The organism is Photobacterium sp. GB-1 (genome assembly GCF_003026165.1).
Taxonomy (GTDB): Bacteria; Pseudomonadota; Gammaproteobacteria; order Enterobacterales; family Vibrionaceae; genus Photobacterium.
Window position 1 is genome coordinate 1 of record NZ_PYOB01000010.1, and the last position, 57671, is coordinate 57671.

28 protein-coding genes (1 of these 28 running past the window's edge) are annotated in these 57671 nt (G+C 38.5%); 7 read left to right on the forward strand and 21 right to left on the reverse strand.

The window, feature by feature from the left end; genetic code table 11:
• The first annotated feature begins 283 nt into the window (after window positions 1-283).
• Window positions 284-724, forward strand: coding sequence for a hypothetical protein (locus C9J45_RS11685; protein WP_233217706.1), 441 nt, complete (start codon window positions 284-286; stop codon window positions 722-724).
• A 104-nt stretch (window positions 725-828) separates the two neighbouring features.
• Here C9J45_RS11685 and C9J45_RS11690 read toward each other — a convergent pair whose 3' ends face one another.
• From C9J45_RS11690 to C9J45_RS11705, 4 genes are all read right to left on the reverse strand, one after another.
• Window positions 829-1875, reverse strand: coding sequence for an oxidoreductase (locus tag C9J45_RS11690; protein ID WP_107292550.1), 1047 nt, complete (start codon window positions 1873-1875; stop codon window positions 829-831).
• 218 nt (window positions 1876-2093) lie between these two features.
• Window positions 2094-3041: an FAD:protein FMN transferase gene (locus C9J45_RS11695; protein WP_107246249.1), complete on the reverse strand. Its 948-nt coding sequence runs from the start codon at window positions 3039-3041 to the stop codon at window positions 2094-2096.
• A gap of 89 nt (window positions 3042-3130) precedes the next feature.
• Window positions 3131-6148 (reverse strand): flavocytochrome c, encoded by a 3018-nt coding sequence (locus tag C9J45_RS11700; RefSeq protein WP_107292551.1) that lies wholly within the window; start codon window positions 6146-6148, stop codon window positions 3131-3133.
• A 563-nt stretch (window positions 6149-6711) separates the two neighbouring features.
• Window positions 6712-7614, reverse strand: a complete 903-nt coding sequence (locus tag C9J45_RS11705) for an SDR family oxidoreductase (RefSeq protein ID WP_233217707.1) — start codon at window positions 7612-7614, stop codon at window positions 6712-6714.
• A gap of 104 nt (window positions 7615-7718) precedes the next feature.
• Between C9J45_RS11705 and C9J45_RS11710 the strand changes: the two genes are divergently transcribed.
• Window positions 7719-8588, forward strand: a complete 870-nt coding sequence (locus C9J45_RS11710; protein WP_107292553.1) for a LysR family transcriptional regulator — start codon at window positions 7719-7721, stop codon at window positions 8586-8588.
• Window positions 8589-8626: 38 nt separating this feature from the next.
• On the opposite strand, the gene C9J45_RS11715 is transcribed toward C9J45_RS11710, so the two are convergent.
• The 4 genes from C9J45_RS11715 to msrA form a co-directional block, all read right to left on the reverse strand.
• Entirely contained in the window at window positions 8627-9367 is a 741-nt protein-coding gene (locus tag C9J45_RS11715; RefSeq protein ID WP_107292554.1) for an AAA family ATPase, read from the reverse strand.
• A gap of 122 nt (window positions 9368-9489) precedes the next feature.
• The gene (locus C9J45_RS11720; RefSeq protein ID WP_233217708.1) at window positions 9490-10038 is read right to left on the reverse strand and encodes a hypothetical protein; all 549 of its coding nucleotides are present in this window, start codon (window positions 10036-10038) and stop codon (window positions 9490-9492) included.
• Between the two features lie 270 nt (window positions 10039-10308).
• Window positions 10309-10590, reverse strand: coding sequence for an HPF/RaiA family ribosome-associated protein (locus tag C9J45_RS11725; protein WP_107246254.1), 282 nt, complete (start codon window positions 10588-10590; stop codon window positions 10309-10311).
• A 114-nt stretch (window positions 10591-10704) separates the two neighbouring features.
• The gene (gene msrA, locus C9J45_RS11730) at window positions 10705-11202 is read right to left on the reverse strand and encodes a peptide-methionine (S)-S-oxide reductase MsrA (RefSeq protein ID WP_005366207.1); all 498 of its coding nucleotides are present in this window, start codon (window positions 11200-11202) and stop codon (window positions 10705-10707) included.
• 243 nt (window positions 11203-11445) lie between these two features.
• Between msrA and C9J45_RS11735 the strand changes: the two genes are divergently transcribed.
• Complete coding sequence (locus C9J45_RS11735) at window positions 11446-11835, forward strand: MAPEG family protein (RefSeq protein WP_107246255.1); 390 nt, start codon at window positions 11446-11448, stop codon at window positions 11833-11835.
• A gap of 332 nt (window positions 11836-12167) precedes the next feature.
• On the forward strand, window positions 12168-12344 hold the full coding sequence (locus tag C9J45_RS21655; protein WP_181318116.1) for a hypothetical protein: 177 nt from the start codon (window positions 12168-12170) through the stop codon (window positions 12342-12344).
• A 126-nt stretch (window positions 12345-12470) separates the two neighbouring features.
• Here the strand turns inward: C9J45_RS21655 and C9J45_RS11740 are convergent, their stop codons facing one another.
• Entirely contained in the window at window positions 12471-14111 is a 1641-nt protein-coding gene (locus C9J45_RS11740) for an insecticidal delta-endotoxin Cry8Ea1 family protein (protein ID WP_233217714.1), read from the reverse strand.
• Window positions 14112-14615: 504 nt separating this feature from the next.
• Window positions 14616-15542 (reverse strand): hypothetical protein, encoded by a 927-nt coding sequence (locus C9J45_RS11745; protein ID WP_107292555.1) that lies wholly within the window; start codon window positions 15540-15542, stop codon window positions 14616-14618.
• 683 nt (window positions 15543-16225) lie between these two features.
• On the opposite strand from C9J45_RS11745, the gene C9J45_RS11750 reads away from it, so the two are divergent.
• A complete protein-coding gene (locus tag C9J45_RS11750; protein WP_107292556.1) occupies window positions 16226-17899 on the forward strand; it encodes an RluA family pseudouridine synthase in 1674 nt (557 codons plus the stop codon).
• A gap of 52 nt (window positions 17900-17951) precedes the next feature.
• On the opposite strand, the gene C9J45_RS11755 is transcribed toward C9J45_RS11750, so the two are convergent.
• Complete coding sequence (locus tag C9J45_RS11755; RefSeq protein WP_107292557.1) at window positions 17952-18116, reverse strand: DUF2256 domain-containing protein; 165 nt, start codon at window positions 18114-18116, stop codon at window positions 17952-17954.
• A gap of 91 nt (window positions 18117-18207) precedes the next feature.
• Here C9J45_RS11755 and C9J45_RS11760 point away from each other — a divergent pair, with 91 nt between their 5' ends.
• Window positions 18208-18591, forward strand: coding sequence for a hypothetical protein (locus C9J45_RS11760; protein WP_233217715.1), 384 nt, complete (start codon window positions 18208-18210; stop codon window positions 18589-18591).
• On the opposite strand, the gene C9J45_RS11765 is transcribed toward C9J45_RS11760, so the two are convergent.
• The 3 genes from C9J45_RS11765 to C9J45_RS11775 all read right to left on the reverse strand — a co-directional run bounded on the left by C9J45_RS11765 (window position 18526) and on the right by C9J45_RS11775 (window position 21644).
• Complete coding sequence (locus C9J45_RS11765) at window positions 18526-18861, reverse strand: zinc ribbon domain-containing protein YjdM (protein WP_107206750.1); 336 nt, start codon at window positions 18859-18861, stop codon at window positions 18526-18528. The genes C9J45_RS11760 and C9J45_RS11765 overlap by 66 nt on opposite strands.
• 163 nt (window positions 18862-19024) lie before the next feature.
• The gene (gene selB, locus C9J45_RS11770) at window positions 19025-20857 is read right to left on the reverse strand and encodes a selenocysteine-specific translation elongation factor (protein WP_107292558.1); all 1833 of its coding nucleotides are present in this window, start codon (window positions 20855-20857) and stop codon (window positions 19025-19027) included.
• Window positions 20858-21170: 313 nt separating this feature from the next.
• Window positions 21171-21644, reverse strand: coding sequence for a hypothetical protein (locus C9J45_RS11775; protein WP_233217689.1), 474 nt, complete (start codon window positions 21642-21644; stop codon window positions 21171-21173).
• 187 nt (window positions 21645-21831) lie between these two features.
• Here C9J45_RS11775 and C9J45_RS11780 point away from each other — a divergent pair, with 187 nt between their 5' ends.
• Complete coding sequence (locus tag C9J45_RS11780) at window positions 21832-22989, forward strand: tetratricopeptide repeat protein (RefSeq protein ID WP_107292559.1); 1158 nt, start codon at window positions 21832-21834, stop codon at window positions 22987-22989.
• 100 nt (window positions 22990-23089) lie between these two features.
• Here the strand turns inward: C9J45_RS11780 and C9J45_RS11785 are convergent, their stop codons facing one another.
• The 7 genes from C9J45_RS11785 to C9J45_RS11815 form a co-directional block, all read right to left on the reverse strand.
• A complete protein-coding gene (locus C9J45_RS11785) occupies window positions 23090-25867 on the reverse strand; it encodes a hypothetical protein (RefSeq protein WP_107261207.1) in 2778 nt (925 codons plus the stop codon).
• Window positions 25868-25886: 19 nt separating this feature from the next.
• On the reverse strand, window positions 25887-26402 hold the full coding sequence (locus C9J45_RS11790) for an OmpA family protein (RefSeq protein ID WP_107206755.1): 516 nt from the start codon (window positions 26400-26402) through the stop codon (window positions 25887-25889).
• Between the two features lie 15 nt (window positions 26403-26417).
• Window positions 26418-33059, reverse strand: coding sequence for a DUF11 domain-containing protein (locus C9J45_RS11795; protein ID WP_107206756.1), 6642 nt, complete (start codon window positions 33057-33059; stop codon window positions 26418-26420).
• A 99-nt stretch (window positions 33060-33158) separates the two neighbouring features.
• Complete coding sequence (locus C9J45_RS11800; protein WP_233217690.1) at window positions 33159-36518, reverse strand: hypothetical protein; 3360 nt, start codon at window positions 36516-36518, stop codon at window positions 33159-33161.
• Window positions 36519-36598: 80 nt separating this feature from the next.
• A complete protein-coding gene (locus C9J45_RS11805) occupies window positions 36599-37075 on the reverse strand; it encodes a hypothetical protein (RefSeq protein ID WP_107206757.1) in 477 nt (158 codons plus the stop codon).
• Window positions 37076-37318: 243 nt separating this feature from the next.
• Complete coding sequence (locus tag C9J45_RS11810; RefSeq protein ID WP_369918875.1) at window positions 37319-44845, reverse strand: GEVED domain-containing protein; 7527 nt, start codon at window positions 44843-44845, stop codon at window positions 37319-37321.
• Between the two features lie 1782 nt (window positions 44846-46627).
• Window positions 46628-57671, reverse strand: the 3' portion of a protein-coding gene (locus C9J45_RS11815) for a GEVED domain-containing protein (protein ID WP_107292560.1). 5582 nt of this gene lie beyond the right edge of the window; 11044 of the gene's 16626 nt are visible here — the last part of the coding sequence; the start codon falls outside the window, past its right edge; it ends in the stop codon at window positions 46628-46630.

Below are 57671 nucleotides of genomic sequence, written 5' to 3' on the forward strand. Positions count from 1 at the left end.
GCACATTCGCCTAGTCGTCGGCAGCGTCGGATGTGCATAAGAGACAGGCGGTAATGACGATAATAATAGCGGTGGCGGTGGTGGTGGTGGTGGTGGTACAGACAAAGCTACTCCACTTGATCTTGGTAATTTAACATCTGATGTTAAAAAGCAATACGCACAAGTTAACTATGATACTTTTTTAGTTATTACTGAAAGCGCCCTAAACTGTGCAAAAGATCTTAACATTGGCGAAACCGATAATACTTGTGCAGTTATCGATAGTGGCAATCATAATGAAGGGTTGAGTATTGAAGAGATATCAGGGACTTTATCTGTTCAAAAGCAAGCTGATAAGATTCAGATAAGCACGGTTAAAGACATACAATTTCATGCACCTTTAATTAATCAAAACACAAATACTTTTAAGCTCAATCAAAATAATATTGCTAACACACAAAAAGAAACAAATTTTATTAAAATACCAGAGGCAACAGATCAAGAAGCCAATATTCAAGAAGTCGAATCCGACCAAGTGTATTTAGGTGGTACTTTTACCTTCTCAAATGATAATGGTATCAAAACCGTTGACGCTTTTGCTCATGAATTCTATGGTTTAATTTATAGTCATAATACCAACACAGATGAAAGTCATTTTGTCAGTAGCATAAGTCGATTAGTGGGTAAAAATAATGCTATGGTCGACTGGAGTACAGATGAAAACGGTGTAATTAGACCAATCTAATTTCATTGAACGGAGAAACTAAGCCAAACTTAAAAAGTTAAGTTTGGCTTTTATTTAAAACTGATTAGCGTTCTTAAATATCTAAACGCCTATTGAGAGTGTATTTAGACAGCATCTTTAAGTTGTATTTTCTTACCTAAACGGCTGCTTTCCAACGCCAACTCTATTAACTTAATATTTAAAAGCGCATCTTCTGCTTTAACTGGACATGTCACACCTTGGCGAATGGCTTTAGCCACTTGGTGATAATATTCCTGATAACACCCTTTCACTGTTGGCACAGGCGTACAACTTTGCTCATCATAAAAGTTGCCATACTGAGACGGTGATTCTGCTGACCAATCTTCATTTACAGGCATAACACCAGAAACTAAGTATTGCTCTTGCGGATCAATACCCAGCTTTTCATAACAGCCACCAGTACCTTTAATAGTAAAACGCTTATTTTCGCCAGCACTTATCATGTCGCCATGAAGCACAACAAGGTGAGTTGAGTAATGTAAAAGTAAGTGGAAGTAATCAACATTATTAGAGCCTTTACGCGTGACTCTACAATCTGCCGTGATCGCGTCTGGTAATCCAAACAAGGTGATCGATTGATCCAGCAGATGTGATCCTAAATCAAATAATATGCCGCCACCATCTGCGGCTTGCTCTTTCCAACGTTCGCGAACCACTGGGCGAAAGCGATCGAAGTGAGATTCAAAATGTTTTAACTCTCCAAAACGTTTTTCATCGATCATTTTTTTCACGGTAAGAAAGTCACCATCCCAACGTCGATTGTGGTAAATACTCAGCATTAGCCCCTTTTCTTTTGCTAATGCGATCAGTACTTCTCCATCTTCAACCTTGGTGACAAATGGCTTTTCAATAATAACGTGTTTACCATTCTCTAAGGCTGCTTTAGCTAACTGAAAGTGGACATCATTTGGCGCGGTAATGATCACTAATTCAGCATCGGAAGAGGTTATCAGCGCTTCTGCACTATCAAAATGTTGAATTAATGGCCAATCTTCTTGAAGTTGTTGTTGCTTACTTGTACTTATCGCCGTTAGCTCAAACTCTTTTAGGCTTGTAATAAATGGAATATGAAAGGTTTGAGCGGAAAAACCATAACCAATAACCGCTGTTTTGATCGCTGAGCACGCCATGTTCATTTCTCCATACCGAATAATTGGCAATTGAATAATATCGTTTCATTTATACAAACACTGACAAACTCAAATACCAGCCAGTCATCTATCTGTGTGAGAAACTTATCATCATGGAGCAATGTAGGAAATGCAACTTACACATTTTTTGTCGTTTTAAGTGGTGAAAACAGGAAAATATAGAGCTGTATTTCACTTTAACAGTCAAATATTGCTATTTAGCGCATCTGAATAACTGTACCGTTATCAGTTAGGCCATGAGTGACAAAAACGTCACCTTGATTTGAGATCAATACCGCCTCAATCCCTGCCTGACGATTAAGATAAGCAAGCGCATCATCAATGGATGATAAAAAGCCAGCAGTGCTCCATATTTCACCATCAACAGAGAGCTTTGAAATAATCGTCACACTCGCGATATTGGTTGAGATAGGCTTGCCCGTTTGCCCATCAAGAAGGTGATGATATCGCTGCCCATGGTATTCAAAATAACGTTCATTAATGCCAGACGTTACCATTGAATAATCTCTTAAAGGCACAACTCGGCAAATATCGCCACGCGAAGCTGCCAGCGGGTTTTGAATACCGACATTCCATGTTTGTGAAGCATTCTCAGGCGAGTAACCAATGGTCAGTACATTACCACCAAGGTTAATAAAGCCATGCTCGACCCCGTTAGCGGTAAGAAAATCTTTGATCCGATCAGCAAAATATCCCTTAGCGATAGCGCCTAAATCTATCTGCATACCCGTTTGAGAAAGGTATACCGACTGATAGTCATCATCTAGGATAATGTTTGATGGATCGACAAGCTGTAATTTTTCCGCAAGCTCCACATCGGTGGGTAACTTGGCATCTTTAAAACCGATATGCCATGTTTTAACCAGTGGCCCAATCGCCACATTAAACGGATTTTGAGGATCGACACTGATCGCTTTTGATTTCTTAATCAGCGCATAAAGATCCGGCTTTACACGGACAGCTCGAATCCCTGCGTAGTTATTGACGCGCATCAGTTCAGATTGCGTCTGATTAACCGTAAAACGTTGAGTAAATTCTTGAAGTTGCAGATAACATTCTTTGATCAATGCTTCACCACGTTCATGATGAACCACAAGATCAATAAAGGTTCCCATCATAGGAAAACGCGTTTTATAACTTGCCATTAACTCTGTTCTCGTTAAATAGTAAAAAGGGAAGCACATGGCTTCCCTTTGTACCCAAGTAACTTCAAGATGCTTGGGTATATATCTAATTAAACGCGGTTAGATACGCTATCACCCGCTATACGACCATAAGTGAAGATATCAATCAACGCATTACCACCTAAACGGTTACCAGCATGAATACCACCAGTCACCTCACCGGCTGCATATAGCCCAGAGATTGGTGTCCCCGTTTTATCCAATACACACGCTTGAGTATTGATCTTCAAGCCACCCATTGTATGGTGAACTGAAGGCTTACGTGGCGTTGCATAGAACGGTGCTTTTTCCACTTTTAAGCCAAGTGCGCCTTTGTGGAATTCAGGATCACGGCCTTCATCAACGTAACTGTTATAACGGCGAATCGTTTCTGTTAACGCTTCGGTCGGTACATTAATTTTTTGCGCTAATTCTTCAATTGAATCCGCTTTAATAATAATACCTTCTTCGATCTCACGCTCAATGGTTTCATCTGTGGTGTTCGCTGCTGTTTGACGGATAGCTTCATCAGCAATCATATAAATCACACCACCATTGTCGAAGAAAGAACGAGAAAGCACGTCTCGACTTTCACATTCATCGACAAAACGCTTGCCTTGGTTGTTAACAAATACAAAGTTTTCAGGTGGAACAATAAGACCCGTTAATAACGCACCAGATTTAGGATCACCAATCGGCATTAACTGAACATATTCCATGCCCACTAAATCAGCACCGACTTTTTCACCGATTTCAATACCATCACCAATAAGTGCAGGTGAGTTGGTTGTTTTAATATCGTCGGCAATCTCGTTCCAGTAGTTGTTGTATTTTTGCAGCATTTTGGTGTTAGCACCAAAACCACCAGAAGCCAGTACAACACCACAATTAGTGGTCAACACATATTTTGTACCGTCTGAATGCGTTGCTTTAATACCAACCACTTTTCCATCATCAACAATCAATTCTTCAGCTCGCGCATCCGTAATGATATGACCACCTTGGGCAATTACTTGTTTTTGCAGTTTTTCGACAAACTCAACACCTTTAGGGCGATTAGGTTTGTGCGCTCGACGCCATAGCGCACCAACAGCGATATCCACCATGCCACGGTTAAAGTTGATGCCTTTTTCCGTTAACCAATCAATCGATTCCATTGCACGACTTGTTAACGTCTGTACTAAATCGTATTGACCATGAATTGGTTCGCCATCAAGGTTAGTACGTTTGCCACCTAGGTATGTCTGAATTAGGTGCAGTTCAACGGAATCAAACAGATAATTTTTGCCACTTTCAGTATCAAGGAAATAGTTAGCTAGTTGATCTTTCAGTGTGCGGAAATCTGCAAGATATTCTTCTGCAATGTCTGATTCAGGTGTATCGGCAATTGCTTTAAGATAATCCACTTCACCAGCAATCGCAGGGAAATCTTTTACCCACTTAGGCTCTGCTGCATTCACCCAACCGCCTGTACGTACAGTGTTACCACCAACAACAGGGAATTTTTCTAGCAAGATAACAGACTTACCATTATCTAAAGCAGTAAGCGCTGCACTTAAACCTGCACCACCGCCACCGACAACAACAACATCGACAGTTTTTTCGATAACTTCCGTAGACCATTCAACCGCTTCACGTGCTTTACAACGAAGCGCTTCCGAGTTACCACCCGCTAAATCAACAGCATCAGATACACCGTCAATAACCGCTTGGCTACTCACTGTCGCACCAGAAATCACATCAATATTTAGCGTTTGGCCTTCCATAATTTGTTGTGGAATACGTTCAAACGCAGGGTTAGCAATACCGTCTGACTCTTTTGATGAATCAACGATAATATCGAGGATCTTGTCTTCAGAGAACGTCACCGTTACAGGTAATTTGCCATTATGACCGTAGCCATAAGCGGTGTACTCACCAGGCTCAAAGGTGATCTCAACGTTTTGTAATTCTTTAATACGCTGGTGCTTTAATGCCTCAGCTTTACTATCAACAATCATGTAATCCATGATTTCCCAAAGTGGTGTTGGGATCTTCAGTTGATGTTGTTGCTCAATATCAGCGAACTCGGCACATTCTTCACCATTGATCGCTTTAGTCGCCCATGTTGGCTCAACAAGGAAACCTTTACCCACACTCACCATGTCGTAACCTTGTGCTAACGCTTGATCAGCATCTGAACGCTGAGCGATACCACCAACACCTATTACAGGGATTTTGGCAACATTGTCAGATTTAAGCGCATGGTATTTACGAATAAGTAGTTCTTTATCTTCAGGGTTTACAATCGAATTTCGAGTATAGTTACCCATCGAAAAGTGGAAATAATCAAGACCACTCGCAGCCAACTTATCAAGCAAGTACATGGTATCTTCGAAACGAATACCAGGCTCTTCAATTTCTTCAGGAGAGAAACGGTAACCAATAATGAAATCATCGCGTTGGTGATCAGCGACAACTCTTTTCGCTTCATTTAAAACAGCAAGAGGGAATGTCGTACGTTTTTCAATATTACCGCCCCACTTATCATTTCGACGGTTTGAGTGTGGAGAGAAAAACTGTTGAAGGATGTATGTATTAGCGCCATGGATCTCAACACCATCAAAGCCCGCAACAATTGCACGATGAACAGCATTAGCAAAAGCATCAATCATGAAGCCAATCTGCTCTTTCGTCATTTCAAGTGGTGTTTCTGCATTATCGCGAAGCGCAGCGACAGGACTCGCCGATATAGGTTGATGGCCACCATTGTATTCGCCATTTGCCATACGGCCAGCATGGTAGATCTGAAGAATAGCCTTTGAGCCTTTCTCTTTAATTGCCGATGCTAACTTCTTGAGCCCAGCAATCTTACTGTCGGTATTGATACCTAATGCACCGGGAAATGCTCTACCGTAATTTTCAACAAACGCACTTTCAACAATGACTGCGCCAGCATCGCCAGAGCGAGCGGCATAATAGTCGATCATTTCTTGTGTAACACCACCATCAAAAAATGCAGATTGAATGGTCATTGGTGCCATAACAATGCGGTTTTTGAATTTGGCTTGTGATAAGCCTAATTGAATTTCATCTGTTAATTTATTCACTGATTCATATTCCAATAATAATTAATACTTATATTAAAAATCACTAAATAAGCAGTTAAATTTAAGTAGCTTTTAAAATAAGAACTAAGGCAATTAACTAAGATTGAATGAAATTACTACAGCGGTAATTCTCAGTAAAATGATACATCTGCATTTAGTCTATGCATAAAGCACATAAAACCATTAACATTTAAATAAATTCTCTTTCTATTAACATTTAAATTTAAACAAGCAAACAAAATAAGAGAAAAATTTACTTAGTATGAGCAGTTATGAAAAAATAAACATCGTTGAAAATGGAGAATATAACTACTATCAACAGCTTAATTTTCACGAAATTGACTAATAATAAAAATAATCAAAAAATGATAAAACGGAGAGTGGTTATCCTATTCCTCAGAAAAAATTGCCGTATTAAAATAGAAATCATTCCTATTTTTCTTTAATCTTTATTTGCAAAATTGAATTTCATTATTGGCTGGATTTATGCCTTTGATGACAGTGAATAAAACCAATAATAAAAAAGCTGACATTAAGTCAGCTTCTATTGAAAACGTTGTATGTTAATCAATGAACTTATTATTCTTAGCCCAACGAGTGATCACCTCTTTTGCTAATGGCGCAGGGCCAAAGAAACGTTCTTGATCGCTAATGTCAGCAACAAAACGCCCTTTTTTGAAGAACAGGAACATTTCAAGCATGTCATAGCCAAGCTCACTGAATAGTTTGATTGGGCGAACAAGTAATTGGAAAACAAACCATGGCACAGTCCATGTTGATAACTTCTTACCTGTCACTTCACTAATTAATTGCACCAATTCCGCTTGGCTTTTGGCACCATCACTCCAACCTACATCAATCGATTTATTATTGATTTCATCACCTTCAAATGCGGCAGATTTAGCAAGATAATCAGCTAAATCATCAGTCAAAATGTACGACCACTTAGTAGTTGTATCGCCAATTGCGTAAAAACGACCCGCTTTAAAGCCATCCGCAATGTAATCAGACGTTTGATCTAAAAACGCTGGTGCACGCACAAATACATAAGGAATGCCGACTTGCTTAATCACATCTTCTGCAACTTTTTTAGCATGAAAATGTGGCACGCTTTGCGCTTCATCGCTATTAACAATACTCAAGAAAACAAAGCGTTCAATGTTTGCTCGTGCTGCTGCTTCTGCGAGATTTTTATTGCCTTGGAAATCGGCATCAAGGCTCTCTTTCATATAACCGTTAGCAGAGCTAATCACCACATCCACACCTTGTAATGCAGCATCTAAAGAAGCAGGATCCATCATGTCAGCCTTTACCCACTCTAGCTCTGAAAATTCACCTTTTGGTGCACCACGGCGTGACATCGCTTTAATATCGACGTTTGAATGCTGCATTAAACTACGTAAAATTTTACGACCTAGGAAACCTGTGGCACCAACAACAAGTACTTTCTTCTTTTGAGTTTGCATAATCATTTTCTCGTTAATCTCTGACGTTGAAGCCATGTTATATAATTCTATATTTGGATTAAATACTATAAAATGGAAATGATTGGTTCAAAAATGGGATAATTATGAAATCACTCGATGATATGGCGTTATTTGTAGAAGTCGCCAACGTAATGAGCTTTCGCCAAGCCGCAGAGATTACTGGAGTGCCTAATTCCACCCTTTCAAGGCGCATCAGTGCATTAGAAAAAGCCATTGGGCTGCGTTTGCTCCACCGTACAACACGAAAAATTGAACTCACAGAGGCCGGTCAACTGTATTACGAGCGTTGTCGTCGTATTGTTGAAGAAGCCAAACTCGCCCATCAACAATTGAGTGATATAGCAGAAAATCCTAGTGGTACGGTTCGCGTGTCTGCCCCTATTGATTTTGCGACCCACTTCATTGCGCCATTACTACCCGAATTTTCAAAACAATATCCCGATATTGAATTGGAATTTGATTTATCTTCACGGCGTGTGGATATGACATCGGAATATTTCAACGTAGCAATTCGAGCAGGTGAAAGTGAAAGCTCAAGCTTAATTGCTCGTAAACTCGCTAACTTCCATCACTATGTTTATGGTTCTCCCGCTTATTTGGCACAATATGGCGAACCACAATCACCAGACGAACTTACTCAACATCAGTGTTTTAGTATCGTAAAATCAGCCCATTGGGCATTACATAGCAAAGATAAATCGGCAGATATTAAGGTAAACAGCAAACTATTTGTAAATAGTATTGGCATGATCAAGCAATTAATAGTGCTCAATATGGGATTGGGATTACTCCCACAAGAAATGATCACAGATGAGTTAGCGCAAGGAACATTACAACGCATATTACCGGACTGGCAAAGTTCTCCTGTGCCGATATACGCCATAACCGAAACACGGTTACTACCCGCCAAGACTCGCTGTTTTATTAACTTTATTCAAAGTAAACTTGAATAGGTAAACTCAAGCGATTCATCGAGCAATATTAAGCTCAATTACTCTTCTTCCATTAAGATTTTCATCATCTGCTGATGGTGATTCAGGAAGTTTCGAGTGATCTCATAATGCTCGGTATCCTCATACGTTGTTTCATCGATGCCACTATCACTGAACTGATAGATTTTAGCTCTTGGGTAGGCCAATAAAATCGGTGAGTGAGTAGCAATAATAAATTGCGAACCTGCTTCAACTAAACGATGCATTTCTGAAAGCGCAGCCATTTGTCTAGCTGGTGAGAGAGCAGCTTCGGGCTCATCCATAATGTATAAACCATTACCGCGTAACTTATTAGAGATCATTGCCATGAAAGATTCACCATGAGATTGATGGTGTAGTGATTGCCCACCATAACCTTGCAACGGTGGCGGCATAAGCTGATCTAAATAAGTGGCAACATTATAAAAACTCTCAGCCCTTAAAAAATAGAAGTCTTTCGGGCGTTTAAAACTTTTCACGGTTTTAATGTAGCGATCTAACTCAGAATGCGTTTGCGCGGTAGCAAAACCGGTATTCTTGTTCCCCCCTTCCGCATTAAGCCCCATCGCGACTGCAATCGCTTCAATTAGCGTAGATTTTCCTGAACCATTTTCACCGACAAAAAAAGTAACATCAGGATGAAATTCAATGACATCTAACGCTTTGAGGGCTGGAATACAAAACGGAAATTGATCGTAATTATCAATTTTTTCGCGCTTTAAAGCGATTTCTCGTAGGTAAGGTTTTTCTTCAAAACTCATAAATCTCAAACAGTGTTATTTATTTCTAAAATAGTTTAACCATGTTATCCGTTATCACATTGAAATAAAATGAGCGAGAAAGTTAGTACCCACTCAATTTATATCAACCATGAATAACGGACCTATTCCGCTTGAGATGGTGCTGCTTCTGTTGCAGATGCGGGTGTTGAAGAGGTTGGAGTATCAACTAAAGGTGCTGCCGCATCTTGCTGAATTTGCGTTGCTGTTGGTGAGTCAGCATGCGTTTGTGATTCTACAACTGGCGCTGCATTGGTAGATTCTGGCGTTGAAGATGTTGGAGTATCGATTAAAGGTGCTGCTAAAGGTGTAGCTGAATCTTGTTGGGTTTGTGCCTCTGTAGGCTGTTCCGTTACAACAGGAGCGCTTGATGCGACATCGACGCCAGAGCATGACATCCCTAAGCTGGTTAATTTTTCAGCAAAAGATTTCGCTTTTTCTTCACAGTAACCGACCTCATGTTTCGCATCCCATAATACAGCAGTGCCTTCCGGCTTAGTATAGCGAACTTCACACGGTACTTTGCTATTTGGATTAGCATAAACAACTTCGATGACACGCTCAGAATGATCACTTTTACACACATACCTATCTTGTGCATGTGCTTGAAAAGCGAGAATAGATAGCGCAACCAATAATAGTGATTTCATCATATAACTCCCCAAAATATACGTTATAAAAGAGATAACAATCTTATCTTATTCGCTAAACAATGACTTGAAGCTGAATATTTAACGCGATAGATGATTTAACCTTTACTATTCAAACAGTATAAGGGCTTTGACAATAAACATAGAATTAAATTTATCATTATGTGATTGGGTATTGCATACATTTAAGAGCAATAACCGTAATAGGCAGACAATAAAAAAGGCTCATTACGAGCCTTTAATTTTGATGACAAGAAATGCAATCGCATGAAATTATTGATGCGCTGCTTTCTTCTCAACCACTTTTTCAAAATGGAAAAATGCTTCTTTAATACATTCTTCTAAATTTACGTTATGCGCTTTAGCACTCACTTTATGGAACACTTCAGTATCCATTTTCAAATCAACAGCATAGCCTGTATCTTCTTTGATGATATCCACATGAAGATGTTTAAATTCAGGATCGATAACCATCATCTTTTCAATATAATCAGATACTACTGCTTTGATTGAATCAGTTAGTTCCATATGTTCACATTTGATTTTTAAGCTCATGATACACCTCAGTAATTCTCTTAAATATCTGACACTGAATGTAAGCCTAAAAATAAAAAAAGTCTCATCCTAAAAAAGTAATATTAATACTCAAAAAATGACTTCGCTTCACCTTTATTCTTCAGGTAATACCCAATCAGGACGCGGAAAATGACAGGTATAGCCATTAGGTCGGTGAAGTAAATAATCTTGGTGTTCTGGCTCTGCTTGCCAAAAATCACTTGCTGGCACGACTTCTGTTACTACCGTGCCCGGCCAAATGCCAGAAGCATTAATACGCTTAATCAAATCTTGGGCCGTGTTTTTTTGCGCCTCTGAAGTATAGAAAATCGCAGAGCGATAAGAAGTACCGATATCATTACCTTGGCGATTGGTCGTTGTTGGATCATGAATTTGAAAGAAGTACGCCAAAATATTTTCAAAACTGGTTTGGTCATCATCAAAAGTTATTTCAATCGCTTCAGCATGAGTACCATGATTGGGATAAGTGGCATTTGCCACATCACCGCCCGTATAGCCAACGCGGGTTGTTATTACCCCAGTTTGACGACGAATAAGATCTTGCATCCCCCAAAAACAGCCGCCAGCAAGTATCGCTTTTTGTTGTGCCATCGTTAACTCCTTCGCATTCTTAAATCCTAATTCAATATATACCCTATCAATAAATCGTCAGGGATGAACAGTATTTGTGATTGAAAAACAGCTAAAAACTTATTTCAACGTCCTCAAGAAAAGTCTTCATTTAGCAATAGATTCTGCCTTCATATACCTAATTGACTGATGATCACGGTAAAGAACAAGTATACTTATTAATATAAAATCAAATAGCGAGTTGATAAAACCAGGGACGATTCATTGGATATTTTAATTTATAGTTTAATTGCCGCAGCATTACTTCCTTACATAGCCAAAATACCTCTCGCCGTCGCAATGCATAAAGTGGGAGGCTACGATAATAACCATCCCCGAGACCAACAAGCAAAATTGCATGGTTTTGGTGCGCGAGCATTAGCAGCACATCAAAATGCCTTTGAATCACTGATTATTTTTTCCATGGCCGTTTTGTTAGCAATCGCAACAGGCACCACAAATGAAAAAATTCAGTTATTGGCACTTCTCCACATTAGCTTTAGAGTTGTCTACCACATACTGTATCTAATAAATCTCGGTGTTTTGCGTTCCATCGCTTGGACGATAGCAATCGGCTGCTCATTTATCATTATGGGACAGTGCCTGTCGAGTTAATCAAAAGTAAGACATAAAAGTAGATTGAAGGTGCGACTTAATAAATGCACTTGATAAAAAGCATTAGCGTAACTATAAATTTATATGCAAGTGTCTAGGTTCATCATAACCATTGCCCCTCACTCCAAATATGTGACTAGAGGGGCTTTTTATATCAATTAAATACAAACCATTTTTATATCTGTGCACCATATCCTATGTGTAATTGGATATATTTTGATATTTTGCATGCGATTTTTTGATATTAATTTAACGATGGCAGATTTTATTGAATTGCATTGATAACACATTCTTTGTTATTAATCTGATATCGGTTGGAATGGAGATTTACGATGAATCACTGGACAGACTTTTTCCCTTATGTCGCTATGGCGATTAAAGTCATTGCGTTAATGGTTGCTGGATATTTTGCGATCAAGTGGCACTTCGACCAAGACAGAAAACTGAAGAATAAAGAAAAACAAGAACAACAAGAACAACAAGAACAACAGATTAAAACGCAAGATTAGGAAATCTTACAGCATAAATACTGCCAAGCAGCCTTTTTACTTTACACATTTATAGATAGCAGTATTTGTAGTTTTTTATTAGTAATATCAAGAGAGTCATAAGGATGACTCTCCGAATACATAACCTTATTTCTTCATCGCTTCTTTTAAAAGCGCCGCTCCTGCCAGCCCAACTAACGGCAATGCATCAATAGAGCCACCGCGCCTATCACCTCTATCATTGTTCCCATCTGTTGCATAAGCCCAAAACTCATCACGAGCAGCCTCATGTTCAGATGTTATACACGAGTATGCATCTAATTGATGAACTTCACTTAACACGTCAAGATCTGGCTCTTCAATGGATGATATGTAATGTTGCTGAAGAAACTCTTCATTCTTATTTTTAGGAGGTACCCAAGTAAAGCCCAAAATTAAACAACCTATCGCCTGATGAAAATAGGCACTATGAGTCCAAGCTGTCATCGTTGAAAGTCGACGAGGAAAAAATGCGACTTTATGTTCTTGTTGGAATTGAGCCTCATAACTATCCCATAACTCATAATCTTTATCATGAATATCATACAGCGTTAAATGTGAAGGGAGACTCTGAGACTTTATTATCGCATAGGATATTGGAAATTCTTCATCTTCAATACTCTCTATCGTGACATTTTTTGTTTCAACCCCTGATGCTGGATAAGCAATAACATCTGTTTTATTTACTCTCTGACCATCATTATTAATAGGCCCCTTACCATCAGGATAATAAACGTTTAAGTTTACTGGGCGCCCATCGAAGTAATCAAGATACAGTGAAGTGAAAGATAGCGTTGGCTGTCTATATACTCCTCCTATCACCCCTCTTCCACCACGGGCAACCTCATTACACTCTTGATCCCAATCATCCGCAGTGCCGTAAGCTGGAGAGTAAATGTCATTAAATTTACTTGAGTCCAATACAAATGATCTTGGATTAACATCAATATCCATTTGCTCAAACATTTGTATAAAGTCATCGCAATATTTTACAGCGATAGTGCTGGACGAAAAAAAATAATTGTAAGTATCAGTACGATGTTGCCCTACAGGAGGACGGTCTTTTTCCAATACCTCTCTTTGGTTTTTAATCGTCTGTTTTAAGTAATCAGAATATTGCTTTTTATATTCTTTCATTTCTGATTTTAACGAGTCATACATATGTTTAGATAAATTGTCTTTGTGATGCAGTAAAACATCCCTTAAAAAAGTCATATGTAACGAAGCGAAAACACCAAATAATGGACACAATATATATTCATAGCCTTTTTGTTGAAACTCAGGGCCCTCTCTTATGAAGTCATCATTTAACGTAACAATAAGAGACGTTATCTCCTCAGGAGAAGCGCCTTTGACAAGAGTTAAATATTTTTTTAGAGAGAGATTCATGCCTGCTACTATTGTACTTAATCTTGAAAAAACCTCTTCGTCTAATTTTTCATCAATTAGTTCTTCTACTTTGTCTTTAATTTTTCCCCAAACATCTTCTTTCGGTGACGGCCACAATAAACGCACGAGAAATGACACAACACCGCCAACTTCAGGAATAAAATTCAAAGCAAAACCCAGTGAACTTTTAAAGATTTCAATCACATCTGAACCTGAAAAGTCAGGGTAATTAATAGTGTAACCTTTATCACTACTTAACTCGTTATTACCGCCTAAACTACGAGCAATGCTATTGCCTGATAACAGAGACATCGCAACTAATGCTGATAATTTTTTTAACGCTAATCTTCTATCATTCATAAATACATCTTAATAATAAATACTATGCCTGATAACTCTGTGGCTAAATGCAATTACTCGTACCTTAAGTCATGAAGTCATGAAGTCATAAATACTCGCAACATTCTGCCACTGATAATACCCCGTCAGAAAATTACAATGTTAACGTTCGGTAAAAAACCATGAAGAAGTAATAAAAAATAAGAACCCAGTATTACTAGGTTGTTGCGACTTATATTAAAACAAACATTCTAATAACTTTTTTATTACGTATGGGTATAAGAAATGGGGCACTTAGCGGTTAATAGATTTATAAACAACGAGTTTACTGAATAATAAACTCATTTATGGACAAGAACATGTTTAAGGTTTGTTTATTTAGACTGGTAAGTAAGGCGCATGGGATACTCGACTTTTCAGTATAACTTCCATCATATTTTCAATATTTATCTTGAATAAGACTATCTAATACTTCGAATATGAATGAATGTAGATAGATAGCCTTATTTTTAGATTGAATTATATCTAATCCAATTGTGAGTTCGAACTATTTATTAACATTGAGATTTGAGGAACTACAGCTAATAACGATTCATGAAGCTTTTTCCCTGCTTCTCCTAAGTTTTCAACTAGGCCGTTGTAGGTATGATACCCTGTTACATTATCTTCTACTGAGTAGAAGCTTTTAACACCATAAAACTCTTTCGTTCTGCCATTGTAAATTGCAACATTTACACTGACTATCCGGGCATATGCATTAAGGGCACTTCCTGCATTATATATAGCTACAGGGCTAACCTGTATAACAAGGTCAGCATCAACACTTTCAAGTTCATTTGGATACCTCTGCCTAAATAATTTCCCTTGTGAGTCTAAAGCAGACCATCGCAAGTAAGGTACAGAGTGAACTTGATCTTTCAATAAAGAAACATCAATTCCTTTTTCTTTTAAAGAGCTTGAGAGTTCGTTAAGAAAATCTCTTCTTAAGTTTATCTTAGGGTTTGTACTAGAATATATTTCATTAAAATTAGATGCTCTTTCATTTGTTTTTTTACCTATCTCATTTATAATTCCCGCAGTTAAACTAGCAGCAACCGCTGTTATTCCAGAGTCTATTGCATTCGAGTTATTATTTTCAATTACTATTACACTTGAGTTATTTTCTATTACTGTTTGATTTGGTAGAAAGGTAGCATTGGTTTTCTTTTCTTGAGTTATTATCGGTTCGACTTCTTTACCAAGATCAAAATACATAGATTGTTTATCTGTAAAGTGTTGTTGATCCATAGATAGCATAAACTCTCCGACTAATGCATGTGTTCGCATTTCCGGAAAGTCAACAATCGCAACACTCTTAATATTATTTAAATTTTCTTTACTAAGTGGAGCGACAGGGAGCGTAGTGCAACCAGAAACCAAAAGTATCACTAATATAAAGGCTATTTTGTACATACGACTTCCTTGTATTAAAGCTATTATTAAAATAAAATTTCTTATTAAAAATTACAATATATAACCCACGTTTAATTTAGATATAAAACCACTGATATAATCTTAATATTTTTAGATGTAATTATGTAATCTAATTACATTATAGTTATACACTTCATTGAATTTAATTGATTAATTTTTCATTCACAATAAAAACCCCTCAAAAATGAATATGTAAAAGTATTATTTTGAACTACTTCTCAATATTTTTGTATACTGAAAAAATTTACTAAATAGTCATTATAATGATATTAAGCTATTATTCTTTTTTAAAGAATCCTATAAAGAAATATAAATTATGGAAATAACGAATACATTAATAGAGATTTTTAGTTATATTCCTATATAAAATAAATCTCTCTCATATTATTCCAAATAAAGTCTCAACCCATGATTTTCACCATTGGGTTACGTTTTTGTTCTAATTTTTTGATGTTGCTGGTCTTTAGCATATAGCAGATATCATTGTTTTCTAGCCCAATATATTGATCATCGCATGTGTGACACCTACAGCCACAAATTAAAATACTTTGCGTATTGTTCTCGCACGAACATGCATATCAATTTTATAGCTAAATCCTATCACTCGTACTCTCTCCCAGAGAGTGATAAAATCCACGCCCCATTTTGCGATAGATTAAGCCATGTACGATTCCCTTTTTACTCCATTTCGCTCATCGATTGAGGCTATCGCCTTACCTGAACGTTTTACTTATCCTTTTTGTTATAAGCCACATCCACTGAGTGTGTTAGCCGCGCAAGAGTTGCAACAACACCTAGAAACACAAACCGAATGGCAACACGATTTTGGTTTAGATGGCTTAAATAAAGACAGTGATAATCACGCCATTGGCAATATGTTCGGTGTGTTAGTGGTACAAAGCGAGCAAGGTAACATCGGTTATCTATCGGCATTTTCAGGCACTATCGCAGGGCAAACACAGTTACCCCAATTTGTGCCGCCTGTGTTTGATGCGCTTAACACCGATCCTGAGATCCAAGCGATTAAACACACGCTTACAGTACTAGAATCTGACATTGAATCTATTGCGTCTTCGCCTCAGTTCATTGCGCTGCAACAGCAATATACTCAAGCGAAAACGCAAGCTGAGCAAGAATCTGAAGCCTTTCGTTTACAGATGATTGAACAGCGCAAGCAGCGTAAATTGCAACGCAAAGCTGCCGAGCAAAGTGATGATGAAAACGTTAAAACAGAAGTGTTTCATCGCCTAGCCCGTGAAAGCGCTTACGATAAACATCAGCAAAAAGCCTTGCGCCAACAGTGGCAACAAACGCTGCAATCACTAAGCGAACAGCTTGAAGCAGATACCACTGCGCTTGCTGAACTAAAAGCCAAGCAAGATAAATTAGCAACACAATTAGAACAAAGTATTCATCGCCAATACCGCTTTGTGAACCAATTTGAGGAATATAAAGATCTCAATCAGTTGTTTGATGAGCCATTACAAGGGGCGGGCGATTGCGCTATCGTCAAACTGCTTCAGTATGCGTTTAACCACCAATTAACACCGTTAGCAATGGCAAATTTCTGGTGGGGTAAGTCCCCCGCGCCACAAATGCTAAAACATGCTTACTTTTATGAAGCCTCAAAAAACAAATGTGAGCCTATTTTAGCCCATATGTTGTCTGGCATTGAGATAGACGAGAACCCACTAGAGCAAAACCCAGCCGAAGGCAAAGAGCTAAGTATTGTTTATCAAGACGATGCGATGGTGATTGTTAATAAACCTGCAGAGTTCTTATCTGTACCCGGTAAAACCATTACCGATTCAGTATATAGCCGAATGCAAGCCATGTTCCCAGATAGCGATAGCCCGTTGATTGTCCATCGTTTAGATATGTCGACCTCTGGCTTAATGGTCATTGCCTTAACCAAAGATGCTCACAAAGCACTGCAAAAACAGTTTATAGAGCGCACTGTCGAAAAACGTTACGTTGCCCTATTAGAAGGTAACAGTGACAGTGATAGCGGGCTGATTGATTTTCCAATCCGGGTGGATTTAGACGATCGCCCTCGTCAAATCGTGTGTTACCAATACGGCAAGCCTGCACAAACCACATGGAACGTGCTTGAGCGTAAAAACGGCAGAACCAAGGTCTATTACTACCCAAAAACAGGTCGTACACACCAGCTTCGTGTCCATTCCGCCCATGTTAAAGGGATGAACATGCCTATTGTCGGTGATGATTTATACGGGCAAAAAGGCGATCGTTTATGCCTACATGCTCAATACTTGGCATTCAACCATCCGATAACTAACGAGCGCGTGGTGTTTGAAGTTGCTGAAGATTTTTAAAGCCTAAATAACACCGCTAAACGACAATGGCTGACGCATTTTTCGTTATGTATCAGCCTACTTTCTTTCTTGATGAGCCCATGTGTTGGCGTGTGCGCCTACAACGTTCAGAGCAATACTTCACTTCATCCCAACATTGTTGCCACTTCTTGCGCCAAGTAAACGGCCGTTGACAAACCGCACACACCTTAGCGGGTAAATTGGATTTTTTGTGCATCACTTGTTCTTATTTAATAAACACAGTGCTAGTACGTTTAAAACCCTTTATTGGCTGTTATTTCCTATAAAAATCATCCTTTCACTTCTTGATGCAACCAATCACGAAACACTTGTACTTTAGCCATCAAGGTACAACGATTTTTGTCAAATTATGGCAAATGCGCGAAACCGAAAAAGACACACTGCATGTTGATACCAACGATCTTACTAATTGGAAAGTGATTGAGGGGCGTGAAACATGCCCGTTATTTCGCAACCCATTTGAATCGGTCCGTTTACAGACAGTCGCTGCGGTTAATGTTGTGTGTGATTTATCACTCGATGCCACAGAGATTTTAGTGGTTATTGGCTCAGTCAAACGTGACGGGATCAATCAAACTTTGTTAATAAAATTGCGTAATGATGTATTACGCTTTTTTAACGAATTTTGCAGTAACCATCATGTCACCAGCACCATCAAGTTTACAGTCTAGTTGGTGGTCTTTACCTTCAGCAATACGTTTAATAACCGCTTTCGTTCCAATTTTTAGCACCAGTGAACTGCCTTTGACTTTCAGATCTTTAATTAGCGTGACCTTATCGCCCTCTTGCAATAATGTGCCGTTAACATCTTTCACTACTATGGTTTCTTCCTCTGCAACTTCAGCAGGGTTCCATTCATAGGCACATTCAGGACACACTAGGTTCGCTTGATCTTGATACACATATTCAGATTGGCAGTTTGGGCACGGCGGTAAAGACATAATCACAACTTCTTTAATCAATTAACAATAATACGCATTATGTTAATAGTTATAGCTAGCTAATACGAGTTTAATAACCCGTAATATCAAGTAAGTTAAAATAGCGACTAACATTGATTGTTACGGGTAACTTCAACACTCACTTTAATCATCGTTAGATTTATTACTGATCCCACGCTTTTAGGATAATACGCTCATCACCATCACGACGCACCCAGCCATCTTTTTCCATTCTATTTGCTAACGGGATTGAGTATTTTCGGCTTAATTCTGTCCGATCTTTAATATCTCCCATCGATATGCGATCTTGGGGTTGATGTTCAGCTATCACGGCTTTAACTAAATCAAGATATAAACCCATATCGAAGTAAATGGTGTCATCCAAAGCGGTAATATATTTTTGATGGCTGAGCTGTCTAAGCCACTTTTTACCACCAGCAACCGTTACTTTATTCAGTTCTAGTCCTGCTTTACCTAGCTCGCGTATTTGTTGCAGAATCTCTTGTGCCACAGGAGGTAATTCATCTTCGTTATCACCTTGCCCTAAGCACCATTTACCATAACTAACATGTACTTTTTCTTGCAGCTTTAATTGCTGCATTAAGATATCAATCACTACTTCATTAATACGTAGACGTGTTGCTATTTCGGCAGATGACATTGAGATCCCATCAGACAGTAACGTCTGAATTTGCATAACATTGTCAGCTAACCAGCTATCTTCAAAACAATAAGGCGTTAAATAAGTTTGTCCTTGTGCCGATTCAAAACCTGCTTCGGTCGTTTCAAAGTAACCTTGTAGAGCGAGTAACATCTCACGTTGTGATTCAGGCTTTAAAAGTACCGGTAAATTATCTAATGCTTGGTATAAACGGCGTTTTTGATAACCCATAACAGGTGTTGACCACACAATTTCAGCACCGTGTTGTAGCCCACAGCCACCTTTTTGGATCATTGCTAATCGTTGTCCAAAAATCATTGGGATGGGCTTTTCAAAGGTTAGTCGTGCTAATTGAGTATTCGGAATATAACTTAACAATGCTGAGCCATGCCAAGTCCCCATGGCAACTTCAACATGGCGTTGTTTACGTTGCTTGAGTTTGTCTGACGTCTTATTGATACGAACGATGCACTGACTATGTAATGGTGGGGTTATTGTCGCAGATGTTAATAAGTGCCCTCGCCCTACTTCTTTACGGCTGATCCCTTTAACATTCACAGCGACACGGCAGGTGGCAGATAATTGCTGATGTTGTTGATGATAAGCTTGCAGAGAACGAACCGTTCCCATGATGTTACTAGGAAAGCAGCGAACCTTATCGCCAATACTCAATGTTCCCTGTGCCAATGTACCTGTAAGTACGGTGCCCATGCCATTTACGACAAATGAACGATCGATATACATTATTGGGGCTACGACCTGATCACCTATAACATCAGCTAATGCTTTACGATCAATATTGGCTTTAACCGCCTCAATCAGTCGATCACGTAACGCAGGAATGTTGTCATTTTTTAAGGCTGATACACTGATAATCTCAGGTAATAAGCCCGTCATCTCCATCACATTGTCTAGCGCTTGATCTTCTACCGCACTGAGTTGCTCTGCCGTGACTTTATCGCGCTTGTTAATACACACGACGATATCTTCTATTCCCATCGCATGTGCAACTTGTAAGTGTGAGGTGGTCATCGGCATCCACCCTTCATCTGCCGCTATAACCAGCAATAGCACGTTAAGGTGCCATACACCTGATACCATATTACGTAGATAACGTTCATGTCCCGGGACATCCACAACCCCAATGGTATTATTGTTATCATCTTTAAAATAGGCAAAACCCAAATCTTGTGTCATACCTAATTGTTGTTCATGTGGACGCGCTGTGACGATACCTGTGAGTGCTTCAATTAAAGCGGTTTTACCGTGATCAACATGACCAGCCAAACCAATAACGGCTTGATATTTTTCTACATTATGAGGCTGTGAGACCATTACTACGACCTAATTGAAGTGAATAATATTTGTATTGAGATAAAATATTAATTGTTGCGTATGTTGAGACATGAATACGCAGCCATTACTTTATAAACGTTTATCATCAAATTCTTGAGGTGATAGTAATAAACTTTCGGATATTAGTAATTGACTAGTATCAATTTGTATAACAAACAAATATTAGGCTTGTTTTTTAATGAAGTGTTTTTGCTTTTATCTGTATGATATTTATTCATACTCTTTATTATTTTCTATTAACAAGCAATAAAAAGCCCCGCTTATTGCAGGGCTTAGTTCTATTTTTAAATTTCTATCTGATCACGTTATTGTCTTTCATATTCGTGATTAATATTCCCGTTAATTCATCAATAATATTATTCATATCACTTGGATCAACAGATTCTGATGATGTTGACCAAATCGGGATATGACTTTGCGTATCAAATAAGGTGAACTCAACGTTTACAAATTCGTAAGAAACAGAGTAACTATCATCGTAAATATAACTATAAGACGTATTGTAGTAGCTGTTAAAACTAATACCTCGATTATAGCCATAACCGGTATTACCCGGATATCTCACTTCTTTATCTTCAATATTTATCAATTTTGCGACAAAAACGGTTTGGGTATTATGTTTTTTCACATAAGCCGCAATATCACCTTTAGACGGTAATTCATTAGGAAAAATTTGCGAACTTGGGATCGCATCCACCCCATGAGCTTGTAATTGTTTGACCATATCATCTTCAAAGATCCGTCTTACACGTAAGTTGTCAGACATAGCAACAACCATCGTGCTTTTTATTGGAAACTTTGTATATGACGAGTCCACCCAAGATGACGTAATATTACTTGACGCACACGCTGTTAATAGACTGCTTAATAATAAAATAAATAGATAACGCATAATACATCCCTTCACTTATGTTCTAAAATTAAAAATAGTACAGGGAAAGGAGAAATCAATAATGAGGAAGTGTATCGTCATTATTTTATTATTAATGAGTTGCAGCTCTGATAATGATTTAAAAAACAATGAAATTGCAAATAAAGAAAAAAACTCTCAAAATGATAATAAAGATTTGCCTTTTGAAAAAGAAACAATAAATAATTTGTCATTTGATAATAATAAAAAATTTACAATTAAAGAGTTTATTTCCATCATTGAACATCCTATTTATAGCAGTCATGATAAACAAGAGGCTATCAATAAGTTAAAAGAGCTCGCCAATAGCGATTCTGATGCTGCATACTATTTAGGTCATCTGTATGAATTTGGAGAATGGGTTGAGTTATCTGAAGAAAAGGCGCGTTTTTACTATAAAATCTCCATTTCAAATGATAATCATACTTTCTCTCAATACTCTTTGGCATTAATGTTAATTGATGGCAGAGGAGGAGATGTTGACTTAAATTATGCAGAAGAGCTACTTCTACAAACAAATGCTAAAGGGCATGCTCCATCAACGTACACATTAGGTTACTTGTATTTTATTAAAAATAACTTTAAACGTTGCATTGAAATCTTCTCAGTTGATGACTTCGAAAGGAATGAATACAGTGACTACCTTCTTGCAATATCTTTGATTAATACTCGTTCTGAAATTGAAAGAGCCATTGATTTAATTGAAAAATCAGCCAAAAAAGGACATGGCTATTCACATTTTACATTAGGCGAAATTTATCAAAGTGGACTTTATAACAAGAAGAAAGACATCGCTAAAAGTCATAAACACTATCAAATAGCAGCAAAACAAAATATACCTAATGCTCACTTTAAATCAATCACCCTAAGTATCGATAATCCTTTTCTAATTAAAAACAATGAATATGATTTAGTTAAAGCACTTGAGAAAGAGGATAATAAAGGCAATCCAGATGCTAGTTTTTATTTGGCTCGTATCTACGACCAAGGCACTATCATTCAACAAAATTATAAAAAAGCTTTATTTTGGTATATTAAATCAGCCAATTTAGGAAATAATACTGCTATGTATAACTTGGCAAGTATGTATGCAAATGGCGATGGTACAAGTGAATCCATTGAAAAAGCCCAATATTGGCTAAATAAAGCCGCCCGAAATGGTAATAAAAAAGCGATTGAAGTAATCAATAGTATTAACTAAGTACACACATAGTTAAAAATTATCAAAGACATAAGATGAAATAAAAAATCCATATTTAGAAAATATGGATTTTTTTATTCGCTTAATATTACGTTAGTTTTTAATCATCAACTCTTATAGCAAACTCCATTACCGCTCTTTCTCCGGGCGCGACGGTTCCTACATTACCAATTATCGCGCCAGTGCTTCCATCACTAATAATATTGATTGAACCTTTGTCTATATTAGGAATTCCCCCAACCACTTTAAACGTTGTAAAAGCTGGCGTCGCGTCAGTTAATACAACTTCGTGTGCATCTTCTATTGCAATATTCTCAGCAGTTAAGCGGTAAAGTATGCACTCACCGGGCGCAACAGAGAACGAATTTAATGAATAAGCACTTCCTGCATCAACTATACCATCGCAGCCGGCATCCTTAGCCTGCTCTTTGATAATTCGCATACTTATGTTGGCAACAGTTGTGGAGTCAACCATTAAAATATCCCCACAGCTTACTGTTGCCGAAATCGACGAGTTATTGACTGTGTTTAATGGGACATTTGAATCAACTGTGACTTTTAAGAAAATAGTGACTTCCGTTAAAGGGGCAAAGTCCACTGTGGAATCAATCTTAGTATCATTACCATCGAACTCACCGTTACCATTGCTATCTAAATATATCATTGATGTAAAACCGGGCTCTGAATCCAATAGAGAGAATGAAACGCCTGTGTATGATTCTGCTGTATTGTTATCAATAATATGTTTATAGATGGTTGCTCGCCCTGGTTGGGTAACGCCAGATTGATTTGGTGTACCGATGACTAAACATTGGTCTCCTCCACCTCCTGGACCAACAATATTAATTAACTCAACGGAAACCGCAGTGAAAACGGTATCTTCAGCACCAGTAGAAGGGGAACTCACCTTAAAATAGAGGTTTTCAGTTGAGATACCTACCGTTTGGTCAATAGAAACTAGCGCTCTGATTTCAATGCTTTCATCAGGTAAGAGAAGAGGAATATTTGTTATTGGTGTGCCATTCGTGTCTGTATACACAACGGTAAAACCACTTGTTAATACCTTTGAAGAGAAAGGAATAACATTACTAAAATCTAATACATATGTATCTGCAACAGTCGAGGTATTGGTAATAAATATCGTAAACGTTGTGGATGTAGACGGGTTAGCTGTATTCGTAACGACAGCAGCCCCCTCGACACCGGCTCCATACCCACAGCCGTCATTCACATTATCACAGTTATTCTGTGTCGTTGATGATGTTTCAGAAGGATAATTTATTGTAATGTCGACAGTGCTTTGAGCAATCGTTGTTAATTGGTTACCCACTGTATCCGACTGAGAAGTATCACTCGAAGAAGTTGCTTGTAGTGCTACAAAATAGGGCCCACCACCAAATGACCCCGGTGGTAATGTCGCTGTAACGATAACTTTAGCACCACATTGGCTACCAGCCGCTGTAATCAAATAAGAAGGACAGGTTGAGCCAGCGGCAGGAATAACACCAGTATCGACTTTACTGTCACCGTCGTTATCGAGTAAAGGTACTACACCGTTACCGGCATAGATCATAAAACTTGTACCCGCAGGGAACGTGGATGAAGGTAAGAGTTCAAGATTAAATGTATCTTCATCATTACCTAAGTTCCAGATATAGCTTGTAAATGACACTCTAGAACCTTGCGCTGCATTGGCAACAGTCATTAGTTCATAGTTAATATTATCGGTTGCATTACAAGCCGTATCATTGGCACCACATCCCCCTGTATTCGCAACAACTGCATGAAGTGGTGTGATAGTAAATGGGACGGTATTGGTTTTATATTTATGTTGCTCGCTTGCTCCCACAATACCGTCATTGTCTTCATCGTAGCCAAACGTTACTTGGTTCGTTAATCTAGAGGCAACTAAGCCAGAATCTATCATTACCTCAAAACTTATCGTCGCCCTTTGATTTGAAGATAAGCCATCTAGAGTAAACGAAACTTTATCTTGCGAAAGACAAGATGGAGCACCTGCTATACATGATGTGAATGATAAATCACTATCCCCTTCGCTGACACTGCCACTAGATATATCACCAATTATGCCGCTGCTCAGGCTCCAAGTTACGTTCCCATTGAATCTCATTCCAACTGGAAGCTCATCACTTAGCATAATGCCGTTTGTCTGAGTCAATGACATATCGGTTAAACCGACATTACTATAAGACAATGTCACCACATATGGACCACTTGGAGAAGCCCCCTCATTTTGATTCATAGATTTGGTCATTTCTATGATCGGTAAATTTGTTACTGTCACTGTATCTGTATTAATCGCAGAACTCGCACCACCAGAAAGCACCGTTGTCGCGTTATTAGCAAATGACTGACTTGTTGCAGTAAAAGAAACGGTACCCGTATCTCCATTTGATGCACTCGGTGAAATAGCACCCAAAAGAACAACATGATAGCTTTCACCCGGCGCCAAAGGACCAATAGAAGATATTATTCCTAAGGACTCATCTTCTATACCATCATTATTTTCATCAGGATAAATAGCAATGCTCGTCATTGCTGTGCTAGAAAGAGACGTGGATAATGTAAAAGAATCTTCATCATTACCCGTATTGGTAATAATGTGATTAAATCTTACTGTACCAGAGGGGGCAACAAACTTAGTCTGATCAGCGCTAACCGTTACAGAAACAACGGGCTGAACGAATGTTTCAACTATATTAGAAGCTGTTGAACGAGTAATGTTATTGCTGTCTTTATAGGTCGCACCTACTTGGTTTTTAATAATCGTACCAGACTCGGTCAATGCATAACTAAGAGGACTCACAAAAAGATAAAATATTACAATTAGACCAAAGAAGTACCTTATATAATGCATATGACGTCCTCTGTAAAAATTAGTCAGATTGTTTTACTTCATACATCATTTCAACTGGATTAGAATCAGTGCCAAGTAAAAGAATTTGAACACGCCGATTAACAAAATTGGCATCTCTATCATTCGTTTTCAGGTATTTGTTACTAACCCCTGATGAAGTTACTACTATTCGAGTTCTCATAACGCCACTATCAATTAGATATCTCGCCACCGATAAGGCTCTATTTTGTGATAATTTATTGTTGTAATTTTTACTGCCTTCAGGATCAGCTGATCCAATTAACGCAACTTTCAACTCAATATTACTAAGCAATGTTTGCGCCACTTTATCTAACTTTAACTTATCACCATAATCTAATTGAAAATCATCAAAATCAAAATTAATCACACTGGGCCATTCGTAGTAAACACTATATAAATCTGAATCTAATTGAGATAAATCACCATAGTCGACGAATATCTCTTCTTCCTTAACACAACCGCTTTGAATTAGGAGAAAAGAAGAAAGAACTGATAGAAATAATAACTTCTTCATTCAGGTATTACCTCATTATTCACTTAGCCAACCAAACAGACTCTCATCAAGAGCGAACATAATATCGAAATAAAATCCATCTAAGTTATAACCCTGAGGGTCTAAGTCACTATCAGCAAATCCCATAAAATTATATCCAACGCCAAGACGAATATTTCTATAAATTATATAATTTGCTCCTATACCAACTGAATAACGTCGACTATCAAACCAGTCAGTTCCTAATATTCCGCCATGAACATCGAAATCCCAACGTGTACTAAAGTTATAAATTAATCTCGCATCAAGTATGGTGGATACAGAGTTATAATAATCATCGTAATATGAAAAATCTTCTAATTTAACTCCCAACCTACCAGATAATATCCAATCATTTGACCACTCAAGATTTTGATGAGCAGAAAAGATATGGGCTTCTCTTTTGTTTTCATTATCCTCAACTTTCCATTCATAGGATGTTAGAAGGTGATAATTATTCTTTAATCTTGGTCTGTAAGCAGCAGCGATACTTAAATGGTTATCCCAAGTATTCTTTGTCTCTTTTTTATCTACGTATCGATACTCTTCCCTTACTAAACCGCTCCAATCCTGATTTAAACGTGTGATCCACGCACCAAGGAAACCGTAATAGTTTTCCTGATCACCACGTCTAAATTCCATTCTCCCTGTTGTTTTAAAATTAGGGTTACGTATATCAGCTACCCCCAAAGAAACGGCAAAACCTGACTCTTTATCCCCTTTTAAAACCTCTACATACTCAACAGATGGGTCAACGCTGATACCTGGAATAACTTCAAACTGCCCACGGTAACCGTTAGCCAGTTCCATCATTTTTCCGTTGCTAACGCCACGTTGCCTAAATTCGTTAAATGTACTGCCTCCATGCAGCCAATCTATATCAATACCAGCTGTAAACTGACTTGTTGTTCCACTACCTAAATTATTAATACCCGTTAGTGAATCAATGTATTCATATTGACTATAAACGCTTGCCTGTTTGTGTAATTGCCAATCTGCTTTTATATTAAAACGCTGTTTGCTCTTATGACCGAAGCTTCGTTCATATTCAGAATCAATACGACCGGGCTTATTAAATAAATCAAATGTTCGACCTAATCCTAAAATAGCCGTTGTATAACTTTCCGTTTGTTCTTCTGTTTTATTTTTTATATATCGACTACCTAATGTCGTTGTCCACTTAGAACCCAAAATTTTTGAATCGATATTTACTGCCACAGACTGTTGATAATCTTTAGTCGATAATTTTTCTGAGTGGCTAGCATTAATATTTAAATTCATTAATCCAGATAATTTTTGTCTATGAAGTAATTTAAACTCCTGCCTTCCAGCTACTACTGGTGCTGCAGAATTAGAGAAATCATCATCTGCATATGAGTATTCTAATTCAGAGAAGCTGCCAGGGCTCCAATCGCGTTTTAATTTTAATTTATAAGCCATTGCATTTGAGACTTTTTTAGTCTCATCGATTGATGATATTGAACCAAGCATTTCATCCTCAGACAGCCTATCGTGTGATAAGGATGCGACGGATGCTTTGATCTCAGTTTTATTATTTATATTATAATTTACCCAAATACCTCCTAAGTGATAACCAGTAGAATCACTGCTGTTATATTCATAACTAAAGCCCGAATCAAAGTATGAATTAAACTTATAAAACCCGCGCGTACCAGCGACTTCATACTTTTCCCCGTCACCATCTAAATCATAAGCAATACGAATTTTAACTGGATTAAAATCCTCATCAAACATCGGGATGACCCTATTGAATCTGATAGCACCTGTAAAATAATCAATTGTGTAATCAAAATAACGTTTGAGAGATGTCTCTTTTATTATAAGACCCGGGTTATCTCTACTGTAAGTAATAAGGGAAACAATGTCAGAGTGACGAACTAATCGACCATCAGTTAAGGTATAATCCATTGCTGTACCATTACCGGGTACTTCCTCGACCTTATGCAAATCTTCTGCTTGTGAGGCATATAATTGAAGGCGAACGGGACCTTTATCAAATACGCCACTAAAACCATTAAGTATTTGGCTTGTTCTGGCTAAATCATATTCATATACACCGTCAGATGTACTGAAGTCACCCCACATTGCATAACTGCGATCTCTTTCGAGTTTAACGAATAATTTTGAATCACTTCTTGCATCATAACCCCTGATACTTGCGTCACCGGGAGCAGGATAGTAACTATCAGGTGAAATTTCTCTTTGTAACGCTACATCTTCTTTTGCCGAGTCATAGCTTAATGTTAAGTGTAAATCTCCTTTAATATTACCTTTCATGAAAATAGCGGCTCTTTCATCGTCAGAATAATGTTGATTTTCAAAACCCTCTTTTTGTGAAGACGGTACTAAACCTGAAAATTTACCATATTTACCAGTATAACTAAGTATACCGTTAACAAATAAAGGTCGACTTGCTGCGACTTGATAAATATCTACAACATCTTCAAGCGCATTGAGCTCTGCTTTAACTTTTATTTTTCCTGATTCGTTACTACTACGCAGATAGATCGTTTTTACCCCATTAATTACTCGAACCTGATGACCATTAATAGACGCTTGGATATCTGGTTCTAACCAAGGCAATCCCATATCATTATTTAACGTTACAAAGTAAATACCCCGCGCTAAATTTCCAAACTCATCGGTTAATTTTAATGTTATTGGTATTGCAGATCGTCCACCATCAGCCTGTAATGATGTTTCATCTAAAATTAATTCTATATTTTTCGCTGATTTAGGGTGACGAAATTCCTTTTCTAACAATATCCTTTCATTACCAAAACTATCCATTGTTTTTATTTGGGCAAGGTTTGTTCCATCAGTAAGTTCTACCCCATACCAAGCTAATATTTGGGCCCTTTCCTTTTTATTGATAATACGTTCACCAAGTTGGGTGTCATCAACTAGATCACCATTAATGTATAAGCTAGGGTTAACATCACCTCTAATTACAACAATAAAACGACCATCATAACTATATTCGCCTTTTGGCCAATACCATGTACCTTCTTTTGCTTCAGACTGAGTAATCGTTTTTACTTCTTCCTGAGGTAGAGGTACTTTATCTTCTATAAGATTATCAATGTTTAATTTATCGTCATCTAAAATACGATCATATAATGTTTCTTTTGGTTTATTCTCAATATTATTTTCAATCAACTTTTGGCGTAAATTAATTAAATTTTCTTGATTGTGACTAAAACCAATTCTTACTCCAACAACATCATTAGAGACTGGATAAATATATGATTTCTTTTTTATATTACGTGGCAGTTTATTGATGAAATTTTCAGCTTCTATCTGATTGCCTTCAAATGTTTGCAGGGCATAACCTTTAAATGAAGACAATTTTGATACACTCTCGTTTTTATTATCACCCTTATTTTTAGGCCCACTGACAACACCAGATACTAAATCTGACGTGTTTACCTTTTTCGACGTTGTCTTTTTATTACCATTACTTTTTATTTGTTCTTCAAATAACCAGTCGCCATTAATATTTTCATTTCGCTTCTTAAGTTCCTCATAAATTTCTTCTTGATTATCTGTAGGGCATGGGCTAACAAAATCTGCCTTGTGCATTTCCCCCCCCATGAGATCAATGAATTGAGAAAATGGTACTCCAGCATTTCTACTTCCATTTACTGATAGTTCAATATCATCTGGTAATGTTTCTCTATCAACTTTTAGTACGTGATTTCCGGGGTTAATACCAAACATTGAATACTGACCATTTTCATCTGTGATAACATAATCACCCGTTTCTAAATATATTTTTACTCCACCAATCGGCCAGATATCACTTTTCATTAACTTATTACATTTGGCATTAATAAATACACGACCAAAAATGATACCACTGTCGGACATCACGCCTGTTTGAGAAGGGATGATCTGATAATTATCGACATTTGATGTGATTAGTCCTCCACCAGCCATCGAAGAGGCTTCGGCATAGGCGTAATTAATTCCATCAGAATCAATCGCACCTGCAGATAACTGCAAGACGTAATCAAGCGTATATACACCATAAGTAGGCTCAAAGTTTACCCCTTTGAGCTCTCCAATAGAGAATGTGTAAGTGTCTTTATTTTCATTCGCTATTGGATCATCTATCTTAACCTCGTTTAAACGAGCACTGCCTTCTATATATTTAAATCCATAAGGAATCTTATCAATAATTTTAGCATTATAGAGTGAGCCGTCAGGTAAGGTATTATTTACTATTATTGTATATTTAACAAAGCTACCAACTTCAGCTGTTTTTTTATCTGCCGTTTTACTTAACGTTAATTTTCTATCGACAATTCCTGGATCAATCGGAATATCGAATTGATTTACTAATGTACGACCTCTAATTTCAAAGATACCTGAATCAGCAATATTTTCATTACCAAAAGGACCATAAGACTCAGGCTTAACATTAAAAATATTAAATGTATTAATATCTGTATAATTAGAAGGCCACGTAAATCCTGTAGGAGGATCCACAGAAATAAAATAATATTCATTATCGGACTTAGTTAATTTAGGATATAATGCAATACCATTTTCATTCGTCCTCACTGACGCAATAGGAGCCTTATAATTATCAACATTAGGCGCTCTTACTTTAGCATCAGGGGCGGAACCATTTGTTGTTTGATAAAAATGTACATCTACATTTTCTACAGGTTTAAATGTCGTTGTATCAAACACAGTGAACTCTGGGCTTATTTTAGCGGTGGTATCCAAAATAATTTTTGCAGAGCCACGACGCATAACATCTAAGTAAAGTACGTCATCCGTTTCTGATTTAATTTCACAATTTTCCGCCGTAGTCCCCTGAAGAAAATCTGCGTTAAAATTAACCAATGCTGTTATTCCTGACACTAAGTCTGAGAGCGCCGAAAAACCAGAACCAGCTCCTGAAGGAACCACACTACTATTGACATCATCCAGGCAGTGATCTTGTTTAACACGAAGAAAATCTTCATCAATTAACGATGCATGAAGCGGTATAATACTTCTAAATATGCCTGTATTGGCACCTGTTTCAGCAAACATCCAATGAAAAGAATCTTTACCTTTTTCAGTTCTTACCATGATTGGATAGTGAGAACTTTCTGGACCAATAATATCGATAACCGAACGATGCATATTGGCTTCTACTAATTCAATACGCGCACTAATTGCATCAAGCTTTACATGAAATTCTTCCGTTTCTTTAACAAAATAAAAATCGTTATCAATATAGTGATCATCATCAGAGTGTCTCACTAAAACATTTTGACTCGCTGCAAACAATTCAGGGTTAAACAATTGAAATCTAATCACTTGATTATTATCAGGGTCATTCGAAAATGAAGAGCTATCATCAAACAAGGTATTACAAACTTTACTGCTTTGAGTCACAATGTTTTCAGAATCAGAGATCTCAGCTTCTGCTCTAGAGTAAACTTGAAGAGGGCTCAAATCACCACGTGGTAAAATAGTATTCGCTTCTAGATAGTAGCTAAAGTGTCCCGACTGCCCAGGTTTAAGGTGATCTGGTGATACAAGAAAACCTATCTTTTCTACATTACCGTCACCATCCCAAGTACCGTAATCATGCCAGTCTAAGGTTTCATTTTCTTGTTCTAGTAAGAACGTATTATTAATCCCAACAACGACAAGTCCTCCATTAAACACGCCGTTTGAATTAGGCATAGTGAAATTAATAGGTGCATGATCTCTTAGTGGAGTCCCGTCATCATTAAGTTTATCTTGCTTTAACCGAACATTGGCGGGAAGTGTTACCGTAATTAATACACCGGTCACATATGATGAAAGTAATTGACCCGCTTCATTTTTGGTAAAAACGAGATAACCGTCAGAGGATACATCAGGTAATTTATTCCCAATACTATTATAATGAACGATATATTCCATATCGCCAAGTGGACCAACATGTTGAGAACAAATAGGATTATTATGAATAGTTAGATTAATTACTGAACCATCTACAACAACAACCTTTATATTACTAAACTCTGATTTATTATTATTACCAAGTGAAACAATATTACCACTTAAGTTATAAAAATCTCCTTCGACAGCATGACTTGGAATCGATATTACGTAAAGTAACGCTGTTATTTCATCAACACCAAGAATAGACGTTATATAATTGCCATCACTGTCTTTTTTTAATTCATTTTCGCCAGCATCAAGAATACCATTGCCATCAAAGTCATTATATATTTTAACTTCACCTGAATTAAATGAGTATATATCGCCATTATCTCCTGGAGAGTTAATTACATTAACCTTATAACTATCTTTTGTATTACTGGTATTTCTAATCGTAATAGGTATATTAATCGTTGTTCCTGCTGCTGCTAACCTTTGGCTATTTTCATCTTCAACATCACTAAAGTCAGTTATTAATTCGAAATCATAAACACGCGCAACAGTAATTGTCGAAAAATTAGAAATAACCGAAATGTTTGTTCCAGATTCTGGATCAAAATATGTTATCTGCGATTGATGCGTGATTCTTGTCCCTGCAGGAGTAAGAGCAGAGACATAGAAACTATTGCAACATAGAATGAAGATAACTAATAACTTAAAAATAGTTACCACATAATAGGATGCCATTGCGATCTCCAAGGGAAAAAGAAAAGGGCTTATTAAACGAATTAGCAATACGCTTAATAAGCCCCCCTACAATTGTAGGGAGGACTTTATTAATGTGATTTAATCAACGGTTACTGAGAAGTGACTGATAACTTTATCACCAGGCTCAAGTGTTCCGATGGTGTAAGTAACACCAGAACCACTAACTCCTTGAGTTATGGTACCTGCTGTATGGCTTGTAGCATCAGGGTTACATAGAGGACCTAAGTTATCTGACGTTAATGAATATGTACCAGCACCAAATAACACAGGAGTAGTTATTGAGTTACGACATGACTTAAGCTCACCAACATTTGCACCTGTGAGATCGAGGAACGTGGTGTATTCGGTTAACTCGTCCGTTACAACTACATTAAGTGCATCATCTGTACCTTCATTCACTGCAACAAGCTTCCAAATAATACATTGACCAGGCTCGACAAGCGTAGAATGTCTTTGTTGGAATCCACCATCGCTATCTGGAATCGAGTCGCAATTTGCGTCAAGATCTACATATTTGTACAAGCGTAGCTGACCTGCAATAACTTCTGAGTTATCTTCAGCCTGTGCGGTAATAGTTGGAGCAGAAACGACGACAGCAGTAAGTGTTGTCTTATTCACAGTACCCGCAGTTGCATTAGTTGGGGCAAATACCGTATTCAATAGAGGAATACTTTCACCCGGTTCTAACTGGATATTTGGCTGTAAATCAGTACCGTCACTTGCGTCACATTGCACTTCAACAGCGATTGGAGCACCACCATCCATTGGCACAACATTAATGGTTCTATCACCTGTATCACACAAGTTACCAATCTCAATAGGTTGGCCCGTATCGTTATCTAATATAGTTAACGTATTATCAAAGCCATCTGCTGCTTTATCGTTAGCAGAATCTAATGTGATGTATTCTCTTGTGTTACCAGTGTTAGATAGGAAGTGTTCATATGCAATACCACCACCAGCTTCAATTTGGTTTGACAGTGTAGTAGGCGTGTAATCAATGCTCGCAATCGTACGAATATCAATTGCTTCTACTTTAATGTCTGTCGCACCAGAACCTGCTGAGGTTACTTGGATATAAATAATGTAATCATTATCGCCATCACTATTTGCATCTATTGCACTTGCTTGCTCACCAGCAGCAAACGGTAACGCGGAATCATTTGCTTGTGCACGAGCATAGATTGGATCCAGTGGAACGGTTATTTCTGCCGTTAATACTTGTGTGCCATTGGCTGGAATAGGAGGTGTGGTCGTAATGACAGTATTAGTACCAAGAACATCTACAGTACCATCTGAATCGGTATCGATACCTGCATCTTTAAACACAATAGTCCAGTTTGTTGGCATATCCGCAAGCCAAGCTGTACCAGCTACGTCATAACTACCGCCAGTGGTTAGTGTGAATGAATCAGGACTGCCTCCTTCGTTCGTAATATATACTGTCGTTGTCAACGTTTGACCAAGTTCTGCATCATTAAATACAGTGGCGATATCAGCAGGATCTAATGTGCCATCTGTTACATCGACAGGATCCACATTGGTTGTAGGATTTGGCGTAATTTGTTGGTTTGCCACATCAACCGTTGGTGGTGATACCGTAGTCAAACTTTCAGTTTTCGATGCTGAAATTGTTGGATCATTTGTAGACGTAATGGTTGTTGTTGCATTAAATGGTGCAGTTGAATTATGAGCATCTGGTGGTAAGCGAACAACAACACGTATTAGCATTTCATTACAGTTCAACGTTATTCCATCTTCAGTTCTTGCTGCATCGGCAAGTAAACCTGAATTTAAACACGTTGCGGATGGGACAGGTCCAGTATCAGGAATACTATTGCTGTTGTTATCGACTAACTGAGCAGTACCTGTTGCATTCCAATAACTAAACGTTGTGCCAGCAGGGAAACTGTTACCTGGGTCACCTGGTGCTGGTGTGGTAACATCGAACATATCAATTTTGTTACCGTTGTTCGCCACTTTGTTATAAAGAAAGAACTCGCTGCCAGTCGGTGCTGTCGTAATAGTTTGAGTATCATCAACAGTGTTATCGTCATCACCACCTAAACCACTTGTACTTGTTGTCCCCGTATCGGACACATCAACACCTGTGGTTGTTTCTGTGACGACTTCTGTTGGATTTGAAGTACTTGGTGGAGGACTTGTTGGATCAGCACACTCACCTGTATCTACTGTATCACCATCACCGTTTAAATCTGAACAGGCATATGCACTGTTTCGAACGACCACATCACCATCAACTATCGCTGGTGAATAAGCAACATAGAAGGTCATTGACACAGAGGTGAAAGAGGGTAATTCGGCATCGACAGCGTATAAACCCGGAATATTATCATCTATTGCATCACCATCAGAGTTTACATCAGTACCGCCTGCAATAAGGCTCTCACCACTTGCCTCTGTTGAACCATCTTGGTCTAAGTCGACGCCATGACTCGTTTCGTCAACAATATTTGCAGCATAAGTGGTCGTTGTATCACCATATGCAGCAAAGAGACCATCAGATATCGGGTTATATTGTGTCAATGTCGCTTGGCCTTGAATAATGGCAGTATTAGCTGGCTGACCATCAAAAATAGTCACATTATCAGCGTTTGTATTACCATTGTTCGCTACCGTTACAACATACTCAATTAACTCTACTGGATGGTCAGTGGTTGCATCATTATCCAGATCCAAGCCAAATGAACTTTCTGTATAACCTAGACCCGTTAAGTGAGTTGACGCCTTATTGATATCAATTACAGCATTATTAGTTACTGTAATTACATCGGCGTTAGTACCGTTAGCAGAGTCATTATTTGTACCTACATCAGTTACAGAATCTGTAACTGGAGTACTAACTGCACCCCCAGCATTATGCGCTTCAGCCGTTAAGGTAATCCCTAAGGTATCACTCATATTCGCTGTTGCAGGTACACCCACACCAACGATCAAGTTCATTGTTTCACCAGCGAGTAATGTAATGGTATCGCCGCTTGTGAATTCTGTTTCACCTGCATCTGGTGTACCATTTGTGTTAGCGTCATCAAACAGTTTTAATGTCACTGAATCTATGGTGTCGGTACGACCATCTCCTGCAGGTAAACCATCAGCAAAGGTCAATGTATAAACATCTTGACCATTACCGGTGTTAGTCACCACGTGAGGGATGTAAATGGTAGAACCTGGAGCTGCAGATACATCGTTATCTGTTTCGATTGTTGCACTATAGATTTGTTGTACCGTTACAACTGATTCGTTCGAAGAGGCTCTGTATGTATTACCAGCGGCATCTTCATACGTTACGGTTGCTAAGTTTTTAATATCAGTTCCGGCTGCCGTGGCTGCAAGGGCTTGACTAGACAAAGCACCTGCACCTACTGATATTAAACCCGCAGCAAACCACGTCATTATGGGTTTTAGTTGCGTATTCATGTAGTATTTACCTTTTAGGTGTTAATTGATCTTCGTATTACTTAGCTAATCCCTTGCATCCGCACGGGCCTCAACTTTGATTATTTAACCTCGATACGATAGGTGTATATCTGTTGCTCTGATGCTTTAATTGGACTTTCAGGAATCCAACGCACATCGGTATATTTCTCTGGTGGTATAATGACCTCCACTTTTTTACCATCTTTCATTATTTCGCGTTTAACGGGCTCAGTTTCGAAAGTGCTACCACCATCAATACTGACCAAGAATTTAGATGCAATAATGGTTTTACCGGTATTACCTACATATTGAGTATTTTCAGGGATTGGACCGGTAATAACTAAACCAGATAATGATTGATCACTATGATTTTTATAAACCAGTTGATATTCAACTGTATCTTTAGGTGAAACTTCATCAGCAGACTTTAATAACTCTTTACCATTTTTATCAACTTCTATTAAATAGGCATTCATTTGACTTGTTAGCGGTTGATTAGCAGAAGCAGAAAACGCAAGTGCTAAATTAAGTAAAAAAATTAATATTAAGTTTTTCATACTTACTCCATTTAAATATAAAAGACACAATGTCAGGAAAGCATCATGCTAATCGCATGCCAATAAATAAATCATTATTTTTCAGTTAATTAAATTAAAGTTAATATAATGGCTTCGCATATTGAGAATAATTACATTATTTTTATATATAAAATAACCTCCTGAAAAAAATTAATAGCTATATATAAATAATATTAGATAAACTGAATTTATTAATACCATTTTTAAGAAAAAATAATATTATTATTCAATAGAAACTTTGTATTTTAATGTGCCTATTTGTCCTGGTAATAAGTCGCCTGTAAGCGTCCACTGAATTTCACCTTGATATCCAACGGTATTAGTGCCGTGTGTTGTATTTACGACACAACTTAATTCAGAAGAAGAACAATTTACTGGTTCTGAGAGTTTCGTAAATGGTGGTGTATTCTCATAAATTACGATATCTCTTATTGGGCCTGTACCACTATTTCTATAAGTTATCTCATATTCAAGAATATCTCCGGGCTCACCATTATTAATTAATAATGGTGAGTTATCTTTCGATATATTATTAACTGTTAAAGATAAACTTAACTGACCAGAGCCTGCATACGTTATTTTAGTCGTATCTTCTACCACAACTTGTTTAGTTAATTGAGGAGAAACACCTGCTAATTCAACACTTGCATTTATTTTGTATGCATACTGAGTATTAAAATACGCATTCGCAGGAACAAAAACACGACTAATTAAACATACATCAGTCAAACCTGTATAAAGTATTGCTGAATTTAAAATAACTTTATTATCGATATTATTTATATTTCCATCACAATTTGTATCGTAATAAAGAGTAATATTCCAACCACTAGAGTCTGTGTACCTACTGTCTTTCTCAATGGTAAATGTAACATTCGCAGATGTTGCTAATTTAAAACGATGAGGGAATAAAACGGCTTTGTTTGGTTCAGTCTCTTTAAATAGATTTTCAGTCAACGATGGCATTGCGACTTTACCAAAATTTAGCCCTGCTACATCATCACCCGCAAAAGCATTCACTGACATTTGTCCATCTTGATTACTTGTACTAGTAACTTGACTTACACCTGTAATATTGGCTTCACTCACCGCAATCCATCTTGATTGAGGCACCACATTTAAAATTAAATTCTTACCTGAATAATCTACACCCAATACAAAACGGTAATATCCATCTCCGCGAGTCGTTTTGGTTGATATGATGTCACCAGTTGTAATACCTGCAACTCCACTGTCATTAAACGTTACCGTTACATCAAAATCACTGAGGCCACTTTCACCACTATCTTTAATGCCATCATGAGCCGTACCACTTGAAACACCATTATCATCAAATATGAATCCACTTAATACGATACGATTAAGTAATTCAAAGACGTGATCTTCTACTTCGCCATCATTCGCCTCTCCCGTCGGCGTATTACAATTTGATGGTGCAGAGCAGAACCTAATTCGCATCGTCGTTTCACCGCTATACCCATTAGCACTCGCGGCATCAAGATCAATAGAAACAGAATTGGCACCAGCATTAAAATAACTATCATTAACAATCTGCTCATTTGCATCGTCAAAGTCATAATCACGATTTAAGTCAACCCAAACATTCACATAGCCAGCCCCGACAAGAGGAACATCGATATTAGTTGGTGTTTCAACAATAATTGGTGAAGGAATAGAAAGCTCTTCATCATCCAATGCATGATAATTATCCCCCGTTGCCTGAGCGCTTACTTTCGCTTCAAACTCTGGATCGATATTTGTCCCTAATAAGAAGTCTCCAATACCATCAGGCACATTTGAGTTGTCTGTGTTATTTATATTATCAACGTATAAATGAGATGCGGTCGGGTATTGACTATCTCCATCACTGAAATCTTTTGACTGATAACACCCTGCAACATCAGAATTTACTTGGGAACTGGTATTCAATTCTTTTTGGAATGTCACAGCAGCGGTAGGCACATTAATTCTATAAACAGCTGATATATCTGAACTATCTATTGTATTATCATTATTCGTGTCATGATTACCACCATTGGTAAATACATACAAATTGGTCATATTATCCATCACCAACGCTTGTGTTTGTAAGTTACCACTTCCATCCACTGTCGGTGACGCCAATCCATTGAACTGTAATGAGGTTCGACTTACATCTCCTGATGTTGTTATTTGATATAAATACCCTGCCACAATATCTACGGCATAAATATGATGACGAATACTATCAACCGCAATATCATCGCCAGCAGAGATCCCTGTAATACCTCCCGTGAAGTTGAAATCAATGACTGACATCTCTTGTGTTGCAACATCGATCCTTATTATCGAGTGCCAAGCAGGGTTCCATACATATAAGTATTGGTTATCAGAAGACATCGCACCGGCAGTAGGACTAGCAAGAGCAGCTGTACTGAAAGGATTCCCTTTAGAAATAGCAACAGAGTTGCCATCAGATAGCTGAATATCAATATTGCTATCACCGTAAACATAACCTAAATCAACGACATTTGTAGCCGAGCGATCGGTAACAAAAAGATGCAACTCTTGCGTAGTCGTATTCTCAAACACGCCGTAAATGTAGCCATTGCTTGTATCAAAACCTATGGCATTAAGCCCAGAAATATTTGACTGATTAATCACCGTTAATGGTGATTCTATTGCGGTGGTATCTAAAGGATTATTAGCCAAGTTGAGTCGCTCAAAAATGTAATTTGAGCTAACAAAACGCGTTTGAAGTGCTGTGTCACAGGTACTATTACTTGATAAGGCATAAAACAGGAATCTATAGTCCTCTACTTCGCCAATATCCACAGTACTATCGATTCGATCACACGCACTTGAGTCACATACTCGAATCCTAAAGAAGGAATACCCATACGTAACATTGCTAGGAACTGAGACACTAAAGTTATTTATTCCATTATTAGCATTAGTACTGCTTATAACTTTCTCGCCAGAATCATCCCAATCACCATCACGATTAAAGTCAAACCAACCATATAGGTGAATAGGATTTGCTTGCGCCACAGTATCTGCATTGACGGTGACAGTCACATTAATGACTTCGCCAGCTGCGGCAAAAGGTACACCATCAATTTCAGAGACAGAGAAGGTGACGCCATCCTCATCATCCAAATTGGTAGCATCATCAGCAAGTGCTATAGGATTTTGATAACTGCCTAAATCTGTATCCCATTGAGCCCCTAATCGTAAATCAATTTCTCCATTATCGTCATCATCAGACTGAACATGTGCAGCGCCATTATTCGAATAAGTCGTTGTATAGTCACCGACTCCTGTTGATGCAGAAATATCCGGAGCGTCACCAAGATCGGGGCCCAACACAACTGGAGCTTTAGTAAAGCATGCTTTTTGTAGGTTCCATGCCGCTCCCGTACTACCAGAGAATCCGAATCGCACTTTATCTTGATTATTAAAGTGACTGACAAAATCAAAAGTAACGTTTCCTATCTCAACACCATCTAAATAATACCGGAAGTTATTCGTTGCAGGATCCCAATAAAACTGTGTGATGTGGTATCTGCCATCTTCTAGTTCACCGGTTAATGCTCCAGTCGCAGTAGGGCCACCAACCGCAACAGGATCCATCAATGTAATAGCATCATTACCCGAACTTAAATCACCATTTAGATAGACCGCGGTATGATCAATATAATTTGGCGTACCGCCAGCAGTACTCAGATCGTCATTGTAGCCATTACCTGCATTATCATAAGTGTCAAATTCAAAAATAACCGATGGACTTATTGGACCATCACCTCCAGGGCCAACACCTAGTAATCCCCCCCATGAACCGACGGCGTTGAAACCACGGGAATCCGTTGTCATGATAAAAGTCATGCCATCGGCACCGGCTTCTATTGTTCCAGTACCAGCATTACAGCCGCTGTTACATGATCTGTCTCCTAGGTAAACTGCCAATTCAAAATATTGCGGAACACCAAGATCAATGAGGTCGTAACTCCACAGATAACCACGCTGACTTATTGTTTCTTCGGTAATAATGTACTCGTTAGTTGCCGCATCGAGTTTAGCGTCCCCTCTTTCTTCAACCATGGGTGCTACACATATACTAGGCTGTACTGTTGTAACTACTGTTGGAGTTTCTGTGTCGCTATCATTTGAAGAAACAGTATCTTGTATTTTCGCAGAAAGCACCTCGCCCACAAGAGAAGCTGGCGATGTTGTTTTCGTAATAAACCTTAATGTCGCATAGTCATCAAAACCGACACCAACATTACCGAGATTTAATTGTTTAGTTGATTCATCATAAATACCTGGCGCCAATTCAGTTTGGCCATCACCTTGATAAGCTTTTATGAAAATATAATCATCAGGAATTGTCATTTGTAAGATAACATCACGCACAATAAATGAACTGTGGTTTCTGACAGACACAACAAGATTAAAAGGAATACCATTAGTGACTGTTTGACCAGGATCAAGTGCCAACTCTACTTCAATATCCCCTGTAGGCATCAAAGAAATGGCATGATCTTCAACCTCACCTGAAGCAGATAATAAACCTGTTGGCATGTCACAGTCTGAGCTGGTCACACAGGTTCTTAAACGGATGAAACTATCAACAGGCTGAACATGTGCAGGAACAGGGAGCGTTAATTGCACTGAACTTGCTGATGTTGAAATGGTAGAAGTAGATAGGGTTTCGTCAGAGAAGGTACCATCACCGTCAAAATCGATCCAAGCATAGATATGGCCAGAAGACGAAGCAGGCGTAACGGGAATATTAAAGGACAATGCGTTCAATGAACTATCAGCACTAGAAGAATCAAGATACCCATAAAATGTTGGCTTTGTTAACGCATGCTCATCATCTGAACCTGCATTATCATCACCGTCTGCACTCGTCGATGCAGCAGCTTCAGTTTCATGGTCGGAACTTCCACTACCAATTTGCGGTAAACCACCATTTGTTACGTCATGCATTGGCCCACCAGAAGCAAATAATGTGGCGTAACTATCTGGTGCATCAGCAAAGTCAGTTAAGAATTGAGCATTACGGCACATTGCAGCATCACTACCTATATTAGGATTTAATGCCGCGATATTATCTTTAACTAAGTATCCTGTAATCGACGTTGCAGAAGAGCTTGAAACAGGAAAACGCCAGATTTCTTCATTATTGTGGTCATACATATAAAGTACGCCCTGTGCATCAAAGAAAAGGCCTGTGACATTGCTTGGGGTATTTGAAGTAATTAACGACGATGTAACCGTATAATTAGAGAAATTAAAGGTTAAACGGTAAGCATCGTTATTATTACCCACAGCAAAGGCAACGTTACTATTGGTTGGATGAAATGCGATATCTTGGAAATTGATCGCACTCGATAAACTAGTGGTCCCTACCACTGACAAATAATTAGCACTTTTTGAATCAACATTAATGAAGCGAACATTTGACTGATCATCGATTACAACCAATATATCATCGTCACTGATATCACCTGCAACGTAATCCCTTGCAGAATCTAACCCAACATTCACGCTGAATATTTTATAACCAACCGAATCAACCGCAACTACGTGTTGAGTCGCTATATCTATACCAAATATTCTGTTCTGTTGAACACTAAAGCCAAACGCATCGTAATCATTATTACTTGAACTTGTTGCCGTTACAGATGCAGTAACGGGATACAATTTAGCAAAATAGCTATTTGCACCTGAAGAGAAACGATATGGGTTAACAAATGCCTCTGAAGGACAAGTTGAAAAAGCATTACCTAACAATTTATCGCCAAAATTAATCTCTTGATCTGAGGTAACAGTGCCTAATTCAACTTTGTTAGGCGAGGTTGAAATAAAGCCGCTACTGTCTCCTATCTCGCTAGAAGGAGAAGGAGGACAGGCTGACGTACCACTGGATGAGGTTTCATACACATCATAATCATTACCGAATGTAATATCGAAACTGTAAAGCCCATTGGCATCGGTTGATTCGTATTGACACGTATTAGTCGTTTTATCATGTAAGGTAATCAATACATTACTGATACCTGACTCTGCCCCACCACTCGGTGATTGGTCAGAGTTAACATCACTATAAACTTTTCCAGAAACAGTTAGTTGCTCACCAATAGTAATTGGATAATCTTCTACTTCTCCGTCAGTGGCAACAAGGTGACTAGGTGTAATATTGCCTTCTGGATATTGACACTCATCTTCAACAGAGCAAACCCTAAAACGTAAATAACTTGCTCCTAAACTTACAAAACATACGATTAACTGGTCAGTTAAAGTAACTTCTCTCACTCTTGATCCAGAAGAGAAGTCTTCTGTATGACGGAACCAGTTATCACTAGTATTGAATTCACCGTCTCTGTCAAAATCTATCCATGCATTGATATACGCTGTTGATAAAAAGTCATTGTCAGCGGTGACGGTAAACGTTATATCTTGTCTTGTACATTTAGGTAAATAGAAAGGACCGGCATATCCATCATCACTGCTGTCAGTAAATGAAGTCGTTGTACCATTATCGGCGTTCCAAATACTTCCTAATTTGATGTTAACCTGACCATCACCATCACTATCCGCTTTACGGTGCATAGGAACAGGGTCGCCATCTTGTGTCCATATCGAGGCATAATCACCCTGTGTTTTGGTGTAAGTATTAGTATCTGTGGCATCACCAAAGTCATATTCACTACTTTGGATGTTCATCCTTTTATCTTCAACTTCCCCATCATCAAGGTGGCCAGTAGCATTTAAACTACCACCTGATGGACATGAATCGGTTGAACATATTCTTGAACGAATAAATACATCACCCGTCGAATTGTAAAGTGGCACTCTGTAATTAAGAAAATATTTGTTGTAAGTGTCACTTGTTGTAGGTAACGCTCTTTGTTCAGCAAAAAGGACTTCGTCAGTGTCAAATGTCCCACTTTGATCCCAATCAATCCACGTTTTCATGATATAAGCAGTGGCAGGGTGACCGGAGTTAGTATCTATACCAGCAGTAAATGTTAGCTTAATCGCATCCCCTGCATAAACATTGGTAACTTCAGGTAAAGAGTTATCCGCTAATATTTGCTGAATTGAAATGCCATCTTCGTCATCTGTACCATTAGTATCATCCGCTGTTGCTGTAGCATTTTGCAGAGTTCCGCTGTCATCATCCCAATTGGTACCAAGACGAAAATCAACCACTCCATCTACATCAGTATCTGAAATTTTATGTGAAGGGCCACCACTACCGCTTGTTGTTTGATAATTACCTGCGCCAGTACCTGCACTGGTATCAGGAGCATCACCAAAATCTAATTTAGGTCCTTCAATTGAAATTTTATAATCTTCAACCTCACCACTTAATGCTCTGCCTTTCGGTACTTGGCAATCATAGGACTCCTCACCAATAATACCTCCTAAACAATTTCTTACCCTTAAATATGTTTCACCTAATACTGCTGTTTCTGGAACTGAAACAGCAACATTAATTGTTCTAATCGCTCCTTGCCCTGATTCTGTTAGTGAATGAGATATCGTACCGTAGTTAGTTAAGTCACCAGTGAAGTCATTATTGTTATCCCAATCAATAAACAACGCCCAATCAACTTCGCTCGCAGTAAAATAATTTAGCCTGTAAGTAATAGAAACATTAATTGTCTCACCCGCAACAAAAGTTGCTGGTAATGTCACACCATCTTCATCATCATTACCACAGCCACCAAAAGAAATGCCTGTAGCCCCACCGACCACTGCAGAATTATCATCGACATCAGCATTAGCATTACCTGTCATATACTCCTCAGAGTCCCAACAAGAGCCTAAAGTAAGAGCCGGTTCAGAATAATCATTTGACATAGAGGATCTGAAATGGTGCATAGGGCCATTTGACTCATCTGCAAAGTCCGCAACATTGGCATCAAATGGGGCATCACCTAAATCAAATGGTGAGCGTAAACTAATTTTATAATCTTCAATTTCTCCAGCAGGCTGCACGCCCGTCGAAGTTAAAATTTTCTGCCCCAGTGAATCGGTTGTATAAGTACATGATGAGTCGCAAACACGGACTCTCATATAAGTTTGAAGGGTATCTACATTATGTGAGTAAAATGGAATAGTGAATGCCTGAGAAACGGTATGTGGGCTTGAAGCGCTATCTAAGTCAGCAACGAGAACCGTTGTAAAATCACCTGTTTTTGTAAAATCGATACCAACTTCTAAGTGTTTATCTGTATCGGTATTTTCAAAGTGTACATCAACATAAAAAGTATAAGTATCACCTATCCATAAAGTTTGAGACACCCCAGGGTTATCCAAAACAAGAGTGTCTCCAGTACTATGTCTGTGTATTCGAATACTGCCTTCATTTTCATCACTTGTTGTACAATTATTGAGATAGCCTAAACTCGTGTCATCTGAATTAGCTAAACTATTTGGAGAAGATTCATCTTCTGCATCCCAACATGGACCAATACGTATATCCTGAACACCGTCATTATTTTCATCTTTAAATTGGTGGGCAGGACCATTTGAGGACAACATCGTTGCATAAGATGGCCATACAGTGGAATTATATTGTTGATCTGGCGCATCCCCCAAATCAACAGGCTCATACCCATCTAAAACATCAAAGACAGTGATAAACATATGATAAGGATCATCTATGTCACCTTTTCCATCACCATGATAACTGTTTCCCGTATCTTCGGCTCGTGGGTAATCGTCACCCTCATCATAAGCGGTATAGTTTGGCCAGTATTTGATGGTACTTCGATTAATATTACTTTCAGTATTATTTTGACTATCAAGCATTGAATGGTCATCGTAAAACTCTATCGGATTCCCAGCGTTAGCACAGTTATTTTCCCATTTAGTGAAATCATGCCACCATTCATTATGGGAACCTTCCCCATTAAAGCTCCACCCCACATGACGACCAGCAACAAGTGCGCGAACAGAACCGTTTACATTTATCTCATGAGAAATACGATTATTTGAACATTTCACCGTTCCCCTTGGTATTGGCCCTTCTATGTCGTGACCGCCTCCCATTGTGCTATCCCAAGACCAATTAAGATTTGCCATCGTACAATAATCAGTATCCATTGCTTGGTATTCAAAAATATAGAACGACCACGGTATCGTTTCACCCGCGGGTATATCACGCCCTTCGTTAAAAAAACAAAACTTCCAGCGCATATCACCGTGATTTGAATGTCCTGCCATTGATGGCAAGACGCCACCAAAAAGCAAAAACATTAATGAAACAATACGTAGACAATTCTTCAGCATGTTTAAATATCCATAATAAAGTTATGCACGTGATGCTGTGTTATAACAAAGTTGACTTTTTTATTTTTATTTTTATTTCTCTATCTTTAATATAACTGAGTAGATAAAAATAAAAGAATCAAATTTAAGAAAAAAGGCGTTAATGAAAACAACAAAAAAGAACAAAAAAATAAACAATTATTAAATTTGATAAAATTATTAAATTTAATAATTAAAAATAGTTTTCAATAAAGAGTCTTAATATTAATCTTCAATTTTAACGCGATATGATATTTCTCCACGTTGGCCTGGAAGTAGTTGCCCTGTTAATATCCAAGATATATCACCTTGATAACCGGTTTGATTAGCACCATGGACTGTATCAACATTACAAGGTAAAAGGGTACTGCATGTAATCGGCTCACTTAATTCAGTAAATGGCGGTGTTGTTTCAAAAATAACAATGTCACTAATTGGCCCCGTCCCTACATTAGAATACGTAACAACATATTCTAAAATATCATTCGGTGTACCTTGATTACTTAATACGTTTTGATTATCTGTTGTTATATTATTTACGGTTAAAGATAGCTTTAATTCACCAGATCCCGAATAAGTAACTTTAATCGTGTCAGATACAACTGCTTGCTTTATCAACTGTGTCATAAAGGGAGAATTTTGAGCATAATCCACATCAGCCGTTATTTGATATTGATACTGTTGATCATTGGTTGCTGTCGATGGAATATTTACTCGACTAATTATACATATTTCTGTTGTTCCCGATACTGATTGAGCCCCACCTAAATTTATTTTTGGATCGGTCTCATCAATATTTAGATCACAGTCTTGATCATGATAAAGTAATACAACCCAGCCACTGGTAGCACTGTAGCGATTATCAGGTATAACGTTAAATGTTATATCTGCTTCTGTATTTAAATTAAATTTATGAGGAATTAATAACGGCTTTCCAGGTTCTGAAGTCTTGGTATGGCTTTCAGTTAAACGTGGCACTGTGACTTTACCAAAGTTTAGCCCTGTAATGTCATCACCTGCACTCGCGTTGATTGCCATTTCATTGTCAAACACACTCGAGCTTGAAACCTGTGAAATAGCACTAACGTCAGCCTCACTAATATCCACCCATTTAGATTGAGATTTAATATTTAGCAGTAAATCTTTATCGGCGTAATCAACACCTAGTATAAATTTATAGTATCCGTCACCACGTGTTGATTTCGCAGATATGACATCGCCGGCACTCACACCTGTAACACCAGAATCATTAAATGTGACTGTGACATCAAAGTCTTTAAGTCCTATTTCTGAGCTTGCTTTAATACCATCATGTGCAGTTGCTATATTTACACCGTTATCTTCAAACACATAACCACTAAGTACTATTCTGTTTAAGAGCTCAAATAAGTGATCCTCAACCTCTCCATCTAAGGCCTCTCCGTGTGGAGTATCACAGTTATTTGCTGTCGAGCAGAAGCGAATACGCATGGTTGTATCACCACTGTATCCAAATGCGCTTGCCGCATCGAGCTCTAACTGTAATGAATGTGTACCTGTCGTTAAGAAGGTGTCATCGTGTAAATGCTCATTAGGATCATCGAAATCAAAATCATTATTTAGATCAACCCAGATATTAATGTAGCCATTACCAACAACAGGGATACTCACCGCGGTCGGTGTTTCGACAATAATTGGTGAAGGAATGGCTAAGTCTTCATCATCATACCCATGGGTGTCATCCCCTGTTGCTAAAGAATGTACTTTCGCATTAAGTTCCGGATCCAATGATGTACCAAGTAAGAAGTCGCCTACCCCATCAGGTGTAACCGTTCCATCATTATTATTTTTGCTATCTAAATAAAGGTGCGATGCTTGAGCATATTGACTATCGCCATCACTAAAGTCTTTTGATTGATAACAACCTGCAATATCTGCTTTTTCAATACTTGTTGCTGTTGTCACTTTTAAGAAACTGACTTCTTTTGTTGGTATATTAATTCGATATAGTGCTGATTGACCCATCACATCAATGATGTTGTCATTATTTGAGTCATGATTACCACCGTTCGTCATGACATATAAATTGGTTGTAGTATCCATTAGGAGCCCCTCAACCTTCAAATTACCATTACCGTCTACTTGTGGGCTTGATAGCCCATTAAACGTTAAAGAATGAGTCGTGACTAAGCCGTTTGTTGGGTGAATCTCGTAGAAATTGCCTGCTTCTATATCCACAAAATAAATATTATGGTTAGTATCATCAACAGCTAAGTCTCCGCCTCCCGAAAGCGCTGTGACGCCATTCGGTAATTGAAGTGGCATAACGCTAAATGATTGTGTCGATGTATCTATTTTAATGATCGAAGTAAGATCTTGATGCCAAACAAAGAGGTATTGATTATCAGAAGAAATATCTCCAGCAGATGGCGCGGGAATAGATAGTGATGTGTTTAATATTTGCCCTTCCTCTAGCGATACAGTAGACCCATCACTTTTATTGATATCAACATTACTCTCAGCATATATATAGCCCAGATCAACCACACTTGTTGCGTCACGGTCAGTCACAAATAGATGAATATTATTTGTATCTGCATTAACAAATGTACCGTAAATAAAGCCTGTGACAGCATCAAATCCGATCGCATCAATATTCGATACGTTTGTTTGGTTAATGATAGTTATAGGATCAACAATGCCATTCATACTTATCGGCGTATTTGCCAAATCAATATTTTCTAACCGTTTCGACGCCGATACCTCTTGGGTATGAATCGTCAAATTACACGTCGCATTCTCATTCAGCTCATAAAATAGGAAACGATAATCCTCGACTTCACCTTTATTCGCAGTGCCGTATGTTTTATTACAAACGGTACTGTCACACAGCCTTACACGAAGAAAACTATAACCAAATGTCACATCAGACGGGATAGTAACAGGGAAAACATTCGTCCCATTTACTGCTGAAGATGTACTTATTACTTGCTCATTCGCATCATCCCAGTCACCATCTCTATTAAAGTCTAACCAACCATAGAGGTGGATAGGTTGGCCTGCTGCGGCAGTATCTGCTTGAACATCAATACTGATATTAAGAGTGTCACCACCTTTCGCATGCATTAATGAGAAGGTAACGCCATCTTCATCATCATAGTTATTTTCATCATCCGCCGTTGCTGTTGGGTTTTGTCCATCACCTAAATCTGTGTCCCACATGTTTCCTAAACGTAAATCAATTTGTCCATTATCATCATCATCAGACTGTACATGAATCGCGCCATTGTTTTCATAAGTCGTTGTATAGTCTCCGACTCCAGTGCCAGAGGTAAGATCAGGAGCATCACCAAGATCAGGCCCGAGTACATCTGGCGGCTCTGTAAAACAAGCTTTTTGTAAATTCCATGCCGCCCCCGTACTACCCGAGAAACCAAAACGTACCATGTTAGTATTAAAATGTGAGCGCAGATCATAGTTAATATCACCAATGACCTCACCATCAACATAGTATTTTAAGTTATTCGTACTTGGCTCCCAATAGAACTGTGTTAGATGATAACGTCCATCTTCGAGTTCACCGCTAGGCGCCGTTGCTGTTGGTCCACCGACGGCTTTTGGCGCCATCAATGTCGACGCCGTTGAAGGTGTTCTCAAATCACCATCTAAATATACTGCAGTGTGATCGATAAATTGTCGCCCGGTACTACTGTTACTGAGTTCATCAGTAAAGCCATTCCCTAAATTATCATAGGTATCAAATTCAACGACGACTGATGGAGATATAGGCCCAGTTCCTCCACCGCTCGCACCAACACCAACACCCAGTAATCCCCCCCAAGAGCCCGACGCATTAAAGCCTCTATCATCTGAAGTGATAATAAATGTCATACCATCAGCACCTGCTTCTATCGAGCCAGTTCCTTGATTACAGTTTTGGTTACAGGAACGATCCCCTAAATAAACAGCAAGTTCGAAATAAAGGCTTTTATTTAAATCCATCAGGTCGTAACTCCACAAATAACCTCGCTGGCTAGTCTGTGGTAACGTAATAATATATTCGTTAGTGGTCTCATCTAAGAAAGAAGCGTCTTTTTCATAGACTCTTGGAGCGATACAAATATCAGGCGCAACGGAAGTTACAACTGAAGGAGTAACGCTGAAAGTATCATCTTCACCGTTACCAAACCCATTATTGAAAGTAGCATCACTGTCTCTTACGTCTGATGACTCTATTTCACTATTGATTATTGATGGTGAGAGATTTTTAGATGCAAGTCTTATTGTCGCGTAGTCACTAAAACCAAGCCCAACAGCACCTAAGTCCAACATCCCCGTAGCATGATCATAACGACCATCCGCTAGAGGTGTTTCACCATCTCCTTCATACGCCCGAACAAATATATAGTCATCAGGAATGTCCAATAACACATTCGTGTTGAAGGCTATTGCAGGTCCATAATTTCTTGCTTGGACAACAACATTAAATGGAATACCTTCTGTAACTGTACTACCTGGGTCTAAATCTAAGGTTAACTCTAAATCCGCCACAGGTTTGAGTGAAATAAGATGATCTTCTACTTCTCCATCAGGCGCACCACCATTAGGCTGATTACAATCTCTAAAGTTAGTACATACCCTTAAACGAAGATAAGTATCAATGGGTTGAACATCACTCGGTACTGAGAAATCTAAATCAACATTACCACTTTGTGAAAAGTTGAATGACTCTCTTTCATCAGAGTCGAAACTACCGCTTCCATCAAAATCAATCCAACCATAGATATACCCAGCCCCTGCAGACATTACAGGGACTTGCAGTGTTAACGTATCGGTATCGGATAGATAAGCAACGATCTCTGGCTGTGTGAAACCATCTTCATCATTGGTGTCTGTTGTATCATCAATATCGGCATTATCATTGGTGATTGCATCTAATTCAGGATCCACCAGCGAGCCAATCTTAGGTAAACCTGCGCTCATCTCATGCCTTGGACCATTTTGTTGCATGCGTGTCGAATAACGATTCTGCGGTGCATCGCCAAAATCAATATCAAAATTAGCATAACGACATAAAGCACTATCACCATTACCAGTACCCGTTGCTATCGTACTGACTTTTCCACCCACGACGTTAGGTGAAGCTGGTGTGCTGATATCAAACCGATAGTACTCGCCTGAGCTTTCAATATAGGCAAACATAATTCCATCACGATCAAAATAAATACCGTCAGCTCCAGCTGAGATATTCGTCTGACCATGATCAGTGACTGTAAACGTTGCATTGACGGTATTTAAGGTAAATTCTAATAAACGACCATTCTGTATTTGTTCAATTGCCCAATATGTTGAGGACGTTGGGTGTAGAGCAATATCACCTAGGCTATAGCCTGAGTTATTTGACACACCCACGTAATTTAGAAAATCTAATGTGGAAGAATTTATATTAATGAAATGGAAGGCACCGTTACTGTCCGTTAATACCAAAATATCATCGTCACTGACATCTCCCCCTGTAATAGATACTCCGCTTATCTCTGGTATCGTAAAACGAGATGCGATATATCCACTGGCGTTGATCATCATTAATTGTTGCCCGTTACCTTCAACTCCCCATAGAAAACTCTGGTAGGGGCTATAAGCCAAACTAACGATAGGATCAACGCCTGACTGATATTTAATAGAGGCTTCAGCCGCAACAATATCGACTTCATATAAATCAGAAATTGCTTTCGTCATCAGATAGCCAACTTTAGGACATTGTTCAAATGGAAAAAGTGTCACACGATCGGCAAAATTAGAGTTGGGTAAATTACCGTAGGCAAAACCTAAATCAATAACATTTGGGCTAGTTGAATAATGGTCGACTGGGTCTACGATTTGTTTATTTTCAACCGCCCCCGTTGAAGTATTAATTTGTCCATTACTTGGGCCATTGGCATTATCACAGGAGATAGAGGTAAACATTGCTGTTTCATATATTTTATACTCCTTGCCAAATAATAAATCGAATTGATAATAGCCAAGAGGATCATTAACAGTATCGCCTGTCACATCGGTATTTCCATCCGATGTCATCATAGTTTCACAGGTTCCATCTGTTTGGTTATAGAGCGTAACATTGACTGCACCAATACCTAGTTCATCATCATGTTTTACTCCATCATCTGTTGTGCCGTTATTATTACCATCATCATTAAAGACAAATCCAGAAACACGTTGAACGGCTGGTATATCTGCATATCGACAGACAGCGCCATCTGAAAGACTACCATCACCGGTACCACTCTGATCTCCTTCCCCAATAAATCCACCTAATGGCGTATTTGGATCGCTAATATCAAAACGCCATAATTGCGGTGTGTGTGAATTGGTATTTGCGTATAAATAGCCATTTTTATCAAAATATAAGGCCTGAGGTGCTTCACCTTCCCCAGGGAAGTTTGTGTTACCAAATTCTGTAATCGTCGCTGAGCCTGACAATGTATTTATGTTTAGACGAACTAACTTATTTGGTGAACCATCACTCAATGCCCAGATTTCCCCCGTCGTTGGATGAACAGCAATGTCACCAATAATTGTGCCAATATCACCAGAGGAAGTACCTAGTTGTTGAAGGTAGGTTAATGAAGAAGGGTTTAAATCGAACAGTGAAACAATAGCGTTTTTAACGACAACTAAAACATCATCATTGGTAACAGTAGCAATACTTGCTGTTGGTAAGTTTAATGCAAGTTGCATTATCCTATCGCCATTAGCATCAATTGCGACCAAATCACCTGAAATCTGGGTATCGACAGCGAAAATCATTTGCTGTCGCACACTATAACCCATAGATGCCATAGCTGTAGTGCCGTCAATAAATGTTGTCAACTCGCCAGTGGAAAGATCGAGAGTAAATACATCTGTTTCTGTAGACGTATTGTCTGAATAATATGCGGTTGTTGAACATACTGAATGAGGAGCAGGTATCACTCTATCACCAAAGTTTTGGTTAAGAGAGTTACCATAAGCCTGACCTAAATCGATGACATTGGCTGTTGTAGATAAATGGTTTGGAGGATCGGCTATTTCGCTATTTTCTAATGCGCCCAGTGTGGTATTAATACTGCCGCTTGATGGTGGACCCGTTGCGCAGTTTAATGTGGTAACACCATAGGTTTCATATATCTGGTATTCTTTTTGATATTCTAATGCAAATTCATAGTAACCAATATCTTGTGAATTTATACTGCCATCACCATTAGCATCCGTGTCGCCTACAGCCGTTTCAACAACAGTACACAGATTGTCTGTCACATTATATAACGTTACCCCAACTCCGCTAATACCTTGCTCGGTACTATCCATAGACCCATTTTGAATTTCGAAACCACTGACTAATGTCGTATTATCATCATGGAAAACATAACCCGATACTTTTTGTACCTTTGGTACTTCCGCATAACGACACAAGGTACCATCATTATAATCAGTCGAGGCGCTAGGTACGGCAAAAGTTCCTATAAAGCCACCTTTTAAATCTGGGTTTAATGAATCTGAAAGATCGTATCGCCAAACTTGATATTCCCAAGGTGTGGTGGTTTCAGCTCCAGAAACGATAAACAAAGCCCCTGTTTTATCAATAAACTGTGCATCAGGCGCATTAATGTTGTTGGGGAAGTCAATCTCTCCTAGATCGGTTATCGATGTTTGTCCTATCGTAGCTGTTGATGTGAGATCAGTAGCAATATTTAGTTTTAATAAATGGCGATTAGTATCTACCGCAAAAATGGTACCGTCAGGGTGAATAACCAGATCATTGATATCATATCCAATATCATTTTGCGCACCGCTACCATTGTTATCGATGCGTGTTAAATAACTTTCTCGGGCTGGATTAACGTCATATAACATCACTTTTCTGACCGAATTGATGCCAGAACTTAAATGATTACGCGTTACTGCGATCAAAATATCATCGTTCGTCACCGCCAAAGCAGAAACAATTGGTGCATCAACATCAAAGCGCAATACAGGCTCACCGGCGCTGTTTAAAGCAACGATATCGTTATTTCCGTTTTGCAATATAGAGAAGAGTAAGTTTTGTCTTACGCTATATCCAATTGCTCGGTAGATAAAAGAACCAGAGGTATTAACATCGCTCAGCTGGCCATTAGCATAATTAATATTATGTAAGTTAGTATCGAAACCGTAACCTGTTGCAAAATACAACGTTTCATCACATGTGAGAGCGTTAGAAAAACTAATATCAGCAAAGTTCATACCTTCGATACTAGAAGTTAGTGATGGTATATGAAGTATATTAGTCGAGCTTGATAAGTAACCTGTTGGATCTTTGATTTGCACATTACTTAATGCACCAGTCACCGTATCTACACTACCACCAGATGGTGCTGACGCACTACAATCAATGGTGCCAACACCTGCTGTTTCATACAGTTTATATTCCTTATTAGGCTCAGCTTTAAAGAAATAGTAACCAGCACTATCTATATTACCGTCATTATCAATATCTTGCGTACCATCAGAAGTATCTATCTGAGAACAAGCATTACCAGCAACATCAAATAACGTCACCGTTATATTTCCAATCCCTACTTCTGCGGTATCTTTCACGGCATTGTGTTTCAACATACCATTCGGATCAGTTGTTAACGTATCTTCAAATACGAAACCCGATATTTTATTGAGTTTAGGCACTTCGACAAATCGACATAAGGCCCCGTCGTGGTAACTCGCTGTTGGTGATATTTTTTGAAAGCGCCCTATAAACTCACCGTTCAAATTCGGGGCATTGGAGTCTGAAATATCATAACGCCAAATTTGATAGTAATAAGGACTCTGAGATACCACTCCTGACACGACATAAAGCGAGCCACTACTATCCATGAAATGTGCATCTGGCGCTTCAATCGTCGCTGGATAATTCGTCGTACCGACTTCCGTGACTGTCGTCTGCCCTAAAGAGCTCGAACTTAAATCAAGGTTTATATTTAATTTCAGCAGCTTAAGCGAATCGTCAATAGCAAAAACACTACCATCAGGATGAATAGCAATATCGCCAATAGTGTAGCCGATATCATTTGTTGCTCCGTCACCATTAGTATCAATACGAGACAGATATGTGCTTCTTGCCGGATTTAAATCATACAGCAATATTTTACGAACAGAATTGATGCCTGAACTTAAAAAATCTCTAGTAATGGCAATGAGTATATCGTCATTTGTAATCGCTATTGCCGACAAAGAAGGTGCATCCACACCAAACCTAAGAACGGGCTCACCTAGGCTGTTAATCGCGATAATATCATTCGAACCTTGCTGCATGATCGAGAACAACATATTTTGTCTAGTGCTGTAGCCAAGTCCACGATACATAGCGACTTCTGATAGCGTTACATCTGTAAAATTACCCGTGGTTAAATTCACATTGTGTAAATCAGTATCCGTGCCTGAGCCAATTGCAAAATATGGTGTATTGTCACATGTTAACCCTTGTGTGAAAGGAACATCTGCGAAGTTTTGATTATCAATATTTGTCGTTATCAGTGGAATATGAATAACATTCGGGGAACTAGAAAGGTAACCTGTAGGATCGGCTATTTCAGCACCAGATACAACTCCTGTTGCAGCATCTTGAATACCTGCAGATGGCTCACCTAAACTACAATCGATAGAACTAGCATTCGCGGTTTCAAATATTTTATATTCTTTGCCGTGCTTACCATCAAAGTAATAGTAACCAAGAGGGTCTGTAATACCATCACCATTAATATCGCTTGAACCATCTGACGTATTCACCTGGTAACATATATTTTCGGCAACATCTAACAATGTGATGGTCACACCGCCAATACCAACTTCTCCACCATCCATTTGTCCATTATGTTTTTGGAATCCATTGACGCCAGCGGTCTTTGTATCAGTAAAAACATAACCAGATATTTCTTTATTTGGCTCTACACCATTATAACGACAAGAGGCTCCATCTATGTTGTCATTGGCTGAAAATGTATCAGTGCCCATTAACTCCGCACTTAATGATGGGCTATTCAAATTAGTAATATCTAACCGGAAAGTTTGATGCGCACTTGCCCCCTCCATGACAACAAATAGATAACCAAACTTATCAAAATATAAGGCTCCCGGATTAGTACCATCACTTCCATTCGGTAAGTCCGTTTCACCAACATCGGTAATAGACTGTGCATTAACCCCCGTGCTATCTAATACCAACTTATAAAGGTGCGGACGGTCATCATAAGAAAGCATCCACAACGACCCATCTGTCGGATGAACAGCAATATCACCAACATTAATGCCGATATTACCGGAGCGTATACCGACTTCGGTGAGATAAGATGATGAATTAGGGTTCACGTCGAAAAAGCGTAATTGCCGACCTAGCGCATTATTAGTAACAAGCACCAAAATATCGTCATCAGTCACCGTCGCTACTGTTGTTTGAGTCGGTACATCAGCATTGGATATTCTTGCCACCGTATCACCTTGTGAATTGAGAGCAATGAGATCATTGTAATTGGCAGACACCCCCCATATTCTTTGCTGTCGCACACTGTATCCCATGGCGTGAACGGTCGCAGCTGATGAGCTGTTTATGTTGGTACGCCCACCAGAAATTAATTCTATTTGACTGTAATTTGTCGCCGTTGGGGAATTATTTGAAAGATAAGCGGTAATACTACAGGTATCAAATGGTTGACTGGCAACAAAGTTACCAAAATTATTGTTAGTGCTATCGTTATCGACTATTCCAAGAGCGATTTTATTCGGCGTTATTGAACCATAACCAGAAGGATCAGCGACATCGTTATTCACCACTGAACCCGTCGATTTATCCACACTTCCAAATGATGGCGGTCCCGTTGAGCAATCTATTGTTCCGGCATCTGCTGTTTCATAAATTTCATATTCGTGACCTTTACCTACAGTGAACTGATAATAACCTGAACCGTCAGTTGTTGTTTGTTGACAGACTTCATCAGTTAAATCATAGAGAGTGATAGTCACACCCGATATGCCGGGTTCACCAGCATCTTTTGACCCATTCTGCCTTGATACGCCATCAATATCTTGGGTCAATTGGTCTTCATAAACATAACCAGAAATTTGTCTAGGTGGAGGTACACTCGCATAACGACATAATGCACCATCGGTAGAAACATCATCTATAGATACCGTTGATGTACCCACTAAAACTGCCGTCGACGATGGGTTGCTGGCTTGGAAACAAACCATATCCATGGTTGACGTTCCATTACCGTTA

Excerpts from the sequence above, each read along its gene's own strand:
- C9J45_RS11690 (WP_107292550.1), bottom strand. The coding sequence starts at position 1,875 with ATGGCGTGCTCAGCGATCAAAACAGCGGTTATTGGTTATGGTTTTTCC.
- C9J45_RS11695 (WP_107246249.1), bottom strand. The coding sequence starts at position 3,041 with ATGGCAAGTTATAAAACGCGTTTTCCTATGATGGGAACCTTTATTGAT.
- C9J45_RS11705 (WP_233217707.1), bottom strand. The coding sequence starts at position 7,614 with ATGCAAACTCAAAAGAAGAAAGTACTTGTTGTTGGTGCCACAGGTTTC.
- C9J45_RS11710 (WP_107292553.1), top strand. The coding sequence starts at position 7,719 with ATGAAATCACTCGATGATATGGCGTTATTTGTAGAAGTCGCCAACGTA.
- C9J45_RS11715 (WP_107292554.1), bottom strand. The coding sequence starts at position 9,367 with ATGAGTTTTGAAGAAAAACCTTACCTACGAGAAATCGCTTTAAAGCGC.
- C9J45_RS11720 (WP_233217708.1), bottom strand. The coding sequence starts at position 10,038 with ATGATGAAATCACTATTATTGGTTGCGCTATCTATTCTCGCTTTTCAA.
- C9J45_RS11725 (WP_107246254.1), bottom strand. The coding sequence starts at position 10,590 with ATGAGCTTAAAAATCAAATGTGAACATATGGAACTAACTGATTCAATC.
- msrA (WP_005366207.1), bottom strand. The coding sequence starts at position 11,202 with ATGGCACAACAAAAAGCGATACTTGCTGGCGGCTGTTTTTGGGGGATG.
- C9J45_RS21655 (WP_181318116.1), top strand. The coding sequence starts at position 12,168 with ATGAATCACTGGACAGACTTTTTCCCTTATGTCGCTATGGCGATTAAA.
- C9J45_RS11740 (WP_233217714.1), bottom strand. The coding sequence starts at position 14,111 with ATGAATGATAGAAGATTAGCGTTAAAAAAATTATCAGCATTAGTTGCG.
- C9J45_RS11745 (WP_107292555.1), bottom strand. The coding sequence starts at position 15,542 with ATGTACAAAATAGCCTTTATATTAGTGATACTTTTGGTTTCTGGTTGC.
- C9J45_RS11750 (WP_107292556.1), top strand. The coding sequence starts at position 16,226 with ATGTACGATTCCCTTTTTACTCCATTTCGCTCATCGATTGAGGCTATC.
- C9J45_RS11755 (WP_107292557.1), bottom strand. The coding sequence starts at position 18,116 with ATGCACAAAAAATCCAATTTACCCGCTAAGGTGTGTGCGGTTTGTCAA.
- C9J45_RS11760 (WP_233217715.1), top strand. The coding sequence starts at position 18,208 with ATGCAACCAATCACGAAACACTTGTACTTTAGCCATCAAGGTACAACG.
- C9J45_RS11765 (WP_107206750.1), bottom strand. The coding sequence starts at position 18,861 with ATGTCTTTACCGCCGTGCCCAAACTGCCAATCTGAATATGTGTATCAA.
- selB (WP_107292558.1), bottom strand. The coding sequence starts at position 20,857 with ATGGTCTCACAGCCTCATAATGTAGAAAAATATCAAGCCGTTATTGGT.
- C9J45_RS11775 (WP_233217689.1), bottom strand. The coding sequence starts at position 21,644 with ATGTCTGACAACTTACGTGTAAGACGGATCTTTGAAGATGATATGGTC.
- C9J45_RS11780 (WP_107292559.1), top strand. The coding sequence starts at position 21,832 with ATGAGGAAGTGTATCGTCATTATTTTATTATTAATGAGTTGCAGCTCT.
- C9J45_RS11785 (WP_107261207.1), bottom strand. The coding sequence starts at position 25,867 with ATGCATTATATAAGGTACTTCTTTGGTCTAATTGTAATATTTTATCTT.
- C9J45_RS11790 (WP_107206755.1), bottom strand. The coding sequence starts at position 26,402 with ATGAAGAAGTTATTATTTCTATCAGTTCTTTCTTCTTTTCTCCTAATT.
- C9J45_RS11795 (WP_107206756.1), bottom strand. The coding sequence starts at position 33,059 with ATGGCATCCTATTATGTGGTAACTATTTTTAAGTTATTAGTTATCTTC.
- C9J45_RS11800 (WP_233217690.1), bottom strand. The coding sequence starts at position 36,518 with ATGAATACGCAACTAAAACCCATAATGACGTGGTTTGCTGCGGGTTTA.
- C9J45_RS11805 (WP_107206757.1), bottom strand. The coding sequence starts at position 37,075 with ATGAAAAACTTAATATTAATTTTTTTACTTAATTTAGCACTTGCGTTT.